We start from the raw sequence: 56624 nt of genomic DNA on the forward strand, positions 1-56624 counted from the left end.
CGGTGGACCGCCTTTATCATCTGCTCCTCGCTCTCGGTGGTCGCGGGGCTCTTCTCCATCAGCAAGGTGGGGTCCGTGGATGCCGCTGCGGGTCGCGACCTCGTTTTGAGTGGCGTTGCGGCGGCCGTCGTCGGCGGCGTCAGTCTTTTCGGCGGCCGCGGTCGCCTCCTCCACGCGGCCGTTGGCGCGCTCGTGATCGCGGTGATCACGAACGGGCTTGGGCTGTTGAACCTGCCGGCGGGCGTGAACTTCGCGGTCACCGGTGGCGTGCTGATCCTCGCGGCGACGGTGGATGCGGTTTCCCGCAAGCGGGGCGGCGCCATCGTTCGCACCTGAGAGAGCGGGGCGGCCGAACAACTCCCTTACACCGTGACGTCCCCGACCAGGTGCACGCGCACTCCGAGCTCCGCGAACAGTGCAGCTTTCGCGATCAGTGCCTTGTCAGCGGTGTCGGCGTCCGGCGCGTAGACGACCTGGGCGTGGTTGGCCTTGTGGCGGGCCATGTACTGGTCGCGCGTCACCCCGCGGAGCACGACGTGGGCGATCGGCCACTCGGGGTTCGTGGCCTGCTTGCGGCGCTCGGTCTCTTCGGCTGGCAGTTCGACGACGCTCGCGCGGCCGATGTCGAGATTGAGCACGCCGTCGGCGATGTAGACGCGCGACCAAACGATCTCACCCGGCTTGGAAACGCCGTTGATCGTGCTGCCCCCTGCAGGGAAGAACACGGGGCTCTGCCGCCAGCCTTCGGCGTTCTGGTACCCGCCGAGGTGTGAAGCGGGCACCGAGCCGGAGATCTCGTACACCCAGACGAAATCTCCGTCGAACTGTTCACCCCACCGCACATCGTGCAGCGTGTTGTCAGGGACCAGTCCCATCGCCCGCCAGACCCGGTCGGTGATGAGCGCGTCGACGGCGACTCCCTCGTCGGCTTCGTTGAAGTGGGGGAACGCCTTGCCCTCGTGCAGCACCCGCGAGCCGTCACGGCTGGTCACCGGCGGGCGCTCGGTCGAGTTGAGCAGCCCCTCGGCCAGGTCGCTCGCCGGCACGAGATCCTTGAGCCCCTGCTGGTACTGGATGCCGACGGCGTCCAGTCCGAAATCGTCGCTGATCCGCAGCGCGGCGATGTACATCTTGTACTGCCAGGTCAGCTGTTCTTCGGTCAGCTCAGTGGCGTCATCCGTGCCGAGCCGGAACGTCATCCCGGCGTTGGTCAGCCACTCGCCGACGGCGGCGGCATCCTCGTCACTGACGGTGAGCATCTCGGCGTAGAGGGCGCTCTGCGAGAGACGCTCCTTGTAGATGCCGAGTGTGTTGAGCAGTTCGTCGTCGAAGATCGCGTTGTACATGCCCATACAGCCCTCGTCGAAGACGCCGATGATGGCCTTCTCGGTCTGCAGCTGTCGAGCGAGCGCGACACCGAGTTCCTTCTCCGGGGAGTCCGGCAGTTTGGGGAGCGGTCGCACGTGGGATTCGTCGTGTTCGATGGTGCCGGTCTCGGTCCAACTCCGGATGCCGTCGCGGAACCAGTCGTCTGTGAAGTCCACGCTCCAGATCGTGGAGTAGTCGGTTCCCATCTTGGTCAGACCGGCGTTGAGGCCGAGGAGGCCGACGAGACCCGGCCAGTCGGGGGCGAAGTTCGCAACGGTGAGGATCGGTCCCCGGTGGGTGCGGAGCCCGGCGAGCACATGGTGGCTGTACTGCCAAACGGCTTCGGCGACGATCAGCGGTGCGGTCGGCGGAATGTCCCTGAAGACGTCCAGTCCCATCCGCTGGCTGCGGATGAAGCCATGGCCCAGATCGGGGTCGATCGGGTTGCCGCGTTTGATCGTCCAGCCGATTCCGGCGAAGGCCCTTTCCAGGTCCCGCTCCATCGCCTCCTGTACCGGCCACCCGGCGGTGTTGGCCGATTCGCGGAGGTCTCCGCTCGAGATCAGATAGGCGGTTTTCGGCTCAGCGGTCGCCTCGGGAGAAGGCGTGGGGAGGCTGTAGGTCGACATCGTTGGCTCCTTGGTTGACAGGGTGTTTTCAGGGTCGCAGAAATCGATTTCACAATCAAGCCGCCGGGGTGCGCCGGTGGTGGCGAGTTGCCCCGGACTGCTGTCCACCGGCGCCACGAACGACGCTTTCAGGCAACTCGATCGACCGGACGACCTGTCGTGGCGATTCGACGGGTCGAGCAGCCCGGTCAGGTGTGAACGGATGCCACGGCCAGCTCGCCGGGCAGCAGCACGGTGCGCGCGGGCTCCCGGTTGCCCGCGATGCGGGAGACCAGCATTTTCACGGCTGTGGTGCCAAGGTCGCGGGTGGGCAGATGCACGAGGGAGATCAGCCCGGGTGACAGCGTCGTGAATGGAAGGTCGCCGATCACTCCAACGCCGAATGCCGGTGGAGTGAGCCCGTGCTCGTTGAGCACCTGGAGCGCGCCGACGCCCATGAGGTTGTTCGTGACCACGACGGCATCCGGCGTCTCCGCTTCGGCGAGCAGCTCCGCCATCGCCGCCCGGCCGCCGTCGACCCGGTAGTTGGCGATCTTGAGCAGGAGCTCAGAGTCGTAGCCGCCGCGTGCCTCGACGACGTGACGCCAGCCCCGTGCACGGTCGGTGGCGGTGACAACCGTTTCGGGCCCGGCGATGCAGGCAACACGTTCGAAGCCCGCGTCGAACAGCGCTGTCGTGACCGATGCTCCCGCAGGTTCGTTCTCGATCATCACGTGGTCAACATCGAACGCGGTCGTGCGGTCAACCGTGACCACGGGGCGACCCGACGCGATGATGCTCGACAGATCGCTCTGGTCGGATGCCGGGACGAGAATGACGCCGGCCATGTTCTCCGAGAGGGCGATCTGGAGGTAGGTCGCTTCCTTGCCCGGGTCGTCGTCGGTGTTACACAGCACAACCGAGAACCCGGCGGCCTGCGCGCGGTCCTCGACGCCGCGAGCCATGGCGGTGAAGAAGGGATTCTCGATGTCGGGGATGATCAGTGCGAGAACCTCCGAACTCTGCTTGCGCAGTGACCGAGCGGTGCGGTTCGGGGTGAAGGCCAGGGTGGAGGCGGCCTCACGCACGAGCTTCGACTTCTCGTCGGAGACCGGACGGCCGTTGAAAACGCGTGAGACCGTTGCCGGAGACACGCCTGCCAGGGCGGCGACTTGGTAGATCGTGGCCATGAGATCCTTCTGCCTCGTCGACATCGTTGCGCCGATGCTTCATGTTCTGCAACGGTATCGCGGCCGGGGGAACCTCAGGGACGGGTGCCGACACACGCGAAACCCCCGGCCGTCGTCGGGCGGGGGTTTCCGTTCAGCCGTGGGAGTTCAGCCGCAATCGACGGGCGGCCGCTACCGCGAGGTGTGGAGGAGGGTAGCTGTCGCGGTCGATGCCCGCCTGCTCGAGTGCGCCGCCCAGCATTGGGGTGTCGATGACACCCGGGGCGACCGAGTTGACACGGATGTTCTCGCCTGCGGTTGCCGAGCCGGATGAGACAAGAGAGCGGATGACGGGAATCGAACCCGCGCTATCAGCTTGGGAAGCTGAAGTTCTGCCATTGAACTACATCCGCACGTGACGCCCGGTGGCGTCGCCGCAATACTATCAAGCCTCGCCCTTATAAACTGACCTCGTGCTTCTCTCCGACCGCGACATCAAATCTGAGCTGGCATCCGGGCGCATCGGTCTTGAACCGTCCCACCCCGAGATGGTCCAGCCCTCGAGCGTCGACGTGCGCCTCGACCGGTACTTCCGGTTGTTCGACAACCACAAGTACCCGTACATCGACCCGGCCGAAGACCAGCCCGATCTGACCCGCCTGATCGAGGCGAAGCCGAATGAAGCATTCATCCTGCACCCGGGCGAATTCGTACTTGGGTCGACCTACGAACAGATCACCCTGCCCGACGACGTCGCTGCCCGGCTCGAGGGCAAAAGCTCGCTCGGCCGCCTCGGCCTGCTCACCCACTCCACCGCCGGCTTCATCGACCCCGGCTTCAGCGGACACGTCACCCTCGAACTCAGCAACGTCGCCACACTTCCCATCAAGCTCTGGCCCGGTATGAAGATCGGTCAGCTCTGCTTCTTCCAGCTCAGTTCGGCTGCCGAGAAGCCATACGGTTCGGCGGAATACAGCTCGAGGTACCAGGGGCAACGCGGCCCGACGGCATCTCGCTCGTTCCAGAACTTCCACCGCACAGACATCGGCGTCGTCGACGTCGGAAGCCTCGGCAGTTAGCAGAAAGGCCCCGCCATGAGTGACGCCGCCGACCTCCCCTTCGCCGAAGCCCTCATCTCGGGTGCCGCCACATCGCAGTACCCCAACCGGATGTCCCGGTTCGGCCGGATGGTCGGTCGCTGGCAGGTGCACTCAAAGCGCCTCGACGAGAAGACGGGGCACTGGCACGAAACCGACTTCCTCTGGGTGATGTCGTTCATCCTCGACGGCAAGGCCGTTCAGGATGTCGCCCTGCACCCCCGAGAGGACGGCGGGTACGACGCAATCGCCACAGCGGTGCGCGTCTACGACCGCGACATGGGTGCCTGGCGGGTCAGCTACTTCGAACCGGAGCGCGGGGAGTACGCCCACCTCGTGGCGACCGCACACAAGCGGGACGGCATCCGGCAGGACGGCACACGCAACGACGGGCTCCTGATCCGGTGGAACTTCTCGAAGATAACCGACACCTCGTACACCTGGGAAAGCTTCGTCTCCGAAGACGAGGGCGCGACCTGGGTGCTCAACGAGCACAACGAAGGCCGCCGCATCGGCTGAACTGGTTCGCCGTCTCGCTCTCGTCGTCACTCGGGACGGAGGCGCAGTTCCTGCATTCCGCCGTCGACCGCGATCGACGTGCCCGTCGTCGACCCGGAACGCGGGCTCGCGAGGTAGGCGACAGCATCCGCGACCTCTGACGCGGCAACCATGCGACCGTGCGGTTGCCTGGCGTTGAGCGCGGCGCGCTCTGCCTCCGGATCGGCGGCGCTCGACAGGAGCCGACCAATCCACGGCGTGTCGGCAGTTCCCGGGTTCACGGCATTGACGCGGATGCCCTCGCGCAGGTGATCGGCCGCCATCGCACGGGTGAGGGAGAGCACCGCACCCTTCGAGGCACTGTACAGCGCGCGGGAGGGCAGGCCCGCCGTCGCCGCGATCGACGACGTGTTGACGATCGCGGCCGACCGAGACTTCCGCAACCAGGGCAGCGCCGCAGCGGATACCCTGGCGATGCCGGTCACATTGATGCTCAACACCCGGGCCCACTCGTCGTCGTCGTTGTCGGCGACGGTTCCCTGGGCCCCGATGCCGGCGTTGTTGATGACAATGTCGATCCGGCCGAATCTCGCCGCGACCGCGGCGATGGCCGCTTCGACTGACCCGCGGTCCGCGACGTTCGCCTGCAGCGCGAGGTGGGCGGGGTCGGCGCCGGCGGGATCCAGGTCGAGCACAGCGACCTGTGCGCCGGCTTCGGAGAGCCGGGCGGCGATCGCGGCGCCGATCCCCGAAGCGCCGCCGGTGACGACGGCTACGAGGTTGTCGAACTCTGGCATGAGGTGCTCCTTTGTCGTGGGTGGTCTCTCGAGCTGAGCGAAGCCGCTGCGGCCGAGTCGAGGGCCGTCGATACGCGACGAGGTGGGCTGGGGTCAGCGGGGCTGGTGCGCCGTGAACACCTGACGCTGCCGGCCGAGGCCCTCGATCTCGATCTCGACGACGTCGCCGTCGGTGAGATACGGGAACCGGCCGGACAGCGCCACACCCTCAGGGGTGCCGGTCAGGATGAGGTCGCCCGGCTCGAGAGCCAGGTACTGGCTGAGGTGCCAGACGACGTGCTCGACACTGAAGATCAGGTCTGCCGTCGTCGAGTCCTGCCGGGGTTCACCGTTCACGAAGCTTCTCAGCTGCAGGTTGCCGTGGTCGACCTCGTCTGGTGTGACCAGCCAGGGCCCGGTCGGGTTGAAGCCGGGCGCGCACTTGCCTTTTGACCACTGGCCCCCAGAGGCTTCGAGCTGGAAGGTTCGCTCCGACACATCGTTCGCCGTCACGAAACCCGCGATGTGCTCGCGCGCCTCGTCCGGGGAGTCGAGGTAAGAAGCCCGCTTGCCGATGACGATGCCGAGCTCGACCTCCCAGTCGGTCTTCGTGCTCCCGCGGGGGATCTCGACCGGATCGTTCGGTCCGACAACGGTGTTCGGGGTCTTCAGGAACATGATCGGGATCTCCGGCGGCGCCGAGCCCGACTCCGCGGCGTGCGCGGCGTAGTTCATGCCGATGCAGATCACAGCGCTCGGACGGGCGATCGGAGCGCCGATCCGCAGTTCGTCCGCGCCGGGCAGAGTCGAGAGCGACCCGGCATTGAGGGCGGTACGCACCCTCTCCACCCCAGAGGAGGAGAGGAAGTCGCCGTCGATGTCAGCGGTGATGGAGGAGATGTCGTGCCACGTTCCGTCGACACCGACCACGGGTGTTTCGAAACCGATCGGGCCCAATCGTGCGAGTCTCATGTGGACCTCTCTGTCATATGCCTCACGGTGCGGGGCATCCGCGCCTGGCCGGAACATCTGAACTGTCGTGCCGCCGTCTCCGGCTCGGCCGCGAAGAATCGGCGACGCGGTCTGACATTGACATTCTATACATCGGATGTTTAGGGTGAGGGGGCCCAAGAAGGAGATCATCCGTGAGCATCGTCCGCGCGCTGGAGACCAGCGACATCCGCTTCCCGACATCGACGCAGCTCGACGGATCCGACGCCATGAACCTCGACCCGGACTACTCAGCGGCGTACGTGAGGGTGCTCACCGACGCGGACGACGGGCACGAGGGTCATGGGTTCGTGTTCACCATCGGGCGGGGAAACGACGTGCAGGTCGCTGCGATCCAGGCGCTTGCCGGTCACATCATCGGCCGGAACGCCGAGGACCTGCTCGCGAACATGGGCGCCACGTGGCGCGAGTTCGTCTGGGACTCACAGTTACGCTGGCTGGGCCCTGAGAAGGGTGTCATGCACATGGCGATCGGTGCGGTCGTCAACGCCCTGTGGGATCTGAAGGCCAAGCGCGCGGGGCTACCGCTCTGGCAGCTGCTCGGCAGGATGAGCCCCGAAGAGATCGTCGAGCTCGTCGACTTCCGCTATCTCACCGATGCCCTCACCCCTGAAGAGGCCATCGGCATCCTCCGTGCCTCGGAGTCCGGCCGCCTCGAGCGTGAAGCCGAATTGCTCGCCTCCGGTTATCCGGCTTACACGACCACTCCAGGCTGGCTGGGCTACAGCGACGAGAAGCTGGTACGCCTTGCGAAGGAGGCGGTCGCGGAGGGCTACGGCATGATCAAGCTCAAGGTCGGCGGCAACGTCGACGACGACATCCGGCGGATGCGGCTCGCTCGTGAAGCAGTCGGGCCCGACATCCGGATCGGAACCGACGCCAACCAGCGTTGGGGCGTCGATGAAGCGATCGAATGGATGTCGCGCCTTGCCGAATTCGACGTCGCCTGGATCGAGGAGCCGACCAGCCCCGATGACCTGCTCGCCCACGCCGCCATCGCGCGCGGCGTCGCTCCCATTCCGGTTGCGACGGGAGAGCACATGGCGAACCGGATCATGTTCAAGCAGTTCCTCCAGGCCGACGCACTCCAGGTCCTCCAGATCGATGCGAGCCGCGTCGCCGGAGTCAACGAAAACGTCGCCATCCTTCTGCTCGCTGCGAAGTTCGGTGTCCCCGTATGCCCACACGCCGGCGGCGTCGGTCTGTGTGAAGCGGTGCAGCACCTGTCCATGTTCGACTTCGTCGCGGTCTCGGGCTCGCAGGACGGCCGGGTCATCGAATTCGTCGACCACCTGCACGAGCACTTCGTCACCCCCGTCGACATGCGGAACGGCCGCTATTCTGCCCCAACCGCGCCGGGCAACGGCATGGAGATGTACGCAGCGAGTCGGGCAGGGTACGCTTTCGGCGCATGAGCGAACTCCACCTTCCTCGGCTCGGCTACGGCGCCGCGAACGTCGGCAACCTGTTCCGTGCACTCGACGATGACACCGCGTGGGAGATCCTGCAGGCGGCGTGGGATGCCGGCATCCGATACTTCGATACCGCCCCGCACTACGGTCTCGGACTCTCGGAACGGCGACTCGGGGCGTTCCTCGCGACGAAGCCGCGTGACCAGTTCGTCGTTTCGACGAAGGTCGGCCGCCTGCTCGAGCCGCACCCGGAGGGTGCGGCGGAACTCGACCTGGAGCATGACTTCGCCGTGCCCGCCGACCACCGGCGAGTCTGGGACTTCTCTGCCGACGGCATCCGTTCGAGTGTGGAGGAGTCTCTCGAGCGCACTGGCCTTGACCGGTTCGACATTCTCTACCTGCACGACCCGGAGCGCCACAGCTTGCAGGAGGGCCTGGACACGGCAATTCCGGCGCTTGCGCATTTCCGTGACCAGGGCATGACTCGCGCCGTCGGAGTCGGATCGATGGACACCGACGCCCTTCTCGCCTCGGCGAACACCGGGGCTCTCGACCTGCTCATGGTCGCCGGGCGTTACACCCTCGCCGAGCAGCCGGCGCTCGCCGACGTCGTTCCCGCCTGCCGCGCGAATGGCGTCGGGATCGTCAACGCCTCGGTCTTCAACTCCGGCCTGCTCGCGACGGACGACCCGGGCGAGGACGCCCGCTACGAGTACGGCGGGGTACCCGCACCGGTTCTGGAACGCGTCCAGGCGATCGCTCGGGTGTGCCGGGAATTCCAGGTTCCGCTGCCGGCCGCCGCACTTCAGTACACGTTGCGCGATGACACGGTCCGCTCGATCGTGGTCGGCGGCAGCAAACCCGGGCAGTTGAAGCAGAACGCCGCGCGGATGGTGCAGCCGATCCCGGCAGAACTCTGGGACGCACTGGTCGAAAAGGACCTGATCCCGGCATGACCACTCTCCGCCGCATTGACGCGCACCTGCACCTCTGGGACCTCTCGGTCTCGGAGTACAGCTGGCTGGGGCCGCAATTCGGCCCGCTCTTCGCGGACTGGTCAGCCGAGCAGGCGGGGCCGGAACTGCGTCGCGCCGGCATGGACGGAGCCATCCTGGTCCAGGCCGAGGACTCGCTCGTCGATACGCGGTTCATGCTCGACAACGCCGATACCCACGACTGGGTGCTCGGCGTCGTCGGCTGGGTGCAGCTGGATTCCACGGATGCCGCCCATCGCGACCTCGACGTGTGGTCGCAACACCCAAAATTCCGCGGAATCCGGCACCTGCTCAACGACGACCCGAGGGACGAGTTCCTGGATCTTCCGGAGGTGCGCGCGTCACTCGCCGAGGTTGCGCGCCGGGGACTGGTCTTCGACGTCCACGATGCGTGGCCCCGCCACCTCGACCGTGCCTCCAGGGTCGCCGCCGATCTGCCGGAGCTGACCGTCGTGCTGGACCACCTCGCCAAACCGCCCCGCGGACGCGACGATTTCCCGGCCTGGCGTTCGAGCCTGGCCCGGTTCGCCGCGCAACCGAACACGATCGGCAAGCTTTCCGCCCTCCACAGTCCGGATGCCCCGTTCACCGTCGATGCGCTGCGTCAGACGTTCGACGCCGCGCTCGCCGCATTCGGCGCTGACCGGTTGATGTACGGCGGTGACTGGCCGATGACAATCCCCCACGGCGGATACCAGCCGAACTGGCACGTGATGAGATCACTCCTCGCCGAGCTCAGCCAATCCGAGCAGAACGCGATCCTCGGCAGCACCGCGAGCCGGGTGTACGGCATCCGATAACACCACCACAATGAGAGGAACGGCCACATGTTGCAGGGAATCCACCCCCTCCTCACCGGCGAACTGCTGATGCACCTGGACGAGATGGGTCATTCAGACACCGTGATCATCGTCGACGCACACTTCCCGGCATCCCGTCTTGCCGAGAGGCTGATCACCCTGCCGGGAACCACGTCGCCCGAGGTGCTCGCGGCCGTGCGCAGCGTGCTGCCCCTCGATGACAGCCCGGCGGTCGATCTCATGACTTCCGCTGACGGGACCGTGCTCGACGTGCAGCGAGAGCTGCTGTCCGCTGCGGGTGTGACCGAGGACGAGGCTCAATTCGTGGACCGTTTCGGCTTCTACGACGACGCGGAGGATGCCTACGTCATCATCCGTACGGGAGAAACGCGCAAGTACGGCTGTGTCATCGTACGCAAGGGACTCGTTGGTCATCCCTCGGCCTGAAAACCGCTGTCGATTGCGCCCCCGGTTGCGGGTCACGCAATACTGGTAGTCGGAAACCGGTCGCTTTGACGCCGAAAGGGCGTCTCATGGCCGCAGAAAGAAACGGTGACCTGACGTGTCGAACGTGCCGAATGAACCACAGATCACAGCGATCGTCCGATCCAATGGTACCGGTGAGGTCGCGGTCGACGGCGAACGGTTCGAGATGCAGACGGTAGATGTCGCAAGCGCTCGCGCGGCGGTCATCGCCCGTGTCGCCGAGGAAGCCGGTTCCCGGGGCCGCCCGGTCCGGGTGGCGACGACAGATCTCGACGGCGTCTACGCCCTCATCGTGCACCCCAACGGTGACGTGGAATCTGAAGGGCCCATCCGTGCGGACGAGGCTGTCATCGCCCAGCCGGAATCCGCCCTCGCGCCGCCCCCGCCGTTCGGTCTGGGCGACCTGATCGGCTTCACCGAATTGGGCCCGGATCCCACACCTGGGTCCGGCAAACACTTCGAGCCCGCGCGGACCCGACGGTCGACGTTCCGCGCGCACGGCGACGATGCCGGCCGGACTGATGCCACGGACGATTCCGTCATGGGCGAGCCCGAAGTGCTGCCGGCCAACGGTGCTACCACCGCGCTGGTGCCCGACCCTGTCGTGAGCGATCCTCCGCTGATGCCTGAGACGGGTCCGGCATCCAGCGCGGTCGGCTCCGCCCGCCCAGCCGCTGCCGACCTGCCGACCCATGTCGCCGAGCCGGCGCTTGCGCCCTCCCGGGCGGGCATCCACTCGCTGTCGGCGGAGGGAGCCTCTGAGGCCGTCCCGACACTCGACGACTTCCTCCAGTCGCGACCGTCGGCGCCAGAGGGGCCGGCGAAGCAGGGCTGGCAGGGTTTCGTGCGCCGCATGACGGGCGGCGTTCTTTCGCCACGACCGGGCAAAGCCGAACAGTCACACCGGGACGCCATCCACCGTGTTCAGCGAGGTCTCAAGGGGCCACGCACCATCGTGGTGCTCAACCCGAAGGGCGGCGCGCACAAGACCACCGCGACGCTTCTGCTCGCTGCGACCTTCGGGATCCACCGGGGCGGCTCCACGCTCGCCTGGGACAACAACGAGACGCGCGGAACCCTCGGCTGGCGGGCACAGCCGTCTCGGCATTCGAACACCGCCGTGGATCTGCTCCGCGACGTCCACCTGTTCGCCGACGTGAGGTCGGCCCGTGTGGGGCACCTCGACAACTACGTCAGGGGCCAGGGCGACGCCCAGTTCGATGTCCTCGCCTCCGACGAGGATGCCGCGGCGTCTTCGACGATCGACGCAAAGGCGTTCGACAGCCTCCACTCGACGCTCAGCCGGTTCTACCGTCTGCTCGTCATCGACACCGGGAACAACATGCGTGCCTCGAACTGGGAGGCCGCGGTCGAAGCGGCCGACCAGCTTGTCGTGGTCACCACCGTCAATGAGGAGACCGCAGCCAGTGCGGCATGGCTGCTCGACGGCCTCCGCCAGAAGGGCCACCAGGACAAGGTCAGCCAGGCGGTGACCATCCTGTCTGCGCCGGGTGACGCGGTGCAGCCGGAGCTCACTCAGCGCCTGCACACGCACTTCTCCGCGCTCACCCGGGTGGTGCTCGAGGTTCCGTACGACCAGGGCTTCCAGAGCGGAGGGCCGCTCAACGTCGAGGTGCTCGCACCGCAGACCCGTGAGGCGTGGCTGCGGGTGACGGCGGCGGTCGCCGACGGACTCTAGTGCAGGCCGATCGACTCCACTGCCCGAAGCTGCCCGCGGATGAACTGGTTCGCGTGCGCGGCGAGGTCATCGGAGTCGTCCCAGAGGTTCCGCCAGATACCGAGCATCCGGCTCAGGTCCTCGTTGACCACGGCTGACGAGAACGACTCGAAAACGACAGGGCCGTCGTATCCGTTCCGCGCCAAGCCGCGGAAGAACGAGCCGAAGTCGACGGTGCCGGACCCCAGATAGCCGCGATGGCTCTCGCCGATGTGCACGTAGCCGAGCCGGTCGCCCACATCGAGCACGGGGGTGTACTGGTCGGATTCCTCGATGTTCATGTGGTACGTGTCGAGGTGCACCGAGACGTTGGTGTGACCGACCTGGTCCAGGAACTCGAGCGCCTGCCTGCCGGTGTTCATCACGTTCGTCTCGTAACGGTTCACGACCTCCAGTGACAGGCGGATGCCGAGATCCTCGGCTCGGGAGGCGAGACGAGACAGAGCCTGGGCGCTGGATGCCCGACCGGCCAGAGTGGCGGGGGCCATGTATTTCTTCATCGCGCTGTAGATCACACCGCACAGATTGCTGCCGCCCATGGCGTGGACGATGTCGATGCATTCCTCAAGCAGGCGTTCCCCGGCGGCGACGACCGATGGGTCATCACTCGTCAGATCGGTGCCCGCGCTCAGGCCCAGGGAAGCGCTTACAGCGAGGTCGTTGTCCTTGAGGAGGCGGGCCGCAAGCATCCGATCAAAGTGATAGGGGTCCATCAGCGGAATTTCAATGAGATCGAACCCGGCCTGCTTGGTCTTTTCGATGGCCTTTGTCAATCCGGCCTGCTCGAATGAGCCGGAGAAGACGAGAGCGTGTGCGCCTATGAGCACGATCGTGTCCTTTCAGAAGACGAGGCCAACCGATTCGGGCCCGCGGTGAAATCCCACCCTATTCGGATGGCCGAGAATTAGATACATTGGGGTACAACTGAAAACCCGACCGGATCGATTTTTAGAATTGGTCGGATCTCTGGGCTTTCCGTGGCAGAATCCTTCTGGGAACCGAGAGCCCCGGTTCCACCCTCCGACGAAGTAGGTGAACGAGTGCCGACCCAACTGTTGAAGGTCAGCGGAATCAGCAAAAGCTTCCCTGGTGTCCAGGCCCTTCAGGACGTCCAGTTCGAGCTGAACCGTGGTGAGGTGCTCACCCTGGTCGGCGAGAACGGTGCAGGCAAGTCGAGCCTGATGAAGATCCTGTCCGGTATCTACGCGAAGGATGCCGGCAGCATCGTCCTCGAGGGCGAAGAGGTCGTCATCGACAGCCCTCGCGCGGCGCAGCAGGTCGGCATCAGCATCATCCACCAGGAGATGAACCTGATGCCTCATTTGACCGTCGCCCAGAACATCTATATCGGGCGAGAGCCACGCACCATGGGATTCGTCAATGAACGACGTCTCAATCGTCAGGCCGCTGACCTGCTCAACCGACTCGGCATCCACCTGAATCCTCGCAGGCTCGTCGGTGAGCTCAGCGTGGCACACCAGCAGATGGTCGAGATAGCGAAGGCGTTGTCGTTCGACGCCAAAGTGCTCATCATGGACGAGCCGACCTCGGCGCTGACCGAGTCCGAGACCGAAACACTCTTCCGCCTGATCGAGGGCCTCAAGGAGCACGGCACCGGGATCATCTATATCTCGCACCGCATGGAGGAGCTGCGTCGAATCGCCGACCGGGTCACCGTGCTCCGGGACGGGCATTACATCGGGAGCCTGGACAAGGGCGAGATCGACATCCCCACTGTCATCGAGATGATGGTCGGCCGTCACATCGAGGAAGGTGCCCGCCCTGAGGCTCGTCAGCACGCTCATGACGACGTCGTCCTGAAGGTGGAGAACCTCGGCACCCGGCACCTGCTCAAGGACATCAGCTTCGAACTCAGGCGCGGCGAAATCCTCGGGTTCGCTGGCCTGATGGGCGCTGGGCGTACCGAAGTCGCACGCGCGATCATCGGCGCGGACCCCTCAGAGGGCGCGGTCATCCACGTGCAGGGCAAGGAAGTGAAGATCCACCAGCCGTCGGATGCCGTCGCGCACGGAATCGGCTATCTCTCGGAGGACCGTAAAGCGCTGGGGCTCCTGCTCGAGCGAGACGTCAACACCAACATCCTGCTTGCCTCGCTCAACGACTACACCGGGCCGCTCGGTTTCATGCGTACCGGCAAAGGCAAGCAGAAATCCCGGGGCTACGTCGAGTCGTTGCGGATCAAAACCCCGTCGATCCACCAGATCACCAAGAACCTCTCCGGAGGCAACCAGCAGAAAGTCGTCATCGCCAAGTGGCTGGCGCGGGACTGCGACATTCTCATCTTCGACGAACCCACGCGCGGAATCGACGTGGGCGCCAAGGAGGAGATCTACCGGCTGCTCAACGATCTCGTCGCCCAGGGCAAATCGATCATCATGATTTCCTCAGAGCTTCCCGAGGTGTTGCGGCTGTCGCACCGGATCGTTGTGATGGCCGGCGGGCGCATCACCGGGATCCTCAACAATGAAGACGCGAGCCAGGCGAAAATCATGGACTATGCGACCAACATCGACGACGAGAAAGAGTAAAGGGAAATGAACGCATCTCCTGTCATCGAAAAAGCGCCGAAGGTCGGCGAGACCGCTCCTGCGAAGTCGGGGACAGCAGTGACCTTCCTCCGCGCCAAGCTCCAGCAGTCGCTGGCGTTCGGCACCCTCATCGTTCTCGTGATCTTCTTCTCGATCGCCAGCAGCAACTTCTTCAGCTGGTCGAACATTTCGAGCATCCTGCTCGCGACGGCCGTGATCGGAATCCTGGCGCTCGGCACGACGTTCGTCATCATCACCGGTGGCATCGACCTGTCGATCGGTACCGGCATGACACTGGCTGCGGTGATGACGGGTATCTTCCTCGTCAACATGCAACTGCCACTGATCGTCGGTGTGCTCGGCGGACTCGCGACGGGTGCGCTGATGGGGTTCATCAACGGGGTGAACATCGCCATCCTCAAGCTGCCCCCATTCATCGCGACCCTGGCGATGATGCTCATCGCTCAGGGTCTCGCCCTGGTGATCTCCGGGGTCCGTCCCATCTATTTCTCCGGAGTAGAGGGGTTCAAGAACATCTCACTGGGGACCATCATCCCCGGGCTGCCCAACGCGGTCCTCATCCTGTTCCTCCTCGCCATCGTCGCCTACCTGCTGCTGAGCAAGACCCTGTTCGGCCGCTACACCTTCGCGATCGGCAGCAATGAGGAGGCGACCCGCCTGTCGGGCGTCAACACCCGCAAGTGGCTGATCGTCGTCTATACGGTGGCGGGACTCTTCACCGGTTTCGCCGGTGTCGTGATCGCCGCCCGACTCGACTCGGCCCAGCCGCAGATCGGTGTCGGCTATGAACTCCAGGCCATCGCCGCCGTCATCATCGGTGGCACCTCGCTCCTCGGCGGACGTGGCTCGATCATGGGTACGGTCATCGGTGCGCTCATCATGAGCGTGCTGATCAACGGCCTGCGGATCATGTCCATCCAAACCGAATGGCAGAACGTGGTCGTCGGAATCGTCATCCTGATCGCCGTCTTCACCGACACCCTCCGCCAGCGGCGATCGGCCACCTAAGCCCCCACGAACCGGGAAGGGCTGGCAGAACCGAGAGGCCGGGCTGCCTTTCCCGCGCAATCGTGAAATCGATTGCATCGGCGTGATCCTGTGGGATATAACGATCTTGTATCTACGTGTACTATCGCCACTCCCGGTCACTCAAACGAAATACCATGGCCGAGTCAGCCGCTGGCTGGCCCGAACGAACAATGGAGTTATTCGATGAAAACAGGTAAGAAAGTCGCCGCACTCGCGGCTGCGGCCGCGGTGGCCCTGAGCCTCGCCGGCTGTTCGAACGGCGGCGGCGGAGGAACGGCCGAGAGCTCCGGGTCCGGCGAGGGCGACATCCAGATCGCACTCGTTTCAAAAGGCTTCCAGCACCAGTTCTGGCAGGCGGTCAAGCAGGGCGCTGAACAGCGGGCAGAAGAGCTCGGCGTGTCAGTGACCTTCGATGGTCCTGCGGCCGAGACGGAGATCGACGGCCAGCTGCAGATGCTGCAGGCAGCCATCGACAAGAAGCCGGATGCCATCGGCTTCGCCGCCCTGGACCCCGAGGCGTGCATCCCGCTCTACGACGCAGCTGAAAGCGCCGGCATCCCGGTCGTCGAGTTCGACGCGGGCTGCTCCAGCGAATACGGCCAGAGCATCGCCAAGACCGACAGCCTGGGTGCAGGTGCCCTCGCCGCCGACCACATGGCCGAGCTCATCGGCGGAGAAGGCGAGGTGGCCATCGTCGGCCACAGCCAGATCAACTCGACCGGCGTGGAGCGTCGCGACGGTTTCGTCGATCAAATGGAAGCGGAATACCCCGACATCGAAATCGTCGACATCCAGTATGGTGACGGCGACCACCTCAAGTCGGCTGACATCGCGAAAGCCATGATCCAGGCCCACCCGAACCTCAAGGGCATCTACGGCACCAACGAAGGCTCCGCGATCGGCGTCGTCAACGCTGTCGGCGAGCTGGGCCTCGAGTCCGGCGAACTGACCGTCGTCGGCTTCGACTCCGGTCAGGCTCAGATCGACGCCATCGAGAACGGGCTGATGGCCGGCGCCATCACCCAGAACCCGATCGGCATCGGCGAAGAGGTCGTGCAGGCCGCATACGACATCATCAACGGTGAAACTCCGGAGGAAGTCATCGACACCGGCTACTTCTGGTACGACAAGGACAACATGGATGACGAGGAGATCGCCGCGGTTCTCTACAAGTAAGATCGCGTGACTCAGTACTCGGCCCCTTCCTCCTTCCCGGGGGGAGGGGCCGAGTCGCACCCGGAGGAATACCGCCATGCCGCCAGCCAGGAGCCAGCTTGGATTCGGACCGCTGTCATTCGGTGGAGCGTCGCTCGGCAACCTGTTCCGTGCGGTTGACAACGCTCAGGCGACGGCGACCCTGGAGACCGTGTGGGATCTCGGCATCCGCTACTTCGACACGTCGCCGCACTACGGACTGGGCCTCTCGGAGCGGAGGATCGGGAGATTCCTCAAAGGCAAGCCCCGCGACGAGTTCGTGATCAGTACGAAGGTGGGGCGGCTGCTCGAACCCACTCCGGAGCGTGCCCACCAGCCCGATGACACGTGGTTTCTGGTGCCGGCGACGGCGCGGCGGGTATGGGATTACTCAGCGGACGGCATCCGGAAGAGCCTCGAGGACTCGCTCGACCGGCTCGGACTGGACCGCGTCGACATCCTCTACCTGCACGACCCGGAACAGTATGGGGTTCCCGGCGACATCCCCAGCGCCCTGGACGCGCTGGTTGGCTTGCGCGACGAGGGCCTCGTCGCCGCGGTCGGGGTTGGAACGAGTGATCTCGGCATCCTGCGTTCGGCGGTGGCGGCAAGCGATATCGATCTCGCCATGGTTTCGAACCGTTATACGTTGCTCGACTCGTCCGCCCGGATAGGGCTGTCAGACCTGTGCCGCACTCGAGGCGTCGGCATCGTCAACGTCGGCGTGTTCAACTCCGGGATACTCGCCACGAGCGAGCCGCGCGAAGGAGCGCATTACGAATACGGTCCGGTCCCGTCCACCATTCAGGCGAAGGCGCACCGACTCGCTGCCATCTGCGCGGACCACGGCGTTGAACTGCCCGCTGCGGCGCTCCAGTACAGCTTGCGCGACGACGTCGTTCGAACGGTCGTCGTCGGCTCGGCCGACCCAGTTGAGATGCGCCAGAACGTCGAGCGGATGGCGGCGCCCATCCCAGGCGGATTGTGGGCAGAGCTTGAAGCACAGGGGCTCATCCCCGCCTGATCGGATGCCTCAGCGCACGTCCCACGCCAGCCAGCGGTGCGCATTCGACGTGAGGATGTCGGAGAGCGCCTCGTGCCCGATCCGCTCCGCCAGCCGGGGGAGATACCGACGCCCGAGGTAGGCGAGACCCGGCATTCCGCCGTAGGACTCGTACCGGCTTCTCCGTGCCACATCGCCGCCGAGGACGACGGTTGCTCCCGCTGCCACGACGTCGGCGGTGAGGTCGAGCAACTCGGCGTCGGTGCGGCTGCGCGGTCGAGCCATCCCGTCGTAGCCCAGCACAGCGCCACGCGCGGCCAGGTCGAGGTGGAGCCCCGGGTCGGGGTTGCGGTCGGCGTGCGCAAGAACCACCCGGGAGGGTCGCACACCGAATGCCTCCAGCACGTCGAGAACCTCATGGGCAGCTGTCCCGAACTCGAGATGCACCATGACGGGGGCGCCGGTCTCGACGTGGGCCGCGGCCACGCCGGACAGCGCTCGCTGCTCGAAGGCCGAGATCTGCCAGTAATCGATCCCCGCCTTGAGCACGCCAGCGCGCACCGTGCTCCTGGCGCCGGGCGGACCGTCGTCGTTGGGCGGCATCCCCGTTGTCAGATCGGCGAGAAAGAGAGCCGTGAGCGCTGTCTCGTCGAGGTTTCGCAACCAGTGGTCGTCGGCGTAGTGGGCGTCGCGGTGGGCGCCGGTCGTCGCCACGACTTTCAGCGAGGTCGCGGCGCTGATCCGGGCGACCGCTCGGGGGTCGCGGCCGAGCCCGACCGGTGTGGCGTCGACCATGGCGTCGAAACCGCTCGCTCGCAGCGCCGCCGCCTCAGCGCGCGACGCCGCCTCGTCGGTCAGCTCATCGCCCGGCAACAGCGGTGAGACCTGGAAGAGGTGCTCGTGGTAGTTCACCCGGCCGATCTCGCCCGCGGCGACGTCGCCGAGCACCGTGCGAATGAACGGCGTGATCATCGGTCGTTCAGGGCAGCGTCGGCCAGTCGCTTCACCAGCTGCTCGTTCATTTCCAGCGAAAACACCTCCGCGATCACCTGCGTCCAGCCGTGGATGAAGTACCGCCAACCATCGACGATGACGAGCTCGGCGGATCCCTCCTGCCGCCTGGCCTGTGCGAGGAACTCGAGGCTGCCGCGATAATTGAATTCCCACACGTACGCGTTGTGGGGGAACACAGCAGAGTCCGGGAGCGGCGACCCTGGCCGGTCCTTACCGAGCCCCGACGCGTTCACCACCAGGCTTGACGCAGGGAGCGCAGTGAGCAGCGCCCTCGTCGCATCCTGGTCGGATGCCAGCAGATAGCGGATTGCCTCAGGTGGGGTGCCGCGACGAGCATGGACATCGCGGAGATGCTCGAGTCTGAACGTGCTGGTGTCTGTCACGGTGATCGAGTCCGGGCGGTCGTCCCGCTCGCTGAGATGCCAGCTCAGCGCGGTCCCTGCGCCTCCGGCGCCCATGATCAGCGCGTGCGCCCCGGTCGAATCGAAGTGATTCGCAGGGAGGAACTCGCTCAACGCCAGCCCGGCAGTGATCGGGTCTTTCGCATGACCGAGCAGGGCACCGTCCCGTTTCGAGATGCTGGAGATCTCCCCGCAGAGCGTGCTGAACGTGTCGAGCTCGTCGAAAAGGTCGTGTGCGGCTTCGAACAAGGCCATCTTGTGCGTTGTGACCAGTGCACCGAGGTGGTGGGGATCGTCCCGGATCTGCTCGACGAGCGTGCGGTAATTCTCGACGGTCGCGTCGAGCGGGAGGTCATGTCCGATCAGGGTGCGTGTGGGCAGGTTCAGGATCTCCGCCCAGCGGGGGAAGATCCGCATGATCGAGGATTCGGCTGTGCTCACCCCGACGAATCCCATGTGGGTCATGCGCCCACCCCCGACGCGGAGAACGTTTCTGCGCGACGCGTGATCGCCGCCCAGTCCCCGGATGCCAGGGCCGCCGACGATACGAGGTCGCTGCCCGCACCCACAGCGACCGCGCCCGCTGCGATCCAGTCACCGATGTTCTCGGGGCTCACGCCGCCGGTCGGCATCAGCGGCACGTCGGGGAAGGGGCCGCGAAGCGCCTTGAGGTAGCCCGGTCCTCCCAGAGATGCCGGGAAAATCTTGACAACGTCGCTGCCGTACTCCACGGCCGCCATCACCTCGCTCGGTGTCAGCGCGCCGGTCATCACCGTGAGCCCGGTCGCCTTCATGGCGGCCGTGAGTCTCTCGCGTGTGCCGGGGCTGACGAGAAACCGAGCACCGGCATCCGCCGCTTGTTCCGCCTGCTCTTGGGTGGTGACTGTGCCAGCTCCGAGGTAGATCCGGTCGCCGTACTTCTCGTCGAGCGCCCGGATCACGGCGGGTGCATCGGGGGTCGAGTAGGTGATCTCGAGCCCGGTGACTCCTCCGTCGACGAGGGCGTCGGCAGCCCGCAGGGCGCTTTCGGACGTTGGCGCGCGCAGCACCGCAAGGACGCGAGTGGTTTTGAGGGTATCGAGCGACATGGGTCAGCCTTCCAACGGGACGGGGAACGGGGGAGTGGCGCCGGCGAGCACGGCAAGTACATTCGACACGGCCATCGACCCCATGGCGTCGACCGCCTCGACGGTCTGGGCGCCGAAGTGGGGTGTGATCACCACCCGGTCGGCGAGATCGTCGGCCAAGAGCGGCGACGTCAGCCCTGCGGTGTCTCCGGCCAGGGTGTCGGCGGCGAAACCCGCCAGGCGTCCGTCCCGAAGGGCGGCGGCGAGAGGCCCTTCGTCGATCAGGTCGGGCCTGGCGGTGTTCACGAGAACGAGGCCTCGGCGTGCGGATGCCAGCCAACCGGAATCGACGATCACCGCCCCGCCCGGTGCGTGAAGCGACACCAGATCGCAACGTGCGGGCATCTCGGCGACATCGAGCGGCTGGGCGTCGGCCGCGCGGATCGCGTCGTCACCGAGCCATGGATCATGCGCGACGATGCGGGAGCCGAATCCGGAGAGCCGCCGGGCGACGCCCTGGCCGATTCTGCCGAACCCGACGATGCCGATGGTGAGAGAGCCGAGTTCGCGGCCACGGAGCACCGACCAGTTGCCCATTCGAACCCGGCGGTCGCCCTCGGTAGTGCCGCGCAGGACGGCGAGCATGAGGCCGACCGCATGGTCGGCAACGGCGCCACTGTTTGCCCCGGGAGTGTTGGTCACCAGGATGCCGCGTTCGGCGGCCGCGGCACGGTCGACGGCGTCGATCCCGACGCCGTAGCGGGCGACCACCTTAAGTCGAGGTGCCGCGTCGAGATGGGCTGCGGTGATCGGGCCGGTGCCAGCGATCCACGCGTCGATGTGCGCCAACTGCGGCCCGAGCTCGTCGAGATGATGCGTGGACGACCCACGTGTCACCTGGTGACCTTCCGCGGCGAGCTCGCCGAGAAGGTCCCGGGACCCGGAGGAGAAGGAACGGCTGGTGGCGAGGATGTGGGCCATCAGCCGGGGAACCTGCCGGAGTTCCATGTCTCGAGGCTGGCGTAACCGTCGAGGAAGACCTGATGCCTGGCCAGGTAGTCGGTGTGACGGGACCCGTCAGGCGTGAACTCGGCAGTGACCTCCGACAGCCCGCGGGCGGCGCTGAAGTCGTCGACGAGGCCCAGGCCGACAGCGGCGGTGACCGCGGCCCCGAGACTGTTCGCCTCTTCGACGATGCTGCGGCGGCGCACAGGAACCCCCCACACATCGGCGAGGATCTGTAGCCACACGTCGCTGGCTGCCCCGCCACCGATCGCATCGATCCGGTCCACCACCGCACCGGATTCGCGGAAAGCGTGGATGCAGGTGAGCAGGTTGAATGCCACGCCCTCAAGCACGGCCCGTGTCATCGCCGCGCGTCCGTGGTGCCGGCCGATGCCGAGGAATGCGCCGGAAGCATCCGGGTTCCAGTGGGGAGAGCGTTCGCCGAGAAGATAGGGCAGGAAGTAGAGGCCGCTTGTAGAGGCTCCGGCGGTGGACGCGTCAGCCACCAGGGCGGAGAGCGTAGCGCTGGAGGGGTGAGGGTCGAGCAGTTCCGACACCCAGGCGAGGGCGGCACCGCCGGCCTGCATCGTCGCCGTTGGCACGTAGCTACCTGGGACGACGTTGTCGAAGGTCATGGTGCGCATGAGCGGGTCATACACCGGGGTGTCGCTGGCGAAAGAGATCCACGAGGAGGTGCCAAGCGAAACGTATGCCCCGTCGTCTGGAGCTACGATACCGGCGCCGACGGCGGCTATCGGGCCGTCGCCCCCGCCCATCACAACCCGGGTTCCCGCGCGAAGACCCGTCGCACTCGCCGCGTCCGCCGTCAGGTCGCCGACGACGGCCGTGGAGTCGAGGATCTCGGGAAAGAGGGAGTGGTCGAGGCGTGCGGCGGAGAGCATCTCGGGCGACCATGAGCCGAGCGCCTGGTCGTAGGCGTTCGTGGCGGAGGCATCCGACCGGTCGGTTGCGAGTCGCCCCGTGAGCCTGTGAATCACGAAATCCTTGGCCACACAGAAATGCCGGACCCGCGCGAAGATATCCGGTTCGTGATCACGCACCCACATAACCTTCTCGAGGGAGTAAGTGGGATTGAGCCGGTGCCCCAGCAGTGAGTAGGCACGGTCCCGCCCGATGACGGATTCGAGGGCTGTGGTCTGCGCACCCGAGCGGGTATCGGCCCAGATGATCGCCGGTCGAACCGGTCGGTACTCGGCGTCGAGCAGCACAGCCCCCATCATCTGGCCGCTGATGGCCAGACCGGTCACCTGGCCCGGGTCGACCTCGGAGCGGGCGATCAACTCCCGCGTCGCCTGGACGACCGCGCTCCACCAGTCCTCAGCGTTTTGCTCGGCGACACCGCCGTCGGCGAAGTGTGCCGGGTAGCCGACGGTGACGGCGCTCAGCAGGCGGCCGTCATCCGTGTGCAGGGAGGCCTTGTTTCCCGTCGTGCCGAGATCGTGGGCGAGGATCACGGCGATCAGCTCGCGTCGTAGTCGACGAACTCGACGCCGGACTCGCCGGTCAGGACACGGCGTCCCATCCCGTGCTCGAGCACCCAGCCGTAATCGTGCCCGGCTCCTCCCGGGTAGACGGCGAGGAACGAGTACGGCTCGTCACCGACGTTGACGCTGCGGTGAGCCCACCCCGGAGGGATGTAGCCGATGATGCCGGGTGTCATGTCGACCCATTGGGTCTCCGTTCCGTCGAACATCAAAAGCCCGCCGCGCCCGGAAATGCCGAGATAGATTTCGCCCTGGTGGTTCGGGTGCTGATGACCTTTGGTCATCCACAGTTCCCCGGCGGTCGAGCCAGGCTGGATGGTGGTGATCGACTGGGGCAGTTCGCGCTCGATCTCGGGCACACGCGAGGAGACGACGGAGTACACCACAGGGTCGCCGTCGCTGACCGCCTTCTCCCATGCCTCGTGGTCGCGGAAGAGTCCCTCGAGATCGGACATCCGGCGGGCGAGCGTCGGGCCCTCGGGTTGGAGGGTGCCGCCGGCCGGATCGAAACGGATGCTCATCGGTGGCACGGGAAGGGGTGAGTAGCTCGTCACAATCTCTCCTCGATCGGGCAGCGGCGGTGCTGCGCTCCCAGAGTATCTGTAATGACACGTAACATGTAATTACATGTCACGAATTCTCTCGACGGAGCCGGCTCAGTTCGGACCGCTGTGCCGGAGCGAGGCCGTGCTCACCTCAGTCGGCGCCGCGTTCAGCTGGAACTCGAATCGGCTGCGGTCGCCCCGGTGGTACGCGACGAAGAACTCCATCGGCCGGTCTCTCTCATCGAAGCCGATACTGCGGAGCACCAGGAGAGCCTTGCCCGTGCCCACGCCGAGCAGCGCCCCTTGTTCCTCAGTCGCCGAAGCGGCCTCGGCAGAGCGCACTCCGCGAACCGCTCGGATGCCGTGGGTCGCGAGGACCGCATACAAGGACTGATCGCTGAGATCCTCCTGCAGCACAGCTTGGCCGATGTCGTGCGGCAGATACGTCGTCGTCCAGGACCACGGCTCGTCGTCGACGTGGCGAAGCCGCTCGATGACGACGACCGCCGTCCCTGGGGCGACGCCGAGAGCATCCGCCACTTCATCATCGGCCGGAGCGACCTCCTGCCGGCGAACGTCGCTGTGCACGTGGCCTCCACGCGCCGCGACCTCCTGGAACAGGCCGGTCAGGGTGTGAACGAGACTCTCGGGGGTCTTCTGGTGGGCGACGAAAGTGCCCTTGCCCTTGACCCGTTCAATCACTCCCTGGTGTTCGAGCTGCGACAGGGCCTGCCGAACGACGGTGCGGGAGACGCCGAACTGTTCGCACAGTTTGTGTTCACCGGGCAGGAGATCACCCGGGCGGAGGGCGAGGCGGGTGATGTCGTCAATGATCCGGTGCTTGAGCTGGTGGTACATCGGCGTCGGCGCCTGCCGGTCGATGTCGGCGGCCGTTCCGCGGTCGATGTCTGGTTCGGGGCTGGTCAGAAGTGTCACGGTGGTCGATTCTTCTCAGTACGCGACGCCGGCCTGCAGGAGGACGTTGGCGTATGGCGTGTACTCGCCGGAGCGCACGAAGGCCCGGGCGTCACGGGTGCGGAGCTTGAATTCGGTGTGGGGCACCAGCGTGATCTGGACGCCGAGTGGGTCGAGCCGGTCGCGCAGCGCCTGGAGCACGTGGGGGCTGTGCTCCTCGATCTCGGCGGAGACTGTGGCGCCTTCGACGACGAGTTCGGCAAGGACGGTGTCGAGCACGTCGAAGAACGCCGGGGCGCCCGGCCGGTACGCAAGATCGACTCGCTCCGAGCCGGCGGGGATCGGCAGGCCGGCGTCCGTGACGACGATGAGGTCGGTGTGCCCGGTCTCGGAGATGATCCGGGAGAGCTGCGGGTTGATGGTGGTGTTCGTGCTTCTCATCGGAGTGCTTCCTTCCGGGAGGCTGCGAGGGCGTCGACCTCGTCACGGTGGGGGAGGCTCGGTGATGCTCCCCGCCGGGTGACGGCGAGCGCACCGGCGGCGATGGCACGACGGATGGCATCCCTCACGTCGTATCCGTCGGCCAGCGAGGCGCCGAGGTAACCGGCGAACGCGTCGCCCGCCGCCGTCGTGTCGACCGCGTCGACCGGGATCGACTCGAAGCGGTCGACGGCGTCGGCCGTGACGAGCACCGCACCCGCTGCCGCCATCGTGATGAGCGCGCTGCTCGCGCCACGGGCGGTGAACCAGCGGCCGGCTTCGATTGCAGACTGCTGGTCGACGACGGGGATTCCGGTGAGGATCGACGCCTCGGTCTCGTTCGGGGTGACGATGTCGACGAGGGGCCAGATGGATTCGTCGAGCGACGCGGCAGGTGCCGGGTCGAGGATCACGGTGAGACCGGCCGCATTCGCCTTCCGGATCGCGTACTGGGTCAGCGCCCAGGGAATCTCGAGTTGGGTGAGCAGGACACTGCAGGTCGATCCGAGTTCGTCGAACGCTTCGTCGATCTGCGCTTCGCTGAGCGATGCGTTCGCGAGGGGCACCATGACGATGTCATTCTCCCCGGAGTCGTCGACCCGGATGTGGGCGATGCCGGTCGGGCCGGGCACCGCACGCAGGTGGTCGATGTGCACGCCGGCGTCGCGGAGGCCGCGGGTGACGAGCTCCGAGAACAGGTCGGTCCCAACGCAGCCGACCATGTGGGCGTTGCCTCCGGCGAGGCCGGCCGAGACGGCCTGATTCGCGCCTTTGCCGCCGAGAACAAGGGTGAAATCGTCCCCGAGGATGGTCTCTCCCCGTGCGGGGAGCCGGGAGGAGAAAGTTGTCAGGTCAGCGGTGATGCTGCCGACGATCAGGACGCCGCCGGAGGCGGATGCGGACGACGGTGTCTCGTTCATGAGTGCCTTTCAGGGCGCAATTCTCCTGACCGCGGAGACCAGTTCCGCGGGCCTGTCATTACATTAGCGGACAGGTAAGCCAACCTCGGGGGACCTGCGCCTGGCTTTGATACGCTTCCTCAAAACGATCCCTGCACAGGAAGTCTCCCATGACGACGTCTCGCCCCCGCTTTTATGCCGACAGCGCTGACGTTGACGCCGTGTCCCAACTCCTGGCAGCCGGTCTGGTGCACGGGGTGACAACGAACCCGACGATCCTCGAGCGCGCTGGACATTCGGTCGCAGCCATGGCCCACCTGTATGCCCGCTGGGAGTCCGAGGGCGCCAGGGAGATCTTCTTCCAGTCCTGGGGGTCGGCCGCCGACGAGCTCCTCGCGCACGCCGACGACATCCTTGCCCTCGGCTCGCTCGCCGTCGTCAAGGTGCCGGCCACGCGCGCCGGTTTCGCTGCGGCATCCGCTCTCACCCTCCGGGGCGCGCCGGTGCTGCTCACCGCGGTCTACTCCGACGCCCAGGCGCTCGCCGCCGCAACCATTGGCGTGCCGTACATCGCCCCGTACCTGGGGCGGCTGAACGATGCGGGGCGAGACGGGCTTGCCGAGATCGGCCGGATGCAGGCACTCGTCGCCGGCAGCGGAACCAATGTTCTTGCTGCCAGTCTGCGCCGCCCCGCTGACATCGTCGATCTCGCGCTACTGGGCGTGCCGTACTTCACGGCAGCGCCGTCGGTGCTTCTCGCCGCGTTGCAGGACGACGTCAGCGATCGTTCAGCAGCAGAGTTCGAGGCGGCTGTGGCCCGCGGGCTCTGAAACGCTCGCGACGGGTCAGGCGGCCGCGTCGCGGAGCCACTGTTCGACGCCCGAGATGTGCACGAGCGTGAGCGCCTGCGCGAGCTCGGCGTCTCCGCGCTCGAGGGCGTCCACGATCGCCCGGTGCTCCGCCAGGGTGCGCCCCACCGAGTTCTCCTGGGTGAGGCCACGCCAGATGCGGGCGCGGACCGTGTTGCTCGAAAGCGATTCGATCAGGCTCGCGAGGTAGGAATTTCCCGCCGACCCCACGATCGCCCGGTGGAACTCGAGGTCGTGCGCGACGAGACCTTCGACGTCGGTGCTGTGACCGACGGAGTCGATCTGGGCGCGCAGATCGCGGACGGCAGCATCCGTCACCCGGGCAGCGGCGAGGGCGACGGCAGCGGGCTCGAGGATGCGGCGCACCGCGAACAGCTCGAGGATCGACGAGTCGTCGTGCAGGTCCACGACGAAAGACATCGCTTCGAGCAGCAGGCGAGGCTCCAGGCTGGTGACATAGGTGCCGTCGCCCCGGCGCACGTCGAGCACCCGGATCACCTCGAGGGCCTTGACCGCTTCGCGCATGGAGCTGCGTGACAGTCCGAGGCGTTCGGAGAGCTCCTTTTCCGGCGGGAGGCGATCGCCGGGGCCGAGCTGGCCCGAGAGGATCATCTCTTTGATCTTGAGGATCGCCGCATCCGTGACTGCCATGCAAAGATCCTACCTTTCGGTGCGGCGCGGGTATCATCGCCCACAGTGACGGACGGATGCCGTCGCCTCCCGCGCAGAGCGTGCCCTGCCGCTCGCTACCTCAGCTGCTGCTGCCTGGCCTGCACGGGCAGGAGCAGCAGAAGACCGATGAAGATGACCAGGATGATGCCGAGGATTCCCCAGTACTGTTCTCCACCGATCGTGATGAACAGTGCGAACGCGGTGGGTGCCAGGAACGAAACGGCGCGACCGGTCGTGGCGTACAGTCCGAACACCTCGCCCTCCCGACCGGCGGGGATCAGCCGGGCCAGGAACGAGCGTGATGCCGACTGGGCGGGGCCGACGAACAGGCACAGGGCGAGCCCGAAGATCCAGAACATGATCTGGCCACCATCGTGGAGGAAAAAGACGGCGAGGCCGGCGAGTACGAGTCCGATGAGGGATGCCATGATCACCGGTTTCGCGCCGAGCCGGTCGTCGAGAAGCCCCACGGTGATCGTCGAGATCCCGGCGACGACGTTTGCGGCGATGGCGAAGATGATGACCTCCCCCGCCGAGAAGCCGAACCAGCCTGCCGCGAGAACGCCACCGAAGGTGAACACCCCGGCGAGGCCGTCGCGGAAGACGGCGCTCGCCAGAAGGAAGTAGACGGTCTGCCGGCTTTCGTGCCACAGCGTCTGGATGTCCTGGAAAAGACGCCGGTATGACGCGAAGAACCCGACCTTCGGGCGGCGGGCGGCGACACCCTCATACTCGGGAACGGTCAGGAGGACGGGAACGGCGAACAGTCCGAACCAGATCGCTGACACGAGGACGGTGACGCGCACGTCCATGGCATCCTCACCGGTGATGCCGAAGAGCCCCACCTCGGGCTGGATCAGGCCGAAGTAGACGATCAGGAGGAGCACGATGCCGCCGAGGTAGCCGAAGCCCCAGCCGATGCCTGACACCCTGCCGATCGTCTTCGGGGTCGAGACTTGGGCGAGCATGGCGTTGTAGTTGACACCGGCGAACTCGAAGAACACGTTCCCCGCTGCGACGAGCAGGAGCCCCAGCCAGAGGAAGTTCGGTTCGGGGGCGACGAAGAACATGCATGCGGTGATCGCGACGACGATGTAGGTGTTGACTCCGAGCCACAGTTTGCGCCGCCCGGCGCTGTCCGAGCGCTGCCCGGTGACGGGAGCGAGCACGGCGATGAGCAGGCCGGCTGCGGCGAGTGCCCAGCCGAGCTGGGCCGAAACGACCGCTTCTCCGCCGAAGGCGTCCGAGGTGAGGTAGACCGTGAAGACGAACGTGGTGACCACGGCGTTGAACGCGGCCGATCCCCAGTCCCACAGCCCCCAGGCCAGCACCCGTTTCGGGCTGATCGTCTGGGGCGCCTCTGAGAGGGCTGGCGCAACGGTATCGGGTGAACCGTCGCTGTCGTTCGTCGTCATGAGGTCAGGGTAGTGGCATCGGCAGGCTGTACGGGTGAACCCGCGCGAATCCTCGTGTCGCCGCCCGGCATGGCGGCTCATTGCCTTGAAGCCGCGTGCGCTCGAGCGCCCACGTGGTCAGTTCGTGACGTGACGGAAGCTGCCGTTTTCGGAAGCGGCATCCGAGCGCGTCAGGCTCGGGCCACGATCGCAGAGTTGGATCAGGGGGATGCGGGGAATCTGGTGGCAGGGCGCCCCCGACGTCTCGAATACGCCTGAGTGGCTGGAGTCCACCCTCCGTTGCGGGCGCGACGCCCGATGGCGCGTGGAACCCGACTGTCGCAGCGGGTCAGGCTGAACGCGAGGCCCAGCGACGCTCCGCGACGCCGGACGGGCGCGTGCCCGCCGCGAACATGAGGAACGGTACCGCCGGCGCCAGCGTGGCGCTGCGTTCGTCTCTTTCGCGCTCGGGTTTGCGCTCCTGGATACAAAGTTGAGCCACCGTGGCTCAAGATTTGCCGTGAAAAGTTGACAGCACTTCGGCGGTCGGTAAACTTGAGTCATCGCCGCTCAACTATCGAGATGGCGTCACACACTTGCAGTGGCGGGCCGTAACCCGGCCGACATCGAACAGACCCTGACCGGTCTCAAAAGGAGATAAACACATGGCACGTGCAGTAGGAATTGACCTTGGAACCACCAACTCCTGTGTGGCCGTCCTCGAGGGTGGTGAGCCCACCGTCATTGCGAACGCTGAGGGGCTCCGCACCACCCCGTCGGTCGTGGCATTCACCAAGGATGGCGAGGTGCTCGTCGGTGAGACCGCGAAGCGCCAGGCCGTCACGAACGTCGACCGGACCATCGCGTCGGTCAAGCGCCACGTGGGCACCGACTGGACCTTCGACGTCGACAACAAGAAGTACACGCCGCAGGAGATCTCAGCCCGAATCCTGGCCAAGCTCAAGCGCGACGCTGAGCAGTACCTCGGTGACACGGTGACGGATGCCGTCATCACGGTTCCCGCGTATTTCAACGACGCTGAGCGCCAGGCCACCAAGGAAGCCGGTGAGATCGCCGGACTGAACGTCCTCCGCATCATCAACGAGCCGACCGCCGCCGCACTCGCGTACGGCCTCGACAAGGGCAAGGAAGACGAACTCATCCTGGTCTTCGACCTCGGTGGTGGAACGTTCGACGTCTCCCTCCTCGAAGTGGGCAAGGACGACGACTTCTCGACCATCCAGGTCCGCGCCACCTCCGGCGACAACCGTCTCGGTGGAGACGACTGGGACCAGCGGATCGTCGAGCACCTCATCAAGCGCTTCAAGGAGACCACGGGCGTCGACGTCTCGAACGACAAGATCGCCAAGCAGCGCCTCAAGGAAGCCGCTGAGCAGGCGAAGAAGGAGCTGTCATCGGGCATGTCCACGTCGATCCAGCTGCCGTACCTCTCGCTCACCGCGAACGGCCCGGCAAACCTCGACGAGACGCTCACCCGTGCGCAGTTCGAGCAGATGACGAGTGACCTCGTCGACCGCACCAAGAAGCCGTTCCAGGACGTCATCCGCGAGGCAGGCATCTCGGTCGGCGACATCGCGCACGTCGTTCTCGTCGGCGGATCGACCCGTATGCCCGCCATCTACGATCTGGTCAAGCAGGAGACCGGCGGCAAAGACCCGAACAAGGGGGTCAACCCAGACGAGGTCGTCGCCGTCGGCGCCGCACTCCAGGCCGGTGTGCTGAAGGGCGAGCGCAAGGACGTCCTGCTCATCGACGTCACCCCGCTGTCTCTCGGCATCGAGACCAAGGGCGGCATCATGACCAAGCTCATCGAGCGCAACACGGCCATCCCGACCAAGCGGAGCGAGACCTTCACCACCGCGGACGACAACCAGCCGTCCGTCGCGATCCAGGTCTTCCAGGGCGAGCGCGAGTTCACCCGCGACAACAAGAACCTCGGAACCTTCGAGCTCACCGGCATCGCTCCCGCACCCCGTGGCATCCCGCAGGTCGAGGTCACCTTCGACATCGACGCCAACGGCATCGTGCACGTGTCCGCGAAGGACAAGGGCACAGGCAAGGAACAGTCGATGACGATCACGGGCGGTTCTTCGCTGGCGAAGGAAGACATCGAGCGCATGGTTCGCGAAGCCGAGGAGCACGCTGCGGAGGACAAGGCCCGCCGTGAGGCAGCCGAGACCCGCAACACGGCCGAGCAGCTCGCTTACTCGATCGACAAGCTGATCAAGGAGAACGACGACAAGCTGCCCGAGGACGTCAAGAGCTCCGTGCAGGCTGACGTCGACGCGCTCAAGTCGGCACTTGCCGGGGACGACGAGGCCGCGGTCAAGACCGCGTACGACAAACTCAACGAAAGCCAGGTGAAGCTCGGCGAGGCGATCTACTCGCAGGCGCAGCAGGCAGAATCGGCGCCCACCGGCGACGCCGACCAGCCGGCCGATGCGGCATCCGATGAGGATGTCGTTGACGCTGAAGTCGTCGACGACGAGACCGATTCTTCGACGGAGGCACGAAAGTAACGATGACTGACACGAACCCGACTCCAGAAAACGGCGACGAGGTTCAGCCAGTGGACGAGGGGTCGGAAGCTACAGCTTCCGGCCCTGAGTCGCAGGTGGACTCTGAGCTTCCCGAAACAGTCGACGACGAACTCACCGTGCAGGACATCCTGGACGCGGCCCAGGCCGATGGACTCGAGGGTGACGTCGACGCGGAGCGCGTCGCCGACGCGGCTCCCGAGCACGAGCACCTCGTCGACCTCAAGCGTGTGAGCGCGGAGTATGCCAACTACCGCAAGCGCACGGAAGCCAACCGTGAGGTTGAGCGGGAGCGCCTGACCGGTGACGTCATCAAGGTGCTGCTGCCGGTTCTCGACGACATCGACCGGGCCGAGAAGCACGGCGATCTCGGGGCCGACACTCCGTTCTCAGCGATCGCCGCGAAGCTGCGAACGAGCATCGGAAAGCTGGGCCTGGCTTCGTTCGGGGAGAAGGGCGAGCCCTTCGACCACAACCTCCACGAGGCGATCTTCCAGCAGCCGAGCGCTGACGTCGACACCGAAATCATCCTCGACGTCGTCGAAACCGGATACACGATCGGTTCCACTCTGCTCCGTGCGGCCAAGGTCGTCGTCGCCGTCCCCGCTGAGTAGGCGCGATGGCAAGCCAGGACTGGTTCGATAAGGACTTCTACAAGATTCTCGGAGTGAAGAAGGATGTCACGCCGGCTGAATTGAAGAAGACCTACCGCAAGCTTGCGCGCAAGTACCATCCCGACTCCAATGCGGGTGACACCAACGCTGAGGCGAAGTTCAAGGAACTCAGTGAGGCGTACTCGGTCCTCAACGACCCTGAGCAGCGCAAGGAATATGACGCGGTCCGCGCCATGGGGTCCGGCGCCCGCTTCACCGCGCCAGGCGGGGCAGGCGGAAGCGGCGGGTTCGACGACGTCTTCGGCGGAATGTTCGGCGGCGGTGCACGAGGAACGAGCAGCGGTTACCAGCAGGCCGACTTCGAGGACATCCTCGGAGGGGTGTTCGGACGCAGTGGGGGCTTCGGCCAGCCGACCGGCGGTTACCGCGGGTTCGGCGGGCCGACCCCGGGTCGGGATGTCACGGCGTCCACGACGATCGATTTCCTCACGGCGACGAAGGGTGACCAGATCACCCTGCAGACCGCTGAGGGTCGGACGATCAAGGTGAACATCCCCGCCGGTGTGGCAGACGGGCAGAAGATCAAGCTGCGCGGCAAGGGCCACCCGTCTCCTGACGGAGGCGCGGCCGGAGACCTCGTCCTCACCGTCGCGGTGCGGAAGCATCCGGTTTTCGAACGGGACGGCCTCAACCTGCGGGTGAACGTGCCTGTCACGTTCGTTGAGGCGACGCTCGGCGCAACAATCGAGGTGCCGACTCTCGGAGGGGATCCGGTAAAACTGCGGGTCGCGCCGGGGACGCCGTCGGGGCGGGTGCTCCGGGTGAAGGGTCGTGGCGTTGCGACGTCGAAAGGCACGGGAGACCTGCTCGCTGTCGTCCAGGTGGCGGTACCGTCCCACCTCAGCGCGGAAGCACGGGCAGCTCTTGAGCACTTCCACGAACTCGAACCGCATGAAAACCCCCGTGATGACCTTCTCCTGCGGGCGAGGGGGTAGCGGAAATTGGACGAGAATTCGCCGATCTTCGCGATCACGATGGCGGCCGAGCTGGCCGGAATGCATCCGCAGACGCTGCGGCAGTACGACCGGCTCGGTCTCGTCTCTCCCACCCGAACGGCTGGCAAGTCCCGACGCTATTCGATGCGCGACGTCGTGCAGCTCAGGGAGGTCGCCCGGCTGAGTGCTGAGGGCGTGAGCCTCGAGGGCATCGCCCGGATCCTCGCCCTCGAGAACGAAGTGGTCGCATTGACCGCGCGCGTGCGCGAACTGGAGCATGCTCTCGCGAGTGAACTGGTCAAGTCGCCAGGGCGACGTGTGTTCGCGGCGGGAGCCCAGGGCGATGTCGTGCCGCTGAGAAGCGGCACGCGCGCGCAGCGGCGCACCGAGCTCGTGGTCTGGCGGCCGTTTCAGCGCTGAGCGGACCAATGGTTCCCCTGCGGCGGAACCCATCGGTGTTGAGGGTGGGGTTACGCCCGTCCGCCCCGGTCGTTAAGCTGAGCCGCATGGGCGACAACGAGCCTCAGATTCCGGACAACCCGCCGTCGACTGCGCCGCGAGGCGGGTCAGACCCGACACCGACAGGACCGCCGCCCGGCCAGGCTGATCAGCCGGCCAGGCCGCAACCCGGGTCCCCCCTGGAACCGCCCCGTGGAACGCCGTTGCCCCCAGCCTCGGATTCCCCTGCGGGCCCCGCGCCGATCCAGCAGCCGGGCTATCCACAACAGCCAGGTTATCCGCAGCAGCAGGTTTATCCGCAGCAGCCCGGCTACCCGTCCCAGCCCGGCTACCCGCCCCAGCCGCAGCAGGTTTATCCGCAGCAGCCCGGCTACCCGCCCCAGCCGCAGCAGGGTTACCCACAGCAGGGTTACCCACAGCACCCGCAGCACTATCCGGTCCAACAGCACGGTCACCCGCAACCCGGCTACATCGCACAGGTGCCTGCGCGGACAACGCCGCCACGCCCCCCGCTTGATCCGCGGCAGAGACGCGGCGCGATGCTCGCGGGCGGGGTGGCCTTCACTCTCATGAGCCTGGGCTTCGCCCTCGTCGCGATCCCGCTCACGATCGCACTGGTCGGTGCGTTCTTCGGCACCCTGTTCTCCTGGATTGCGCGGAACAACCCTGAGGATCTCCCGCTCGACGGAGCACCGTTGCCTGGAAACATCGACCAGATCGTCAGCGGCGCCTGGTCTGTGGCTCTGCCGTGGCTGATCGGCCTGGTCATCCTCGGCATCATCCTGTGGGTCGTCGGCTACCTCTTCAGCCTGCGCACGCTGAAGAGCCACCGGGTGAACCGTCCGGTAGCCGTCACCTGGAGTGCGCTCGGCATCGCCGTCGCCGCCAACTTCCTGCTCAGCGCGTTGAGCTCACCGTTCTCGGGGCTGCTCAACATGTGGACGCCGGATGTCAACGGGACGGGCAACGTCGACGGTGATGGCGGCTTCCGGGGGCTGGAAGGCATCGACTTCACGCCGTTCATCGGGCTCGGAGTGTTCTTCATTCTGGTGAATCTGCTCGTGAACGCGGCGATCGGCCTGCTCAGTTGGTGGTGGATGGCTCACGCCTTCCGTGAGCCGTCTGCGCCGATCGGGGGCCAGGCGGCCGTGCCGCCGTCGACGATCTGACAGGAGTCCCGCTTCGCTGACGGGAGCCGCATCAAGTCGGGAGCCGAGGCACCGATACCCTGAACAGGTGACTGACTTCCCGTTCGACCGGCTCCGCCGGTGGCCAGACGTCGAAGCTGCCAACCTCTTCGCGTCGGACGCGACCGACCGGCTCCTGCTCGACACCGCGGAAAGCGAGATCACCACCTCGCTGCCCGGCGATGTGGTCGTGATCGGTGACCGGTACGGTGCGCTGACGCTCGGGGCCGCTTGGGCAGGAGCCACTGGCATCCGCGTGCACCAGGACGAGCTTTCCGGAGAACGGGCACTGGGCAACAACGCCATCGCCATGTCCGCTGCCGACAGGTACGCGAATCTGCCGCTGGAGGCCTCCGCCGTCGATGGCGCTCGCATCGTGCTCCTGCAGTTGCCACGGTCGCTTGACGCACTCGCCGAGATCGCCGAGAGCATCGCCCGGCATGCGACGGCGGATGTCACCGTGTACGCCGGCGGGCGGCTGAAACACATGACCACCGCCATGAATGAGGTGTTCGGGAGATATTTTGGTTCGGTCACCGCGTCGCGAGCGCATCAGAAATCCCGGGTGCTTCTCGTGCGGGAGCCGCTGGCGCCGGCCGGCGAACCGGTCTGGCCGGCCCGCGAATTCCATGAAGACCTCGGGCTGTGGGTCTGTGCTCACGGCGCGGCCTTCGCCGGAACCCGGGTCGACATCGGCACGCGGTTCCTGCTCGGCTTCCTGGACGGGCTGCCTGCGGCCGACGCCGCGATCGACCTCGGCTGCGGCACAGGGATCCTCGCGACCGCTGTCGCGCGTGCTCGACCTGCCATGCTCGTCACCGCCACCGACCAGTCCGCGGCGGCGGTGGCATCCGCACACGAGACGGTGTCGGCCAACGGAGTCGCCGACCGGGTCAGGGTCGTGCGCGACGACGGCTTGTCCGGGTGGGCCGATGCCTCCGCCGAACTGATCCTCCTGAACCCGCCGTTCCATGTCGGAGCCACAGTTCACGCCGGCATCGCCGGGAAGCTGTTTGATGACGCCGCCCGCGTGCTCAAGCCGGGCGGCGAACTGTGGACGGTGTGGAACTCACACCTCGGCTACCGGTCAGCGCTCGAGCGCACCGTCGGCCCGACCAGGCAGCTGGGGCGCAACAGCAAATTCACGGTGACGGTGTCCGTCAAACGTTGACACCGGAGGTCAGTGGCGACCGGAGCGTGTCGCCTGCGCCACGTCGATCTCGAGCTCCTCGAGGTCACGCCTGGGTCCGAACGCGGCTGTGCCGGCCTCGATGCGCCAGCTCTCGCTCAACGGCCCGATATCGAGCACGTCGAAACCGATCGCGTCGATGAACTCGCTGACGACCTTCTTGGCTTTCTCGTCATCCCCGGCCACGATGAGTGCACGCCGCTCCGCCGTTCCCGCCGACTGTGCGTCGTCGGTGATCGCCGGCGCCTGGATGTGATTGAACGCCTTCACCACCCGAGCGTCAGCGAAGTGCGCCTGAACGAACTCGGACACCGCCATTTCACCGGCGTCGAGCGGCGCGATGGTGCCGTCCCGCCGCGGATAGTAGTTGCTCGTGTCGATCACGATCTTGCCGGCAAGCAGATCGGCGGGGATGCGTTCCACGTCCTTGAGGGGGACGGCGACCGCCACGATGTCGGCGGTGGCGGCATCCGCCGCCGTTCCGGCCATCGCTCGCTCACCGAGTTCGAGGATCAGCTCGGTCAGGGATTCCGGCCCGCGGGAGTTCGAGACGATGACGTCATAGCCGTGTGCGACGGCAGCGCGGGCGAGCTGGGACCCGATGTGCCCGGCGCCGAGAAGTCCAAGAGTTGTCATAGGGGGAAGAAGGCGAGAGGGGCCAGAATTGTTCCCGCGTTCATTCGTCGCCTCGGTCGGCGCCGTTGAGGTAGGCGAGCTGTGCTTTGACGGAGTGCTCGGCGGCGAAGCGGACGGCCGGGTCGATGTGGGAGTACACGACATCCGTTACCGCGGTGATACTGGCATCCGGTCCCAGGGATCGCATCGCGGCGCGCACCTCGTTGAGCCGCTGATGCCGGTGGGCGAGATAGGCATCGCAGGTCGACGCGAGATCCGGCAGGATGGGACCGTGCGCAGGCAGCACGGTGAGCGAACCGAGGTCGCGGAGTGCCCGCAGCGAGGTCAGATAGTCGGCGAGGCTGCCGTCCGGAGTGGCGATCACCGTCGTGCCACGGCCGAGGAGCGTGTCGCCGGTGAGGATCGCGCCGCGTGCTCCGTCGTCAGGGAGAACGAAGCAGGCCGAGTCCGCTGTGTGCCCTGGCGTGGCGACGACACGGATGCTGACACCCGCCGCTGAAACGAGCTCCCCGTCGGTCAGGGGCTCGCCTCCGATGCAGAATGCCGGGTCCATGGCCCGCACCGGTGCGCCGGTGAGGCTGGCCAGTTCTGCGCTACCCCCCGTGTGGTCGTCGTGTCGGTGGGTGACGAGGATGAGATCGACCGGTGCCGCTGCCGACAGCGCCTCCAGATGCGCTGGGTCGGGCGGGCCTGGGTCTACCACAACGATCGATCCCGAACCGGGTTCGCCGATCAGGTAACTGTTGGTGCCGTCGAGGGTCATCGGACCGGCGTTCGGGGCGAGAAGCATCCGGGTCAGTGCGCTCGTTCTCACGGTCATGGGTTCACCCCAGCTCGCGGAGCCGCGGTGCGATGTCCCCGGCGAAGAGATCGAGGAACCGTTTCTGGTTGTGACCGGGCCCGTGGAAGACGAGGTGGTTGAGGCCCGCGTCGATATACGGCTTGATCAGCGACACGGCCTCGTCCGGGTCGTTGGACACGATCCAGCGTTTGGCGACCTGCTCGATCGGCAGCGCATCGGCGGCCGCCTCCATCTCGATCGGGTCGTCGATCGAGTGTTTCTGCTCCGGGGTGAGCGAGAGCGGCGCCCAGAACCGGGTATTTTCGAGTGCGACGTCTCGGTCGGTGTCATACGAAATCTTGATCTCGATCATCTTGTCGATTGCGTCGACGTCGCGCCCGGCCTTGGCCGCACCCTCGGCGACGGCGGGGAGCAGCTCGTCGGTGTACAGCTCCATACCTTTACCGGACGTGCAGATGAAGCCGTCGCCGGCGCGGCCGGCGTAACGGGCTACGACCGGTCCGCCCGCCGCGACGTAGACGGGAAGGCCCCCGGTCGGCACATCGTAGATCGACGCACCCCTGGTCGAGTAGTACTGACCGTCGAAGCTGACGCGGTCGCCTGCCCAGAGCTGGCGCATGAGGTCGACGGCTTCACGCAGCCGACCGAAACGCTCCTTGAATTCGGGCCATTCGCCCTGGTAACCGGTGGCGATCTCGTTGAGAGCCTCACCGGTGCCGACACCGAGAAAGATCCGCCCCGGGTACAGGCACCCCATCGTGGCGAACGCCTGGGCGACCACAGCCGGGTTGTACCGGAAGGTCGGCGTCATCACCGAGGTGCCGATCTGAATGCGTTCGGTGCGCTCACCGACCGCGGTCATCCATGCCAGGGAGAAGGGCGCGTGGCCGCCGTTGTGCCGCCACGGCTGGAAATGATCGCTCACGGTGACGCTGTCGAAGCCGCGTTCCTCGGCCATGACGCCGAGTTCAACGAGATCTCGCGGTCCGAACTGCTCCGCCGACGCCTTCACACCCAACTTCAACATATCGAACCTCCACAGCCAGACAGCTCGCGGCGCCGTTCGCCGATAACCCCGACACTAGCGGGGCGAACCAGCACCGGTCCCTGTGAATCCGCCTCCCTGCCTCACCCGCGAGGACCCGCGTGCCATCCGATCGGCCCTGAGCGACTGGATGTCAAGGGCGTGGCCGGAGATTGCATTGACGCGTTGGAGTGTCAAGCTTGGACAGTGCCACAACTAGACGACCGCCTGGACCTCGCCGAGTCCCTCACACTCGGTACGCCCTGGAACACCGTGGTGTGGGACGACCCGGTCAATCTCATGACCTATGTCTCCTGGGTGTTCCGCAGCTACTTCGGCTTCAGCAGTGCCCGCGCCGATGAGCTGATGCTTCAGGTTCACAACGCGGGCAGCGCCGTTGTCGCGACGGGTTCCCGGGAAGAGATGGAGCGGCACGTGGTCGCGATGCACGGGTTCGGGCTGTTGTCGACGCTTGCGAAGGTGCCGGAATGAGGGCGTTCGACCCGACACCGGCTGGTGACCTTTCCGCCGAATTCGAGACCCAGGAGGTCGCGCTGTTCATCGACCTGGTGCAGCAGATCATCGGTCTGCTCGTACGGGTCAAGGACGGTGAAGCCGACGTCGAGCCGAGCGTCCTGGCGCGATTGTTCCCGGACGCCTACACGGACGATCCGGATGCGGCCGACGAGTTCCGTCGGTTCACCCTCGACGATCTGATCGACCGCAAGGTGGAGAACGCCAGGGGAGTGCTCGCCTCCTTTCACGTCGCACAGTCCCGACGCACGCCAGACGGCGAAGTCCGGCTGGTGCAGCTCGACCGGGAGCATGCGATGTACTGGCTCGGCACACTGACGGACCTGCGCCTCGTCCTCGCAACGAGCCTCGGCATCGCGACCGTTTCAGACGAAGGTGCGGTCGAAAGCCCGGATGCCGAATACGTCGAGAGCCTCTACGACTGGTTCGGGTTCGCGCAGGGATCGTTGCTCGAGGCGCTGGAAGAGGTCGAGGGCATCGGTGGTTCCTGATTTCGACAAGCTCAATCCTACGAGCGGACCGTGTGCGGCCGAGTCGAAGGGCGCTTCCTGAGTTGGATAGCCTAATGGCACCATGCACATACTGATGTTCAGCGACCAGCACGCAGACTCCCTCGGCGGCGTGCAGGTCTCTCTCAGGCTGCAGAAACAGTTCCTCGAGCAGGCGGGGCACACGGTCACCGTGTGCGCCCCGAGGATGCACCGGGCGCATGCCGGTGACCCCGGTTACATCGACACGCCGTCCGTCCCCATCACGCGTGACCGTGAGTATTCGATGACGCTTGTCAGTCGGCGCACAGACCGGTTCATCGACGCAGCGCTTGCCTCACGGCCCCCGGTCGATGTCGTGCACGTGCAAGCCGACTTCTGGGGTGCGATGCTGGGCTACCGGTATGCAGCGCGGCACGGCATCCGGGTAGTGCACACGTTCCACAACCACATGGAGTTCGGCATCGAGCGGGTCGTGCCGGTCCCCGAGCTTGCCGTTCGCGGTTTGTTGTGGTGGCAACACCGGCTGCTCAAGCCTGCTCTGTCTCCTCTCGCGCCGAGCGCGTGGGCGTATCTGAACGAGCTGGCCCTGCGAGCGGATATCTGCACGGCGCCGAGCAGCCACTTCGCGGCGCTGTTGGAACGAAAGGGTGCGGCGTCCGACGTGGAGGTGATCCTCACCGGCGCCGACGATTCCGTCGTCGAACAGGTGCTGCTGGGCGCCGAACCCCGCTCGGCACGACGGCCCCTGTTCGTCTGGATGGGAAGAATGAGTTCCGAGAAACGGGTGCTCGAATATCTCGATGCCATCCGCATTGCGGACGTGGATGCCGACTTCCGGCTCTACGGTGCCGGCCTCCTGCTCTCCAGGGCCAGGGCCTTCGTGCGTGAGCACGAACTCGGCGACCGGGTGCACTTCGCAGGCAAGGTGCCATACCCCGAGGCCCTTGCCGCCATCGCGACTGCAGACGCCCTGGTGCAGACGTCGATCGGATTCGAAACCCAGGGGATGACCGTCTTCGAGGCGGCCGCGCTGGGGACCCCCTCGATCGTGAGCGACCCGAACATCGCCGGTGAGCTGCCGGACGGGATCTACTGGCAGCCCGCTGACGGGAGCGTGCAGGCGCTCGCCGAGACGCTTCGTCTGGTCGCCGCCGACATGGCATCCGGTTCGGAGCTCGTCGTGGAGCCGCAGACAAGTTCGACCTTCCGGCAGAGTCACCAGACCGCCCGCATGGTGGACGTTTACGAACGCGTGCTCGCCGGGCAATCCGCACAGCGCTGAGACGGACGTCGCTATGTGACGCCGTGTTGCGATTGCAGTCGCAACCCCGGGAGCGAACCCGCACCATGGGATCATGCCTCGCCACATTCGCTTCAACGCCTTCGACATGAACTGCGTCGCCCACCAGTCGCCAGGGCTCTGGCGTCACCCGGACGACCAGTCGCACCGTTACACCGACCTCAGCTACTGGACCGAGCTCGCGAAGCTGCTCGAGCGAGGCAAGTTCGACGGTCTTTTCATCGCCGACGTGCTCGGCACCTATGACGTGTATGGCGGCAACCATGATGCCGCACTCCGCAATGGCGCACAGGTGCCGGTCAGCGACCCGCTGCTTCTGGTGTCGGCGATGGCTGCGGTGACCGAGAACCTCGGGTTCGGCATCACCGCCGGCACCGCATACGAGCACCCGTACCCGTTCGCGCGGCGGCTCTCGACCCTCGACCACCTCACCAAAGGCCGGATCGGCTGGAATGTCGTCACCGGCTACCTCCCGAGCGCCGCACGCAACATGGGCCACGACGACCAGATCGAACACGACGAGCGCTACAACATCGCCGATGAGTACCTCGAGGTGCTCTACAAGCTGTGGGAGGGTTCCTGGGAGGACGACGCCGTCGTGCGGGACCGCGAGTCCGGCGTCTTCACGGACCCCGCCAAGGTGCACGAGATCGCTCACGCGGGCAAGAACTTCACCGTTCCCGGCATCCACCTCTCTGAACCGTCGCCGCAGCGCACCCCGGTCATCTTCCAGGCCGGAGCCTCAGGCCGCGGTGTCACCTTCGCCGCCGAGAACGCCGAGGCGATCTTCGTCGGCTCCCCGACGAAAGCGATCCTCAAGAACACCGTGGCGAAGATCCGGGATGCCCTCGAGGCGGCAGGCCGTGACCGTTACGCTGCGAAGATCTACCAGCTGGTGACGGTCATCACCGACGAGACCCCGGAGAAGGCGCAAGCCAAACACGAGGACTACCAGCAGTATGCGAGCACCGAAGGCGCGCTCGTGTTCATGTCCGGCTGGATGGGGATCGACCTGTCGCAGTACGACCTCGACGCTCCGATCGGGGACGTGAAGAGCAACGCGATCCAGTCCACGGTCGCAAACTTCCAGTCGGCTTCCGAAGACGGCAGCGAGTGGACGGTTCGGGACATCGCGTCGTGGGCTGGCATCGGCGGGCTGGGCACCCGGATCGTGGGCTCCGGCAGCGAGGTGGCCGACCAGCTCCAGTCGTGGGTGGACGAAACCGACGTCGACGGCTTCAACCTGGCCTACGCGATCACACCGGGATCGTTCGAGGACATCGTCGAGTTCGTCATCCCTGAACTTCAGGCTCGGGGTGCGTACCCGACCGACTACGCACCAGGCAGCTTCCGCAACAAGCTGCATGGCCGCGGCGACCGCCTCCCTGAGGAACATCGAGGTGCGTCGTTCAGCTACCGGGAGCGAGCAGCTACGTCGTAGCGCCCCAGTGGGCACGCCGCCGTGGCAGGCCGGGGTGCCTCAGGCGCTGACGACGCATCTCTGGACGACGACACCGGCGTGGTTCCCCCACCACTGCCTCCAGCAAGGCCATAATGCAAGAGTTGCGACGGCGAGTCAGCCGACCTCCTCCGATGCCCCGCCGAGGACTCAGCTGACTTGCCGTTGCACTTTCTTGGGCGGGGCCGCCTCGAATCAGACGTGCAGGGCAGGTCGGCCCAGTGAGAAGAGGTCGATCGCGAAATCTGTGCGGCCCCTGGTCGACAGGTCTGCGGCAATTTCGCCCACAACGGGAACGAACTTGAAGCCGTGCCCCCCGAACCCGGTGGCAACGGTCACCTGCGAGTGCTCGGGATGCAGCCCGATCATGAAGTGATCGTCAGGAGCGCTCGGGTACAGGCAGGTCTTCGCGTCGATCAGGCGGCCGGTGAGATGGGGAAACAGCTCGAGCGCCCTCGACTGCATCCTCGCCACCTCGAACGGGAGCACCACCCGATCGATGGCATCAGGGTTCGTCGGTCGATCCTCGTGGAAGAAGCCGATCTTGATGCCTCCACCCGACCCATCCGCAATAGGAAAACCGTAGACCTGGTCGTTGCCGTCAGTGCGCTCGATGAACACCGGCTGCCTGCCGGCCGCATAGTCCTCGAAGGTCGGCCGGCCCGGTGAGTACCCGGGCTCGAACCAGTACATGACCTGCCGTTCGGACGTCACCGACGCACCGACCTCTCCAAGCAACTGCGCCGACCAGGCGCCTGGTGCGATCACCAGTCGGTCGGCCCCGTACGTTCCATGGTCGGTCACCACCTCGACTCCACCGCCGCTGGTGGCCGTCCAGGAGCGCACCGCCTCACCGAAGTGCAGTCGAGCGCCATGCTGGGTGGCGACCTGGATGTTCGCTGCCGTGGTTCGTTCCGGATTCACGAAGCCGGCGTTCGCCTCATACAGACCCATAACGTGGCCAGCCGGGCGCATTGCTGGGAACCGTGCCGTGATCTCGGCACTGGACAGCACCTCATGAGGCAGGTTCCACTGGCGAGCCGAGCGCAGGGCGCCGGTGAACGTCTCTTCGTCCGGGTCGCCGATGTAGATGCCGCCCGTGAGAGTGACGAGTTTTTGCTCCGATTGTTCTTCGAGCCGCCGCCAACCTTCATAGGCGCGGAGCAGGAGCGGGACGTAATCGACACCTTCGTAATAAGACTGGCGGATGATTCGGGTGCCGCCGTGCGCCGAACCGCGGTCGTGAGACGGCCAGAAACGCTCGAACCCGAGCACGCTCAGTCCGCGCTGGGCAAGGGCGTTCGCCGCGGCACCGCCCATGGAGCCCAGCCCGATCACAATGACGTCGGCCGAAAGCATGCGTGCTCGATTCTCGCTGAGGATTGACGGGTTCTCCCAGCCTAGAGAATCGAACCAGTAGCGCCGGATCTATTCGACGCGGTAAACTTGAGTCCGTACGACTCAACTTTGAAGGAGACTCATGCAACCCGGTTCGAACTCGCAGGAAGAGCAGAAAAGCGCCCTCGAACTGTACGGGATGAACCTCACAGAGATCGCCCGCTCCGGCAAACTTGACCCGGTCATCGGGCGGGACGCCGAGATTCGCCGGGTCAGCCAGGTTCTGACCCGCCGCACCAAGAACAACCCGGTGCTCATCGGTGAACCGGGCGTCGGTAAGACCGCCGTGGTCGAAGGCCTCGCCCAGCGCATCGTCGAGGGTGATGTCGCCGAGTCGCTGAAGAACAAGGAGATCGTTTCCCTCGACCTCGCTGCTCTCGTGGCCGGCGCAAAGTACCGCGGTGAATTCGAGGAACGGCTCAAGGCCGTGCTCCAGGAGATCAACGACGCCGAGGGCAAGATCATCACCTTCATCGACGAGTTGCACACCCTGATGGGGGCAGGCGCCGGCGAAGGATCTGTCGCCGCAGCCAACATGCTCAAGCCCATGCTTGCCCGCGGCGAGTTGCGCATGATCGGCGCCACCACGCTCAACGAGTACCGCGAGTACATCGAGAAGGATGCCGCCATGGAGCGCCGGTTCCAGCAGGTCTACGTGGGGGAGCCCAGTGTCGAGGACACCGTCGCCATCCTCCGCGGGCTCAAGGAGCGCTACGAGGCACATCACAAGGTGACGATCGCTGACTCAGCGCTCGTCGCGGCGGCATCGCTCTCCAACCGCTACATCCCGGCACGGCAACTGCCGGACAAGGCGATCGACCTCATCGACGAGGCCGCGTCCCGGCTGCGGATGGAGATCGACTCATCCCCGGTCGAGGTCGACGAACTGCAGCGCAGCGTTAACCGGCTCAAGCTCGAGGAGCTCGCTTTGAAGAAGGAGAAGGACGACGCCTCCAAGGAGCGCCTCGCGAAACTCCGGGAAGACATGGCGGAGCGGCAGGCGTCACTCGACGAATTGAAGGCGCGCTGGGACAAGGAACGTGCCAACCTCAACCGGGTCGGTGACCTCAAGACCCAGCTCGACGAGATGAAATCGCGGCGGGACCGGGCGCTCCGCGAGGCGGATTACCAGGAGACGTCACGGCTTGAATACGAAGTCATTCCCGCCATCGAGAAGGAGATCAAGGAGGCGGAACGGGTGGAGAGCGACGAGCCCCTCATGGTCAACGACCAGGTCACCGCTGACGACATCGCCGCCGTGATCGCCGCGTGGACCGGCATCCCCGTCGGGCGTCTGCTGCAGGGTGAAACCGAGAAGCTGCTCCACCTCGAGACGGAACTTGGCAAGCGACTGGTCGGGCAGAAGCCGGCTGTGAAGGCAGTGTCGGATGCCGTTCGGCGCACGCGGGCCGGGATCTCCGACCCCAACCGCCCGACGGGTTCGTTCCTGTTCCTGGGTCCGACCGGTGTCGGTAAGACGGAGCTGGCCAGGGCGCTCGCCGAATTCCTCTTCGACGACGAGAAAGCCATGGTGCGGATCGACATGTCCGAGTACGGAGAGAAGTTCTCGGTCTCACGGCTCGTCGGCGCCCCTCCCGGTTATGTCGGGTATGAGCAGGGAGGACAGCTGACCGAGGCGGTGCGTCGCCGGCCGTACTCTGTCGTGCTTTTCGATGAGATCGAGAAGGCGCACCCGGAGGTGTTCGACGTACTGCTGCAGGTGCTCGACGACGGCAGGCTCACCGACGGGCAGGGCCGGACGGTGGATTTCCGGAACACCATCCTCATTCTCACCTCCAACCTGGGTTCGCACTTCCTCGTGGACCCGTCGATGTCGTGGCCGGAGAAGGAAGAGGCGGTGCAGAACCTTGTGCGCCAAGCGTTCAAACCAGAGTTCGTGAACCGGCTCGACGGCATCGTCGTGTTCTCCGCCCTCACCGAGGAGGACCTCAGCCAGATCGTCGAACTGTACATCGACAGGCTGCAGCGCCGGCTGCAGGAGCGGCGGCTTGAACTCGCGGTGACGCCGGATGCCAGAAGCTGGCTCGCCGAACGCGGATACGACCCGATCTACGGCGCGCGCCCGTTGCGTCGGCTCATGCAGAACGAGATCGACGACCGGTTGGCGACGGCGATACTCGACGGCTCCGTGCGCGACGGCAACACGGTGCGGGTCGACCTTGACCCGGTCGCCGACGCGCTGACGGTCGGTTCCGTTCCGGTGCCGGTGTAACGAGCTCTTCGAAACGGGCGGATGCTTCGGTATCCGCCCGTTTCTCGTGTGCGGTTCCCTTGCGGCGTACCCTTCCCGCAGGGGCTGTTGCCCGCTGTCGTCGTTGAGCAGGGCGTCGTCTTCGCGTATGCGGCGATCGAGCTCGTCGGCACCGCGGCGGGGGAGACCGCAGAAAGCACGGCGGCGGCTGAAAACGCCGGGAAGGACACACACACCCGGGCCCATCGTCAGGGCGCCCGGGTGCGTTGTCGGGTGCAGAGTCAGACGCTGAGGAGCACCAGCTCGTCGAGGGGGCGCCGGCTGCGGGGAGCGACCTCGCGCTCACGCAGTACATCGCTGGTCAGTGCATCGGGGGTGCCGAGCACGCCGAGAGCAGTGACGGAGATCGGCTCGAGGGCCGGATCGATGTCGAACGCAGCGCGCAGGCCGTCGACTTCGATGCCGCCCATCTGGTGCACGTGGAGGCCGTCGTGGTGCGCCTGGACCGTGAGGTTGGCGACAGCCTGGCCGAGGTCGTACTGGGCCCAGCGCTGCGGAGTGCCGTCGTCGGAGGTTACGGCGGCGAGGTTGACGATGAGCACGTGTGCGGACGCCGCCCACGACTGGTTGAAGCCGATCAGGTTCTCGACGATCGTCGCGTGCTCCGCCGTGCCGCGCCGGGCGACGAGGAAGCGCCACGGCTGCGTGTTCGAGGCGGATGCCGACCAGCGGGCGGCCTCGAGGGCTGCGGTGATCTTCTCGGCGGGGACCTCGACGCCCGAGTCGAAGGATCGCGGGCTCCACCGCTCGGCGAGCACCTCGTGGATCGGTTCGCTTGTGACGGCGGTGCGGTTGATAGCGGTCATGTGGCTTCCTCCGATTGTGCGATGTCATTCGGAGTCGCCCTTGACCCATTCAGATGCAAGCAAAAGGCGCCACGGGATATTCCGCGACACCCTCGCCTTTTCATCTTATTGCGGCATCCGTCTTCGCCTGTTCGTCGGCTATTCACGGTTACGGGTGCCGTTACGCGAGCGCCGGGATGACCTCACGTTCGAACAGCTCGATCCCGGACCGGTCGAACGCTGCTTCGGGGAAGTACGTGATCAGGTACCCCAGACCGCGCTCCTTCATTCCGCTGAAGCGTTCAATGAGCTGCTCAGGTGTTCCGACACCGAGCGCCTTGCCGCTGCGGTACTCGTTCATGAACTCAGCCGTTTTCTTCTCGCCGAGATACGGGGTGATTCGAGCTTCGATGGCGTCGAGGCGGTCGGCGACCTCGGCTTCGGTATCGGCGATGACGACGTTGTAGTTGGCGCTGCGCACGATGTCGTCGAAGTTCCGGCCGACCTTCTCGCAGTGGCCGCGGAGGATCTCGCTCTTGTGCGTGAAGCCGTCCGGTGAGCCGTCGAAGTTCGTGTACTGGGCGTACTGCGCGGCGATGCGCAGCGTCACCTTCTCGCCTCCTCCGGCGATCCAGAACGGGATGCCGCCCTCCTGCAGCGGCAGCGGGCGGACGATGGCACCGTCGACCTGGTAGTGCTTGCCGTCAAGGGTGGCGGTACCGGTTTCCCACGCCTGCTTCATGATCTGCACGCCTTCGTCGAGCCGGCCGAGCCGGTCACCGACTCGGGGGAAGCCGTAGCCGTATGCGCGCCATTCATGCTCGTACCAGCCGCCGCCGATGCCCATCTCGACCCGGCCACCGGAAATGACATCGATCGTGGCGGCAACCTTCGCGAGATAGGCGGGGTTGCGGTAGCTCATGCATGTGCACATCTGGCCCAGCCTCACGCGCTTCGTCGTGGCGGCGAAAGCGGACATCAGCGTCCAGGCTTCGTGGGTCGCCTCTTCGCTCGGCTTGGGAACGGTATGGAAGTGGTCGTAGACCCAGATGGACTCCCAAGGCCCGGCATCCGCACGCGCAGCGAGGCTGCTCATCGCCTCCCACTGCTCGGCGGGGTCTATTCCAACAAGGTCATGGCGCCATCCCTGAGGGATGAAGGTTCCGAATCGCATGCCGGCCAGCCTAGGGGTGCGCTTTCTTCGACCGAAGCCGTTGCCACCGCCTCGTTAATCGAGTAGCGAGGAACGAGCGTATCGAGAGCCCTGGTCGGAGTTTGATCTCGAGTCGCGGCCTCGCTCGCTCGGTCGCTACTCGATCAGCGGAGAACGGGACGCGGGGGATCTCGACTCGTCGGCCAAGCGTGGCCGACGGCTTGGTTCTTGAGCGCAGCCGTTCACGGCCGCGTCGAAGGGCACCCTCGCCCGTTCAGCGCGCGCGTCGGGATGCGTGGACGATGCCCTCGATCCGGGCAGGCACCGTGTCATCCTGCAGGCTCGTCACGTCGCCGAGCGGTCGAGAGTCGGAGATGTCGCCGAGGAGCCGCCGCATGATCTTTCCCGACCGGGTCTTCGGCAGGTCGGGAACGACGATGACATCACGGGGCTTAGCGATCGGACCGATCTCCCGGGCGACATGCGCCCGCAACAGTCCGGTGAGCTCGCCGGCGAGTCCCACCCAGTAGTCAGGATGCTCCGCATCGGCACCGGTGGAACGCGCGGCGGGGATCACATACGCCGCGATCGCCTGCCCGGTGAGGGCATCAGCCACCCCGACGACGCCGGCCTCCCCGACAGCGGGATGTGCGACGAGCGACGACTCGATCTCGATCGTCGACAGCCGGTGGCCGGACACGTTGATGACGTCGTCGACCCGGCCGAGCACCCAGATGTCGCCGTCGGCATCCCACTTCGCGCCGTCGCCTGAGAAGAAGTAGCCCTGTTTCCAGAACCTCGCCCAGTAGGAGTCGCGATACCGCTCAGGATCGCCCCACACCGTACGCGCCAGCGCAGGGCCTGGACGGTCGACGACGAGGTAACCGCCCTGCCCGTACGGCACAGGGTTGCCGTCGTCGTCGACGATGAGCGTCGACAGCCCAGGCAGCGCCCGGTTCGCCGAACCCGGCTTCAGGGTGGAGACACCGGGCATGGGGGCCATCACAGCGGCTCCGGTCTCCGATTGCCACCAGGTGTCGACGATGGGGGTGACGCCGCGGCCGAGGTGGGTGTGGAACCACACCCATGCCTCAGGGTTGATCGCCTCGCCGACCGTGCCGAGCAGGCGGATGGACGAGAGATCGTATCCGCTTGGCACGCCGTCGGGGAACCAGGTCATCAGCGTGCGGATGAGCGTCGGCGCCGTGTAATAGGTGGTCACTCCGTACCGCTCGAGAATTTCGAAGTGCCGTGCGGTGTGCGGTGTGTTCGGCGTGCCCTCGTAGATCACCTGGGTGAGCCCGTTCGACAGGGGGCCGTAGATCTCGTAGGTGTGCGCGGTCACCCAGGCGAGGTCGGCGGTGCACCAGTGCACGTCGTCGGGTTTCGCGTCGAAGATCGCCCAGTGGCTCCACGACGCCTGGGTGAGGTAGCCGCCCGCTGTGTGCACCAGACCCTTCGGCTTACCGGTCGTACCCGAGGTGTAGATGATGAACAGCGGGGTCTCCGCGTCGAACGCCTCCGGGTCGTGGTGATCGGATGCCCCGCCGACGACGTCGTGCCACCAGACGTCCCGGCCCGGTGTCCACGCGACCGGCGGAATGCCGTTCCCCGTGCGCCGCACCACGAGAACGTGTTCGATGCTGTCGACACCGGCCACGGCGGCATCCGCGTTGTCCTTCACAGCGACGGCCGTTCCCCGGCGGTACTGCCCGTCGGTGGTGATCAGGAGCTTCGCCTGGGTGTCCTCCACCCGGAACCGCAGAGCGTCAGCGCTGAAACCGCCGAAGACGAGCGAGTGAATGGCGCCGATCCGCGCCACCGCGAGCGTTGCGATGACGGTCTCTGGGATCACCGGCAGGTAGATCACCACACGGTCGCCCGCGCGGATGCCCAGCTCGGTCAGTGCGTTTGCCGCCTGTGACACCTCCCGCTGCAGCTCGGCGTAGCTGATCGATCGGCGGTCGCCTGGTTCGCCCTCGAAGTGCAGAGCGATTCTGTCGCCGTTCCCCGCCGTCACGTGCCGGTCAACGCAATTCACGGCCACGTTGAGCTTGCCACCGACGAACCACTCGGACTTCGGAACGGTGAGTTCGCCGTCAGGGCCCTCGGTGACCGGCTCCCAGCTGTGCGTCGTGTGCCAGGGTTCAGCCCAGTCGAGCCGCCTGGCGGCATCCGCCCAGAAACCGACAGGGTCCGCGTCCGCTCTCGCCCAGTCCTCGGCGCTCACGTTGGCCTGCGCGGTGAACGCGGACGGCGGCGGAAAGCGTCGGGTCTCCGTCGAGAGGTTGGCCAGAGTGGGGGCGGATGCGGGCATACTCCGACGTTACGGCGAGTGGTCCTGGTGGCCGAATCGCTGAGCAACCCAACGTAACGTTCGCGAGTTGCCCGGTTTCGCGGGTCATCCGGCCGTCGCACCCCTGAAAGCGGGCAACTCGCGAGAGGATGGGCCCCATGAGCGCGAAGAGTGTCCTTTTTCTGGGCGGCACAGGAGTCATCAGTTCGGCGGCGCGTTCCGTCCAGTGTCAAGACGCGCGAAGCCGACATCCGCGATCCGGAGTCGCTCGCCGCCGCGGTCGGCGGCCGTTCGTTCGACGTGGTGGCCGACTTCCTCAGCTTCACCCCCAACCAGTTGCACCTCGACGCCTTTCGGGGCCGCACCGGCCAGTACATTTTCATCAGTTCGGCCTCGGCGTACCAGACACCGCCGTCGCGACTGCCGGTCACCGAGTCGACTCCGCTCCGCAACCCGTTCTGGGAGTACTCGCGCAACAAGATCGCGTGCGAGGACGCGCTCGTCACCGAGTACCGCGAGACCGGCTACCCGGTCACGATCGTGCGCCCGTCGCACACGTATGACAGCACCTCGGTCCCCACCCTCGGCGGCTGGACCGACATCGACCGGATGCGACGGGGTGCGCCGGTTGTCGTGCACGGCGACGGCAGCTCCCTGTGGACGATCACGCACACCCGCGACTTCGCTGTCGGTTTCGTCGGCCTGTTCGGTCATCCGGCCGCGCTGGGAGAGTCGTTCCACATCACCGGGAATGAAGCACCGACCTGGGATGCGATCTACCGAGCTCTGGGCACTGCCGCCGGCGTGGAGCCGGTACTCGCCCACGTGACGAGCGACCTGATCGCGGCGGCGGTCCCCGAGCTCGGTCCTGGGCTACTCGGCGACAAGAGCCACACGATGGTTTTCGACAACAGCAAGCTCACCGCGATCGTTCCGGACTTCGCCCAGCACACGGTCTTCGCCGAGGGCGCGCATGAGATTGTGGACTGGTACGACGCCGACCCGACACGACAGACGGCCGACCCGAAGCTGGACGCCCTGTTCGACCGGCTGGTCGAGATTCACGGCGCCTGAGCGCTCAGCGCACGCGCGGCTGCCTCACGCCGTGGGTCGCGAGGATCACGACGACGGCGACGGCGACACCGACAACGGTTTCACGGCCTCGGTCGAGAACGAGCGGCGGGACGGGAACCGGGCACAGGCGATCAGGCCGAAAGTTCGGAGCGAATCCCGGCGACGAACGCGTCGATGTCGGCCTCTGTCGTATCGAACGATGCCATCCAGCGGACCTCGCTCTTCGACGCGTCCCAGTCGTAGAAGTGGAACGTCTCGCGCAACCGGTTCGCCGCATCCGTCGGCAGCACGGCGAACACCGCGTTGGACTGGGTGGGCTGGCTGAAACTCAGGCCGCTCACCGCGCCGGACGCCACGAGCTCGTCGAGCGATGACCGCAGCCGCCCGGCCATCGCATTGGCGTGCGAAGCCGAGCGGAGCCACAGGTCCCCGTCCAGCAGGGCGATGAGCTGCGCGGAGACGAAGCGCAGTTTCGACGCGAGCTGCATGTTCAGCTTGCGCAGGAAGATGAGACCGTCGGATGCCGCCGGGTTGAGCACGACGACCGCCTCACCGAACAGCAGCCCGTTCTTGGTGCCGCCGAAGGAGAGCACGTCGACGCCCGCGTCGGTGGTGAAGTCCCGGAACGGAACGCCGAGCGCTGCTGCAGCGTTCGACAGCCGGGCGCCGTCCATGTGCAGTTTCATGCCGTGGGAGTGGGCGTGATCGGCGATCGCCCGGACTTCGTCGACCGTGTACAGGGTGCCGAGCTCGGTGGACTGGGTGATCGACACGACAAGCGGCTGCGCGCGGTGCTCGTCGCCCCAGCCCCACGCCTCGCGGTCGATGAGTTCTGGCGTGAGCTTGCCGTCAGGCGCATCCACGGTCAGCAGCTTCATTCCGCCGACCCGCTCAGGGGCGCCGTTCTCGTCGACGTTGATGTGGGCGGTGGACGCCGCGATCACCGCTCCCCAGCGCGGCAGCATCGACTGCAGGCCGATGACGTTGGCGCCGGTGCCGTTGAAGACGGGGAACACCTGCACGCCGTCGCCGAAGTGCCGGGCGAACACCTCCTGAAGTCTCGCGGTGTAGACGTCGGCACCGTAAGACACCTGGTGCCCGCCGTTGGCGGCGCCGATCGCCTCGAGCACCTCGGGGTGGACTCCGGCGTAGTTGTCGCTTGCGAAGCCGCGGGAATCGGGGTCATGCAGGATTTCGGTCACACCCTAGTCTCGTTCATCAGGCGCTGCTGTGCCGCACCAGATTCCTCGGGCCGCAACACTGCCGGGCGGGAACCGTGCCTGCGTGGCGAGTTCAGCCGCTGAAGAGCTCGTCGTACTTCTCCTGAAGCGCATCCCAGCCGTGCAGTTGGGCGTCCTCGCCGACTATCCGGGGCACGTCGAGGCCGCTGGCGACACCGTCGAGCGCGGTGAGGCACAGGTGCCAGCCGGCCGCGTAACTGGAGGCGTTGGCCCGGTCGTCGAACGTGTGGCTGAGCCGCACGATGGTGGCGGATGCCGTCGGCGCCAGTTCGATGTCGATCGCGTCCCCTCCCCAGACGAGCGACAGCATCCGCTGAGGGGCGACTGTCACCACGGTCCCGATCGACTCGTCTGGGTTCTCCGCTTCGTCGGCGGACTCCTCTCTGCCCGCTTCGGGGAGGGCGACGGACCCGGTCTCCGTGAGGTCCCGGTCGGGGTCGAACGGCGCCCACCGGCTGACCTGGTCCCGTTGGGTGAGTGCTGACCAGATCTCCTGCGGAGCGTTCGGCAGCGTCCGTTCGAGCACGAGGAGCCACCGGGAACCGAGATTGCTCAGTTGCGCCTCGATCGGATGCTGCGGGAGTAGCGACGCCGACATGAAACGCTCCTTTGCCTGAGGGGTTCCAGTCTGGTCGGCATCGCCGCTGCCGTCCAGCGCTGGGCTCAGCTGGTCAGCGCCTCCCGCCACTTCACCCTCGCGCCCATCTTCAGCAGCGAATTCTGGTAGATCCGCGACGCCAGCCAGATGGTGCCTGCGGTGGTCACGGCCAGGATGGCGAGCGAGACGAGCGGCTCCCACCAGGCGGCGGTTCCGAGGAAGAGGCGCACGGGCATGCCGACCGGGGCGGAGAACGGAACGTACGACATGATCGTCAGCACCAGGGGGTTGGCGTTGAAAAACACGACAGCGAAGTACGGCAGCATCACGAGCATCGTCACCGGGGTGGTGGTTGAGCTGATGTCTTCCTGACGGGAGACCATCGACGCGGTCGCCGCGAAGAGCGAGGCGAGCAGGACGAAACCGATGGCGAAGAACACGACGAACCAGACGATCGGCATTCCGAGCCCGGTGAGGAGGTCCGTCTGCCCGAGGATCGTCAGCCCGATGATCGACAACACCGCGGTGAGCGCGATCTGACCGAACGCGAGGATCGAATTGCCCAGGACCTTGCCTGCGAGAAGCGCCTGCACTGGGATGGCGGACATGAGGATCTCGACCACGCGGGTCTGCTTCTCCTCGACGACGTTCTGGGCGATGGTCGAGCCGAAGGTCATCGCTGACATGAAAAAGACGATCCCGAAGCCGAGCGAGACCAGGTAGGTGATGAACGGATTCGTCGGGCTCTCGTCGAGCAGCGTCACTGGAGGGGACACACTCAACTGGCTGACCAGCGCAGCAGGAACCTCGCTGTCGGCGAGAATTCCGATACCGAGCGGCGTCGAACCGTCTGGCACGATCGCGGCATCGACGGTGCCGTCGCGCACCAGCTCGGTGGCCGCCTCCACGCTCGCGACCTCGGTCACGTCCAGGCGGCCGCCGTTGCCGATCGACTGCCCAGCTGCGCCCACAACAGCGACCGGCGTCGTGTCGTTGCTGCTGTTCTGCGCGGTGAAGCCGCCGATGAGGATCGACGCGAGCACGAGAAGAAGCAGGATGCCGGTGGAGATCAGGAAGACCCTGCTCCGCAACCGCATCGTGATCTCGCGTTCGGCGACGAGCCAGGTGCTTTGGGCGAAGCGCGGGGCCTGGGGTCGGATGGTCGATGTGCTCATCGGATGACCTCTCGGAAGATCTGGGCGAGTGACGGATGCCGGGGGGCGAAGGTGGCGACGTCGCCACGGCCTATGGCGTCCCGGAGAACCGCCTGTGCGGTCGACTCGGCGTCGACATCGAAGAGGGCATAGCTGCCGTCGAAGTCGACAACACTGACCCCGGGGACCGAACGCAACCAGCCGGCATCCCCGCTGGAGATGAGCTCATACCGCAGCGTGGAGTGGCTGGCGCGGAGTGCCTCACGGGACCCGTTCGCGCGGATCGACCCGTTGGCGATGATGACGAGGTCGTCGCAGAGGCGTTCGACGATGTCGAGCTGGTGTGAAGAGAACAGCACGGGGGTGCCGGCGAGTGCGCGGTCCTTCAGCACACCGACCACGACGTCGACGGCGAGCGGGTCGAGACCGGAGAACGGTTCGTCGAGGATGAGCACATCCGGGTCGTGGACGAGAGCGGCGGCGATCTGGGCCCGCTGCTGGTTGCCGAGGGAGAGGCTCTCCACCGTCGAACCGGCGCGCTCGCCGAGTCCGAGCTGTTCGAGCAGGTTTCCCGCGTTCCGCTTCGCGGCAGTGACGGACAGACCGTGCAGCCGGGCCAGGTAGACGAGTTGTTCCTCGACCTTCATCTTCGGGTACAGCCCGCGTTCCTCCGGCATGTAGCCGAAGCGTCTCCGGTCCTCGGGGGTGACTTTCGACCCACCAAGGGTGACGGTTCCGCTGTCCGAGGAGAGCACGCCGAGGATGATGCGCATGGTGGTCGTCTTGCCTGCCCCGTTGCCTCCGACGAAACCCGTCATCCGGCCCGGAACGACATCGAAGCTGACGTCGGTGAGGACGCGGGCCGTTCCATAGTGCTTGTTGACGTCTCGAATCTCGAGCATGCTGCCTCCCTGTGTGACGCTGACTTCACGATACGACCGTGAAGCGGCCGGTGGCATCCGCACGCGGAGGGGTCTTTCAAGGCGCAGGGTCTGCGCCGCATGGGGGAGCCGGGCATACGCTGGGCTGGTGTCTCCCATCACCCCCATCCGCCGCGCGCTCTCCGCCGGGCCACGACGGACGCGACTGCCGCGCGACGTCGTGGTGCTCGGCGTCATCGCCTTTTTCGTGATGGTCGGATTCGGTGTGGTCGTGCCCGTTCTGCCTGTGTACGTGCGCAGTTTCGGCGTCGGCTACCTCGAGGTCGGTGCCGTCGTGTCAGCGTTCGCGCTCATGCGGTTCGTCGCCAGCCCGTTCTGCGGGCGACTGATCGACTGGCTGGGTGAGCGGGCTCTGCTCGCGATCGGTATCGGAATCGTCGCGGTGTCGAGTGCGCTTGTGGGGTTCGCCGGCAGTTATGTCGAGGTACTGCTGTTGCGCGGCGCCGGCGGAATCGGGTCGGCGATGTTCTCGGTCTCGGCGATGACCCTGCTTCTGCGGTCGACACCTGCTTCTTCCCGCGGTCGCTCGGTGAGTTTCTACCACGGCGGTTTCCTGCTCGGCGGGATGGCTGGCCCGGCGATCGGTGGCGTCCTGGCATCCGTGTCGCTGACCGCGCCGTTTTTCTTCTATGCGGGAACGCTCGCTGTCGCCGGTCTTGTCGGCCTCCTCCTGCTGCAACGGAAATCCGTGGACGTCGAGGACACCGCCGCTGGGCCGGTGGTCTCGTTGCGCACGGTGCTGCGCGATCCGCGGTTCCGGGCGGCCTGCCTGGCCAACTTCGCCAACGGGTGGACCTCGCTCGGCGTGCGGAGCGCCCTGATCCCCGTGCTCGTCGTGGACGTGCTTGACGGGACGGCGGCGTGGACCGGTGTGGCGTTCGCGATCGCCGCGGTCGTGCAGACGATCACGCTCGGCCCCGCCGGCCGGTTCGTGGACACGGTCGGCCGCCGGCCGGCGATTTTTGGCGCTTATCTTGTGGCGGCCGGCACGATCCTCGCCATCTCGATCGCGCCGAACTTCGCGGTGCTCACGGTTCTGCTCTGCGTCTACGGTGTCGCAGCGGCATTCATGGGAACCGCCCCGGCGGCTGCTGTCGGCGACGCCACCGCAGGGGCTCGGGGTGGGCGTCCCGTCGCCCTGTTCTCCATGGCGAGTGACCTCGGTGCGATCGCAGGGCCGCTCGTCGCCGGCTGGCTCGTCGATGTGGCATCTTTCCCGGCCGCGCTCGGTGTGGCGGCCGTGTTTCTCATGATCGCGGCCCTGTCGGCGCTGCGGATGCCGCGCGAGCGTGCGTGACAGCGCCGCCTGGCGATCGGCCGGCAGGCCCGTGTTCCCAACTTCGGAGATTTCAGAGTGAAGGGGGATCTTCGGTCGGTTACGAGCTGATAGGGCGAAAATCTCCGAAGTTGCAAACAGTTCGACCGTGTCGGGCAGCTGGACGTCCATGCAGAGGACGTCTGGCGGGAGTTCCGCGGGTCAACGCTTCGGCGCCGGTGGCCGCCTCCCCGAGATGTTGCCGATCAGTAGCTTTGGCACATGCCGTTCACCGCCGGCGATGAAGGTGCCGGCATCCGTCGTGAGGCGGACGTCACGTCGCATCGGGGTCGGCGGCCAGCGGAAGCCGCGACAAAGGCTCCGACGCCCCGTCAGCACCCCACAGGGCCGTCACCCCGGCCGCCAGCCGCGACTCCAGCCCGTCGAGCGCCCGCACCACGAAGATGGTGGCGGATGCGGTCGGGGCCGATTTCTCGAAACCGTTCGCGATCGCGCGCACCCACGTCTCCGCCGCAGCCTTGGCGGCGGCATAGTTGGCACCGCCCGGCATCGGTTTATCCAGCGTCGTGGTGGAGACGATGGCGAGCCGGCCGGCATCAGATGCGTGCAGGTCCTCGACGAAGACGCGAGTGGTGTTGCGAAGCGTTGTGAACACGCGGGAATGAAGG

The 56624-nt window shown here is 66.1% G+C and carries 53 protein-coding genes, 1 tRNA gene and 1 pseudogene (1 of these 55 running past the window's edge); 26 read left to right on the forward strand and 29 right to left on the reverse strand.

The features are described 5' to 3' along the window. A pseudogene (locus JWP90_RS10385) lies at positions 1-336 on the forward strand (ABC transporter permease); the annotation flags it as partial. Between the two features lie 26 nt (positions 337-362). Here the strand turns inward: JWP90_RS10385 and JWP90_RS10390 are convergent. From JWP90_RS10390 to JWP90_RS10400, 3 genes are all read right to left on the reverse strand, one after another. After that, positions 363-1997, reverse strand: a complete 1635-nt coding sequence (locus JWP90_RS10390) for a fucose isomerase (protein ID WP_297363517.1) — start codon at positions 1995-1997, stop codon at positions 363-365. Positions 1998-2185: 188 nt separating this feature from the next. Further along, a complete protein-coding gene (locus JWP90_RS10395) occupies positions 2186-3166 on the reverse strand; it encodes a LacI family DNA-binding transcriptional regulator (protein WP_297363519.1) in 981 nt (326 codons plus the stop codon). Between the two features lie 321 nt (positions 3167-3487). Continuing rightward, positions 3488-3558 (reverse strand) — tRNA-Gly (locus JWP90_RS10400). Between the two features lie 60 nt (positions 3559-3618). On the opposite strand from JWP90_RS10400, the gene dcd reads away from it, so the two are divergent. Continuing rightward, complete coding sequence (gene dcd, locus JWP90_RS10405) at positions 3619-4224, forward strand: dCTP deaminase (protein WP_297363522.1); 606 nt, start codon at positions 3619-3621, stop codon at positions 4222-4224. 15 nt (positions 4225-4239) lie between these two features. After that, a complete protein-coding gene (locus tag JWP90_RS10410) occupies positions 4240-4761 on the forward strand; it encodes a hypothetical protein (protein ID WP_297363525.1) in 522 nt (173 codons plus the stop codon). A 26-nt stretch (positions 4762-4787) separates the two neighbouring features. On the opposite strand, the gene JWP90_RS10415 is transcribed toward JWP90_RS10410, so the two are convergent. Both JWP90_RS10415 and JWP90_RS10420 read right to left on the reverse strand, forming a co-directional pair. Next, entirely contained in the window at positions 4788-5537 is a 750-nt protein-coding gene (locus JWP90_RS10415) for an SDR family oxidoreductase (protein WP_297363528.1), read from the reverse strand. Positions 5538-5630: 93 nt separating this feature from the next. Then, positions 5631-6488, reverse strand: a complete 858-nt coding sequence (locus JWP90_RS10420) for a fumarylacetoacetate hydrolase family protein (protein ID WP_297363531.1) — start codon at positions 6486-6488, stop codon at positions 5631-5633. A gap of 173 nt (positions 6489-6661) precedes the next feature. Between JWP90_RS10420 and JWP90_RS10425 the strand changes: the two genes are divergently transcribed. From JWP90_RS10425 to JWP90_RS10445, 5 genes are all read left to right on the forward strand, one after another. Beyond that, a complete protein-coding gene (locus JWP90_RS10425) occupies positions 6662-7942 on the forward strand; it encodes an L-fuconate dehydratase (protein WP_297363534.1) in 1281 nt (426 codons plus the stop codon). Then, positions 7939-8895: an aldo/keto reductase gene (locus JWP90_RS10430; RefSeq protein ID WP_297363536.1), complete on the forward strand. Its 957-nt coding sequence runs from the start codon at positions 7939-7941 to the stop codon at positions 8893-8895. The genes JWP90_RS10425 and JWP90_RS10430 overlap by 4 nt, the downstream gene beginning before the upstream one ends. Further along, positions 8892-9734 carry an amidohydrolase gene (locus tag JWP90_RS10435; RefSeq protein ID WP_297363539.1) on the forward strand — a complete coding sequence of 281 codons (843 nt, stop codon included), beginning with the start codon at positions 8892-8894 and terminating at the stop codon, positions 9732-9734. The genes JWP90_RS10430 and JWP90_RS10435 overlap by 4 nt, the downstream gene beginning before the upstream one ends. 27 nt (positions 9735-9761) lie before the next feature. Continuing rightward, positions 9762-10181, forward strand: coding sequence for an RbsD/FucU domain-containing protein (locus tag JWP90_RS10440; RefSeq protein WP_297363542.1), 420 nt, complete (start codon positions 9762-9764; stop codon positions 10179-10181). A 115-nt stretch (positions 10182-10296) separates the two neighbouring features. After that, positions 10297-11919, forward strand: a complete 1623-nt coding sequence (locus JWP90_RS10445; protein ID WP_297363545.1) for a chromosome partitioning protein — start codon at positions 10297-10299, stop codon at positions 11917-11919. On the opposite strand, the gene JWP90_RS10450 is transcribed toward JWP90_RS10445, so the two are convergent. Further along, on the reverse strand, positions 11916-12785 hold the full coding sequence (locus JWP90_RS10450) for a sugar phosphate isomerase/epimerase (protein ID WP_297363548.1): 870 nt from the start codon (positions 12783-12785) through the stop codon (positions 11916-11918). The two genes, JWP90_RS10445 and JWP90_RS10450, sit on opposite strands and share 4 nt — an antisense overlap. Before the next feature lie 213 nt (positions 12786-12998). Between JWP90_RS10450 and JWP90_RS10455 the strand changes: the two genes are divergently transcribed. The 4 genes from JWP90_RS10455 to JWP90_RS10470 all read left to right on the forward strand — a co-directional run bounded on the left by JWP90_RS10455 (position 12999) and on the right by JWP90_RS10470 (position 17775). After that, a complete protein-coding gene (locus JWP90_RS10455) occupies positions 12999-14507 on the forward strand; it encodes a sugar ABC transporter ATP-binding protein (protein ID WP_297363551.1) in 1509 nt (502 codons plus the stop codon). Positions 14508-14513: 6 nt separating this feature from the next. After that, positions 14514-15536 (forward strand): ABC transporter permease, encoded by a 1023-nt coding sequence (locus JWP90_RS10460; protein WP_297363554.1) that lies wholly within the window; start codon positions 14514-14516, stop codon positions 15534-15536. Positions 15537-15740: 204 nt separating this feature from the next. Continuing rightward, positions 15741-16733: an ABC transporter substrate-binding protein gene (locus JWP90_RS10465; RefSeq protein WP_297363557.1), complete on the forward strand. Its 993-nt coding sequence runs from the start codon at positions 15741-15743 to the stop codon at positions 16731-16733. A gap of 76 nt (positions 16734-16809) precedes the next feature. Then, positions 16810-17775 carry an aldo/keto reductase gene (locus JWP90_RS10470; protein WP_297363560.1) on the forward strand — a complete coding sequence of 322 codons (966 nt, stop codon included), beginning with the start codon at positions 16810-16812 and terminating at the stop codon, positions 17773-17775. Positions 17776-17784: 9 nt separating this feature from the next. On the opposite strand, the gene JWP90_RS10475 is transcribed toward JWP90_RS10470, so the two are convergent. The 9 genes from JWP90_RS10475 to JWP90_RS10515 form a co-directional block, all read right to left on the reverse strand. Further along, positions 17785-18726, reverse strand: coding sequence for an aryldialkylphosphatase (locus JWP90_RS10475; protein WP_297363562.1), 942 nt, complete (start codon positions 18724-18726; stop codon positions 17785-17787). Then, positions 18723-19634: a shikimate dehydrogenase gene (locus JWP90_RS10480; RefSeq protein ID WP_297363565.1), complete on the reverse strand. Its 912-nt coding sequence runs from the start codon at positions 19632-19634 to the stop codon at positions 18723-18725. Before JWP90_RS10480 ends, JWP90_RS10475 begins: the two co-directional genes overlap by 4 nt. After that, positions 19631-20257 (reverse strand): bifunctional 4-hydroxy-2-oxoglutarate aldolase/2-dehydro-3-deoxy-phosphogluconate aldolase, encoded by a 627-nt coding sequence (locus JWP90_RS10485; protein WP_297363568.1) that lies wholly within the window; start codon positions 20255-20257, stop codon positions 19631-19633. Before JWP90_RS10485 ends, JWP90_RS10480 begins: the two co-directional genes overlap by 4 nt. Positions 20258-20260: 3 nt before the next feature. Next, entirely contained in the window at positions 20261-21244 is a 984-nt protein-coding gene (locus tag JWP90_RS10490) for an NAD(P)-dependent oxidoreductase (protein WP_297363571.1), read from the reverse strand. Next, positions 21217-22716, reverse strand: coding sequence for a xylulokinase (gene xylB / locus JWP90_RS10495; RefSeq protein WP_297363574.1), 1500 nt, complete (start codon positions 22714-22716; stop codon positions 21217-21219). The genes JWP90_RS10490 and xylB overlap by 28 nt, the downstream gene beginning before the upstream one ends. Positions 22717-22721: 5 nt before the next feature. Then, entirely contained in the window at positions 22722-23300 is a 579-nt protein-coding gene (locus JWP90_RS10500; RefSeq protein ID WP_297363577.1) for a glucose-6-phosphate isomerase family protein, read from the reverse strand. A 102-nt stretch (positions 23301-23402) separates the two neighbouring features. Further along, entirely contained in the window at positions 23403-24227 is an 825-nt protein-coding gene (locus JWP90_RS10505; RefSeq protein ID WP_297363581.1) for a GntR family transcriptional regulator, read from the reverse strand. 15 nt (positions 24228-24242) lie between these two features. Then, positions 24243-24647, reverse strand: a complete 405-nt coding sequence (rbsD, locus tag JWP90_RS10510) for a D-ribose pyranase (RefSeq protein ID WP_297363584.1) — start codon at positions 24645-24647, stop codon at positions 24243-24245. After that, entirely contained in the window at positions 24644-25606 is a 963-nt protein-coding gene (locus JWP90_RS10515; protein WP_297363587.1) for a ribokinase, read from the reverse strand. The genes rbsD and JWP90_RS10515 overlap by 4 nt, the downstream gene beginning before the upstream one ends. A 149-nt stretch (positions 25607-25755) precedes the next feature. Between JWP90_RS10515 and JWP90_RS10520 the strand changes: the two genes are divergently transcribed. Then, a complete protein-coding gene (locus tag JWP90_RS10520; RefSeq protein ID WP_297363590.1) occupies positions 25756-26415 on the forward strand; it encodes a transaldolase family protein in 660 nt (219 codons plus the stop codon). 15 nt (positions 26416-26430) lie between these two features. Here the strand turns inward: JWP90_RS10520 and JWP90_RS10525 are convergent, their stop codons facing one another. Further along, positions 26431-27105 (reverse strand): FadR/GntR family transcriptional regulator, encoded by a 675-nt coding sequence (locus tag JWP90_RS10525; RefSeq protein WP_297363593.1) that lies wholly within the window; start codon positions 27103-27105, stop codon positions 26431-26433. Positions 27106-27200: 95 nt separating this feature from the next. Further along, complete coding sequence (locus JWP90_RS10530) at positions 27201-28541, reverse strand: MFS transporter (protein WP_297363596.1); 1341 nt, start codon at positions 28539-28541, stop codon at positions 27201-27203. 644 nt (positions 28542-29185) lie between these two features. Between JWP90_RS10530 and dnaK the strand changes: the two genes are divergently transcribed. From dnaK to JWP90_RS10560, 6 genes are all read left to right on the forward strand, one after another. Continuing rightward, positions 29186-31060 (forward strand): molecular chaperone DnaK, encoded by a 1875-nt coding sequence (gene dnaK, locus JWP90_RS10535; RefSeq protein ID WP_297363599.1) that lies wholly within the window; start codon positions 29186-29188, stop codon positions 31058-31060. Between the two features lie 2 nt (positions 31061-31062). Continuing rightward, positions 31063-31692 carry a nucleotide exchange factor GrpE gene (locus JWP90_RS10540; RefSeq protein WP_297363602.1) on the forward strand — a complete coding sequence of 210 codons (630 nt, stop codon included), beginning with the start codon at positions 31063-31065 and terminating at the stop codon, positions 31690-31692. A 5-nt stretch (positions 31693-31697) separates the two neighbouring features. Then, positions 31698-32687 carry a DnaJ C-terminal domain-containing protein gene (locus JWP90_RS10545; protein ID WP_297363604.1) on the forward strand — a complete coding sequence of 330 codons (990 nt, stop codon included), beginning with the start codon at positions 31698-31700 and terminating at the stop codon, positions 32685-32687. 6 nt (positions 32688-32693) lie between these two features. Continuing rightward, positions 32694-33107 carry a MerR family transcriptional regulator gene (locus JWP90_RS10550; RefSeq protein ID WP_297363606.1) on the forward strand — a complete coding sequence of 138 codons (414 nt, stop codon included), beginning with the start codon at positions 32694-32696 and terminating at the stop codon, positions 33105-33107. 593 nt (positions 33108-33700) lie between these two features. After that, the gene (locus tag JWP90_RS10555) at positions 33701-34315 is read left to right on the forward strand and encodes a DUF2062 domain-containing protein (protein WP_297363610.1); all 615 of its coding nucleotides are present in this window, start codon (positions 33701-33703) and stop codon (positions 34313-34315) included. Between the two features lie 67 nt (positions 34316-34382). Continuing rightward, positions 34383-35504 (forward strand): class I SAM-dependent methyltransferase, encoded by a 1122-nt coding sequence (locus tag JWP90_RS10560; protein ID WP_297363613.1) that lies wholly within the window; start codon positions 34383-34385, stop codon positions 35502-35504. Positions 35505-35513: 9 nt separating this feature from the next. On the opposite strand, the gene JWP90_RS10565 is transcribed toward JWP90_RS10560, so the two are convergent. From JWP90_RS10565 to fgd, 3 genes are read right to left on the reverse strand one after another with little or no spacing between them, the layout of a single operon-like run. Continuing rightward, the gene (locus tag JWP90_RS10565) at positions 35514-36158 is read right to left on the reverse strand and encodes an NAD(P)-binding domain-containing protein (protein WP_297363616.1); all 645 of its coding nucleotides are present in this window, start codon (positions 36156-36158) and stop codon (positions 35514-35516) included. A 40-nt stretch (positions 36159-36198) separates the two neighbouring features. After that, complete coding sequence (locus tag JWP90_RS10570) at positions 36199-36978, reverse strand: MBL fold metallo-hydrolase (RefSeq protein WP_297363618.1); 780 nt, start codon at positions 36976-36978, stop codon at positions 36199-36201. Positions 36979-36982: 4 nt separating this feature from the next. Beyond that, positions 36983-37987: a glucose-6-phosphate dehydrogenase (coenzyme-F420) gene (fgd, locus tag JWP90_RS10575; RefSeq protein ID WP_297363621.1), complete on the reverse strand. Its 1005-nt coding sequence runs from the start codon at positions 37985-37987 to the stop codon at positions 36983-36985. 204 nt (positions 37988-38191) lie between these two features. Between fgd and clpS the strand changes: the two genes are divergently transcribed. The 4 genes from clpS (at position 38192) to JWP90_RS10595 (ending at position 41750) form a co-directional block, all read left to right on the forward strand. Continuing rightward, a complete protein-coding gene (gene clpS, locus JWP90_RS10580) occupies positions 38192-38476 on the forward strand; it encodes an ATP-dependent Clp protease adapter ClpS (RefSeq protein ID WP_297363624.1) in 285 nt (94 codons plus the stop codon). Further along, positions 38473-39009, forward strand: coding sequence for a DUF2017 family protein (locus tag JWP90_RS10585; protein WP_297363627.1), 537 nt, complete (start codon positions 38473-38475; stop codon positions 39007-39009). The genes clpS and JWP90_RS10585 overlap by 4 nt, the downstream gene beginning before the upstream one ends. Positions 39010-39091: 82 nt before the next feature. Further along, positions 39092-40291 (forward strand): glycosyltransferase, encoded by a 1200-nt coding sequence (locus JWP90_RS10590; protein ID WP_297363631.1) that lies wholly within the window; start codon positions 39092-39094, stop codon positions 40289-40291. Between the two features lie 73 nt (positions 40292-40364). Beyond that, the gene (locus tag JWP90_RS10595; RefSeq protein WP_297363634.1) at positions 40365-41750 is read left to right on the forward strand and encodes an LLM class flavin-dependent oxidoreductase; all 1386 of its coding nucleotides are present in this window, start codon (positions 40365-40367) and stop codon (positions 41748-41750) included. 213 nt (positions 41751-41963) lie between these two features. Here the strand turns inward: JWP90_RS10595 and solA are convergent, their stop codons facing one another. Further along, on the reverse strand, positions 41964-43127 hold the full coding sequence (gene solA / locus JWP90_RS10600) for an N-methyl-L-tryptophan oxidase (protein WP_297363637.1): 1164 nt from the start codon (positions 43125-43127) through the stop codon (positions 41964-41966). 121 nt (positions 43128-43248) lie between these two features. Here solA and JWP90_RS10605 point away from each other — a divergent pair, with 121 nt between their 5' ends. Then, positions 43249-45399: an AAA family ATPase gene (locus tag JWP90_RS10605; RefSeq protein WP_297363641.1), complete on the forward strand. Its 2151-nt coding sequence runs from the start codon at positions 43249-43251 to the stop codon at positions 45397-45399. Positions 45400-45659: 260 nt separating this feature from the next. Here JWP90_RS10605 and JWP90_RS10610 read toward each other — a convergent pair whose 3' ends face one another. From JWP90_RS10610 to acs, 3 genes are all read right to left on the reverse strand, one after another. Continuing rightward, positions 45660-46244 carry a nitroreductase family protein gene (locus JWP90_RS10610; RefSeq protein ID WP_297363644.1) on the reverse strand — a complete coding sequence of 195 codons (585 nt, stop codon included), beginning with the start codon at positions 46242-46244 and terminating at the stop codon, positions 45660-45662. Between the two features lie 160 nt (positions 46245-46404). Then, positions 46405-47397 carry an LLM class F420-dependent oxidoreductase gene (locus JWP90_RS10615; RefSeq protein WP_297363646.1) on the reverse strand — a complete coding sequence of 331 codons (993 nt, stop codon included), beginning with the start codon at positions 47395-47397 and terminating at the stop codon, positions 46405-46407. A gap of 253 nt (positions 47398-47650) precedes the next feature. Further along, positions 47651-49693 carry an acetate--CoA ligase gene (acs, locus tag JWP90_RS10620; protein ID WP_297363649.1) on the reverse strand — a complete coding sequence of 681 codons (2043 nt, stop codon included), beginning with the start codon at positions 49691-49693 and terminating at the stop codon, positions 47651-47653. 150 nt (positions 49694-49843) lie between these two features. Between acs and JWP90_RS10625 the strand changes: the two genes are divergently transcribed. Further along, positions 49844-50746 (forward strand): NAD-dependent epimerase/dehydratase family protein, encoded by a 903-nt coding sequence (locus JWP90_RS10625; RefSeq protein ID WP_297363652.1) that lies wholly within the window; start codon positions 49844-49846, stop codon positions 50744-50746. Positions 50747-50877: 131 nt separating this feature from the next. Here JWP90_RS10625 and JWP90_RS10630 read toward each other — a convergent pair whose 3' ends face one another. The 4 genes from JWP90_RS10630 to JWP90_RS10645 form a co-directional block, all read right to left on the reverse strand. After that, positions 50878-51948 (reverse strand): low specificity L-threonine aldolase, encoded by a 1071-nt coding sequence (locus JWP90_RS10630; protein ID WP_297363654.1) that lies wholly within the window; start codon positions 51946-51948, stop codon positions 50878-50880. A gap of 91 nt (positions 51949-52039) precedes the next feature. After that, positions 52040-52585, reverse strand: coding sequence for an SRPBCC domain-containing protein (locus tag JWP90_RS10635; protein WP_297363657.1), 546 nt, complete (start codon positions 52583-52585; stop codon positions 52040-52042). A gap of 65 nt (positions 52586-52650) precedes the next feature. Further along, positions 52651-53760: an ABC transporter permease gene (locus tag JWP90_RS10640; protein ID WP_297363660.1), complete on the reverse strand. Its 1110-nt coding sequence runs from the start codon at positions 53758-53760 to the stop codon at positions 52651-52653. Beyond that, on the reverse strand, positions 53757-54641 hold the full coding sequence (locus tag JWP90_RS10645; RefSeq protein ID WP_297363663.1) for an ABC transporter ATP-binding protein: 885 nt from the start codon (positions 54639-54641) through the stop codon (positions 53757-53759). Before JWP90_RS10645 ends, JWP90_RS10640 begins: the two co-directional genes overlap by 4 nt. 127 nt (positions 54642-54768) lie before the next feature. Between JWP90_RS10645 and JWP90_RS10650 the strand changes: the two genes are divergently transcribed. Continuing rightward, positions 54769-55977 (forward strand): MFS transporter, encoded by a 1209-nt coding sequence (locus JWP90_RS10650; RefSeq protein ID WP_297363666.1) that lies wholly within the window; start codon positions 54769-54771, stop codon positions 55975-55977. Between the two features lie 292 nt (positions 55978-56269). Here the strand turns inward: JWP90_RS10650 and JWP90_RS10655 are convergent, their stop codons facing one another. Next, positions 56270-56624, reverse strand: the 3' portion of a protein-coding gene (locus tag JWP90_RS10655) for an SDR family NAD(P)-dependent oxidoreductase (protein WP_297363669.1). 329 nt of this gene lie beyond the right edge of the window; the window shows 355 of its 684 coding nt (coding positions 330-684); the start codon falls outside the window, past its right edge — the gene reads right to left on this strand; it ends in the stop codon at positions 56270-56272.

This window comes from Mycetocola sp. (genome assembly GCF_025464835.1).
Classification (GTDB): Bacteria; Actinomycetota; Actinomycetes; order Actinomycetales; family Microbacteriaceae; genus Mycetocola_A.

What these genes read in the sequence shown, in the direction of transcription:
- JWP90_RS10390 (WP_297363517.1), bottom strand. Translation starts at nt 1,997, where the DNA reads ATGTCGACCTACAGCCTCCCCACGCCTTCTCCCGAGGCGACCGCTGAG.
- JWP90_RS10395 (WP_297363519.1), bottom strand. Translation starts at nt 3,166, where the DNA reads ATGGCCACGATCTACCAAGTCGCCGCCCTGGCAGGCGTGTCTCCGGCA.
- JWP90_RS10410 (WP_297363525.1), top strand. Translation starts at nt 4,240, where the DNA reads ATGAGTGACGCCGCCGACCTCCCCTTCGCCGAAGCCCTCATCTCGGGT.
- JWP90_RS10415 (WP_297363528.1), bottom strand. Translation starts at nt 5,537, where the DNA reads ATGCCAGAGTTCGACAACCTCGTAGCCGTCGTCACCGGCGGCGCTTCG.
- JWP90_RS10420 (WP_297363531.1), bottom strand. Translation starts at nt 6,488, where the DNA reads ATGAGACTCGCACGATTGGGCCCGATCGGTTTCGAAACACCCGTGGTC.
- JWP90_RS10430 (WP_297363536.1), top strand. Translation starts at nt 7,939, where the DNA reads ATGAGCGAACTCCACCTTCCTCGGCTCGGCTACGGCGCCGCGAACGTC.
- JWP90_RS10435 (WP_297363539.1), top strand. Translation starts at nt 8,892, where the DNA reads ATGACCACTCTCCGCCGCATTGACGCGCACCTGCACCTCTGGGACCTC.
- JWP90_RS10440 (WP_297363542.1), top strand. Translation starts at nt 9,762, where the DNA reads ATGTTGCAGGGAATCCACCCCCTCCTCACCGGCGAACTGCTGATGCAC.
- JWP90_RS10460 (WP_297363554.1), top strand. Translation starts at nt 14,514, where the DNA reads ATGAACGCATCTCCTGTCATCGAAAAAGCGCCGAAGGTCGGCGAGACC.
- JWP90_RS10465 (WP_297363557.1), top strand. Translation starts at nt 15,741, where the DNA reads ATGAAAACAGGTAAGAAAGTCGCCGCACTCGCGGCTGCGGCCGCGGTG.
- JWP90_RS10470 (WP_297363560.1), top strand. Translation starts at nt 16,810, where the DNA reads ATGCCGCCAGCCAGGAGCCAGCTTGGATTCGGACCGCTGTCATTCGGT.
- JWP90_RS10475 (WP_297363562.1), bottom strand. Translation starts at nt 18,726, where the DNA reads ATGATCACGCCGTTCATTCGCACGGTGCTCGGCGACGTCGCCGCGGGC.
- JWP90_RS10480 (WP_297363565.1), bottom strand. Translation starts at nt 19,634, where the DNA reads ATGACCCACATGGGATTCGTCGGGGTGAGCACAGCCGAATCCTCGATC.
- JWP90_RS10485 (WP_297363568.1), bottom strand. Translation starts at nt 20,257, where the DNA reads ATGTCGCTCGATACCCTCAAAACCACTCGCGTCCTTGCGGTGCTGCGC.
- JWP90_RS10490 (WP_297363571.1), bottom strand. Translation starts at nt 21,244, where the DNA reads ATGGAACTCCGGCAGGTTCCCCGGCTGATGGCCCACATCCTCGCCACC.
- rbsD (WP_297363584.1), bottom strand. Translation starts at nt 24,647, where the DNA reads ATGAGAAGCACGAACACCACCATCAACCCGCAGCTCTCCCGGATCATC.
- JWP90_RS10515 (WP_297363587.1), bottom strand. Translation starts at nt 25,606, where the DNA reads ATGAACGAGACACCGTCGTCCGCATCCGCCTCCGGCGGCGTCCTGATC.
- JWP90_RS10520 (WP_297363590.1), top strand. Translation starts at nt 25,756, where the DNA reads ATGACGACGTCTCGCCCCCGCTTTTATGCCGACAGCGCTGACGTTGAC.
- JWP90_RS10525 (WP_297363593.1), bottom strand. Translation starts at nt 27,105, where the DNA reads ATGGCAGTCACGGATGCGGCGATCCTCAAGATCAAAGAGATGATCCTC.
- JWP90_RS10530 (WP_297363596.1), bottom strand. Translation starts at nt 28,541, where the DNA reads ATGACGACGAACGACAGCGACGGTTCACCCGATACCGTTGCGCCAGCC.
- dnaK (WP_297363599.1), top strand. Translation starts at nt 29,186, where the DNA reads ATGGCACGTGCAGTAGGAATTGACCTTGGAACCACCAACTCCTGTGTG.
- JWP90_RS10540 (WP_297363602.1), top strand. Translation starts at nt 31,063, where the DNA reads ATGACTGACACGAACCCGACTCCAGAAAACGGCGACGAGGTTCAGCCA.
- JWP90_RS10545 (WP_297363604.1), top strand. Translation starts at nt 31,698, where the DNA reads ATGGCAAGCCAGGACTGGTTCGATAAGGACTTCTACAAGATTCTCGGA.
- JWP90_RS10565 (WP_297363616.1), bottom strand. Translation starts at nt 36,158, where the DNA reads ATGACAACTCTTGGACTTCTCGGCGCCGGGCACATCGGGTCCCAGCTC.
- JWP90_RS10570 (WP_297363618.1), bottom strand. Translation starts at nt 36,978, where the DNA reads ATGACCGTGAGAACGAGCGCACTGACCCGGATGCTTCTCGCCCCGAAC.
- fgd (WP_297363621.1), bottom strand. Translation starts at nt 37,987, where the DNA reads ATGTTGAAGTTGGGTGTGAAGGCGTCGGCGGAGCAGTTCGGACCGCGA.
- JWP90_RS10585 (WP_297363627.1), top strand. Translation starts at nt 38,473, where the DNA reads ATGAGGGCGTTCGACCCGACACCGGCTGGTGACCTTTCCGCCGAATTC.
- JWP90_RS10590 (WP_297363631.1), top strand. Translation starts at nt 39,092, where the DNA reads ATGCACATACTGATGTTCAGCGACCAGCACGCAGACTCCCTCGGCGGC.
- JWP90_RS10595 (WP_297363634.1), top strand. Translation starts at nt 40,365, where the DNA reads ATGCCTCGCCACATTCGCTTCAACGCCTTCGACATGAACTGCGTCGCC.
- solA (WP_297363637.1), bottom strand. Translation starts at nt 43,127, where the DNA reads ATGCTTTCGGCCGACGTCATTGTGATCGGGCTGGGCTCCATGGGCGGT.
- JWP90_RS10605 (WP_297363641.1), top strand. Translation starts at nt 43,249, where the DNA reads ATGCAACCCGGTTCGAACTCGCAGGAAGAGCAGAAAAGCGCCCTCGAA.
- JWP90_RS10610 (WP_297363644.1), bottom strand. Translation starts at nt 46,244, where the DNA reads ATGACCGCTATCAACCGCACCGCCGTCACAAGCGAACCGATCCACGAG.
- JWP90_RS10615 (WP_297363646.1), bottom strand. Translation starts at nt 47,397, where the DNA reads ATGCGATTCGGAACCTTCATCCCTCAGGGATGGCGCCATGACCTTGTT.
- acs (WP_297363649.1), bottom strand. Translation starts at nt 49,693, where the DNA reads ATGCCCGCATCCGCCCCCACTCTGGCCAACCTCTCGACGGAGACCCGA.
- JWP90_RS10635 (WP_297363657.1), bottom strand. Translation starts at nt 52,585, where the DNA reads ATGTCGGCGTCGCTACTCCCGCAGCATCCGATCGAGGCGCAACTGAGC.
- JWP90_RS10640 (WP_297363660.1), bottom strand. Translation starts at nt 53,760, where the DNA reads ATGAGCACATCGACCATCCGACCCCAGGCCCCGCGCTTCGCCCAAAGC.
- JWP90_RS10645 (WP_297363663.1), bottom strand. Translation starts at nt 54,641, where the DNA reads ATGCTCGAGATTCGAGACGTCAACAAGCACTATGGAACGGCCCGCGTC.